Annotated in this window: 44 protein-coding genes, 4 tRNA genes, 1 rRNA gene and 1 pseudogene (1 of these 50 running past the window's edge); 24 read left to right on the top strand and 26 right to left on the bottom strand. The window is 44.6% G+C overall.

Annotation, left to right across the window (positions count from 1 at the left end; translation table 11 throughout):
- The 5 genes from A3CS_RS0102875 to wecA all read right to left on the bottom strand — a co-directional run.
- Window positions 1-100: ribosomal RNA gene (locus A3CS_RS0102875) — 16S ribosomal RNA — on the bottom strand; the annotation flags it as partial.
- A 184-nt stretch (window positions 101-284) separates the two neighbouring features.
- A tRNA-Pro gene (locus tag A3CS_RS0102880) sits at window positions 285-361 on the bottom strand.
- 2 nt (window positions 362-363) lie between these two features.
- Window positions 364-439, bottom strand: a tRNA-His gene (locus A3CS_RS0102885).
- A gap of 31 nt (window positions 440-470) precedes the next feature.
- Window positions 471-547 (bottom strand) — tRNA-Arg (locus tag A3CS_RS0102890).
- Between the two features lie 166 nt (window positions 548-713).
- A complete protein-coding gene (gene wecA, locus A3CS_RS0102895) occupies window positions 714-1,787 on the bottom strand; it encodes a UDP-N-acetylglucosamine--undecaprenyl-phosphate N-acetylglucosaminephosphotransferase (protein WP_005547173.1) in 1,074 nt (357 codons plus the stop codon).
- Between the two features lie 128 nt (window positions 1,788-1,915).
- Here wecA and hemL point away from each other — a divergent pair, with 128 nt between their 5' ends.
- On the top strand, window positions 1,916-3,199 hold the full coding sequence (gene hemL / locus A3CS_RS0102900) for a glutamate-1-semialdehyde 2,1-aminomutase (protein ID WP_019518221.1): 1,284 nt from the start codon (window positions 1,916-1,918) through the stop codon (window positions 3,197-3,199).
- Window positions 3,200-3,281: 82 nt separating this feature from the next.
- Here the strand turns inward: hemL and glnD are convergent, their stop codons facing one another.
- Together glnD and map are read right to left on the bottom strand one after the other, a co-directional pair.
- Complete coding sequence (gene glnD, locus A3CS_RS0102905; protein WP_005547167.1) at window positions 3,282-5,873, bottom strand: bifunctional uridylyltransferase/uridylyl-removing protein GlnD; 2,592 nt, start codon at window positions 5,871-5,873, stop codon at window positions 3,282-3,284.
- Window positions 5,874-5,938: 65 nt separating this feature from the next.
- Entirely contained in the window at window positions 5,939-6,748 is an 810-nt protein-coding gene (gene map, locus A3CS_RS0102910) for a type I methionyl aminopeptidase (protein ID WP_005585421.1), read from the bottom strand.
- 124 nt (window positions 6,749-6,872) lie between these two features.
- Between map and erpA the strand changes: the two genes are divergently transcribed.
- The 12 genes from erpA (at window position 6,873) to A3CS_RS0102970 (ending at window position 19,126) form a co-directional block, all read left to right on the top strand.
- Complete coding sequence (gene erpA / locus A3CS_RS0102915; protein WP_005538694.1) at window positions 6,873-7,214, top strand: iron-sulfur cluster insertion protein ErpA; 342 nt, start codon at window positions 6,873-6,875, stop codon at window positions 7,212-7,214.
- Between the two features lies 1 nt (window position 7,215).
- On the top strand, window positions 7,216-7,428 hold the full coding sequence (locus tag A3CS_RS0102920; protein ID WP_005547163.1) for a YacL family protein: 213 nt from the start codon (window positions 7,216-7,218) through the stop codon (window positions 7,426-7,428).
- 45 nt (window positions 7,429-7,473) lie between these two features.
- Window positions 7,474-9,867 carry a penicillin-binding protein 1B gene (mrcB, locus tag A3CS_RS0102925; RefSeq protein WP_005547161.1) on the top strand — a complete coding sequence of 798 codons (2,394 nt, stop codon included), beginning with the start codon at window positions 7,474-7,476 and terminating at the stop codon, window positions 9,865-9,867.
- A gap of 298 nt (window positions 9,868-10,165) precedes the next feature.
- Window positions 10,166-12,073 carry an FTR1 family iron permease gene (locus A3CS_RS0102930; protein ID WP_019518222.1) on the top strand — a complete coding sequence of 636 codons (1,908 nt, stop codon included), beginning with the start codon at window positions 10,166-10,168 and terminating at the stop codon, window positions 12,071-12,073.
- Window positions 12,074-12,116: 43 nt separating this feature from the next.
- Window positions 12,117-12,638 carry an iron transporter gene (locus A3CS_RS0102935; protein WP_005538703.1) on the top strand — a complete coding sequence of 174 codons (522 nt, stop codon included), beginning with the start codon at window positions 12,117-12,119 and terminating at the stop codon, window positions 12,636-12,638.
- Window positions 12,639-12,776: 138 nt separating this feature from the next.
- On the top strand, window positions 12,777-14,207 hold the full coding sequence (locus A3CS_RS0102940) for a Fe-S-containing protein (protein WP_005566576.1): 1,431 nt from the start codon (window positions 12,777-12,779) through the stop codon (window positions 14,205-14,207).
- Between the two features lie 2 nt (window positions 14,208-14,209).
- Entirely contained in the window at window positions 14,210-15,535 is a 1,326-nt protein-coding gene (locus A3CS_RS0102945) for an ABC transporter permease (RefSeq protein ID WP_005547153.1), read from the top strand.
- Window positions 15,522-16,661 (top strand): ABC transporter permease, encoded by a 1,140-nt coding sequence (locus A3CS_RS0102950; RefSeq protein WP_019518223.1) that lies wholly within the window; start codon window positions 15,522-15,524, stop codon window positions 16,659-16,661. The genes A3CS_RS0102945 and A3CS_RS0102950 overlap by 14 nt, the downstream gene beginning before the upstream one ends.
- Window position 16,662: 1 nt before the next feature.
- A complete protein-coding gene (locus tag A3CS_RS0102955) occupies window positions 16,663-17,334 on the top strand; it encodes an ABC transporter ATP-binding protein (RefSeq protein WP_005571834.1) in 672 nt (223 codons plus the stop codon).
- The gene (locus tag A3CS_RS0102960) at window positions 17,324-17,815 is read left to right on the top strand and encodes a TlpA family protein disulfide reductase (RefSeq protein ID WP_019518224.1); all 492 of its coding nucleotides are present in this window, start codon (window positions 17,324-17,326) and stop codon (window positions 17,813-17,815) included. Before A3CS_RS0102955 ends, A3CS_RS0102960 begins: the two co-directional genes overlap by 11 nt.
- A 6-nt stretch (window positions 17,816-17,821) precedes the next feature.
- Window positions 17,822-18,133 (top strand): c-type cytochrome, encoded by a 312-nt coding sequence (locus A3CS_RS0102965; protein WP_005566566.1) that lies wholly within the window; start codon window positions 17,822-17,824, stop codon window positions 18,131-18,133.
- Between the two features lie 327 nt (window positions 18,134-18,460).
- Window positions 18,461-19,126, top strand: coding sequence for an HAD family hydrolase (locus tag A3CS_RS0102970; protein ID WP_005547143.1), 666 nt, complete (start codon window positions 18,461-18,463; stop codon window positions 19,124-19,126).
- A gap of 191 nt (window positions 19,127-19,317) precedes the next feature.
- Here A3CS_RS0102970 and A3CS_RS0102975 read toward each other — a convergent pair whose 3' ends face one another.
- The 7 genes from A3CS_RS0102975 to ompA (A3CS_RS0103010) form a co-directional block, all read right to left on the bottom strand.
- Window positions 19,318-20,466: an IS4 family transposase gene (locus A3CS_RS0102975; RefSeq protein ID WP_005547141.1), complete on the bottom strand. Its 1,149-nt coding sequence runs from the start codon at window positions 20,464-20,466 to the stop codon at window positions 19,318-19,320.
- Between the two features lie 101 nt (window positions 20,467-20,567).
- Window positions 20,568-21,620 carry a hypothetical protein gene (locus tag A3CS_RS1000000112200; protein ID WP_019518225.1) on the bottom strand — a complete coding sequence of 351 codons (1,053 nt, stop codon included), beginning with the start codon at window positions 21,618-21,620 and terminating at the stop codon, window positions 20,568-20,570.
- Between the two features lie 307 nt (window positions 21,621-21,927).
- The gene (hrpA, locus tag A3CS_RS0102990; protein WP_005588239.1) at window positions 21,928-25,839 is read right to left on the bottom strand and encodes an ATP-dependent RNA helicase HrpA; all 3,912 of its coding nucleotides are present in this window, start codon (window positions 25,837-25,839) and stop codon (window positions 21,928-21,930) included.
- On the bottom strand, window positions 25,836-26,225 hold the full coding sequence (locus A3CS_RS0102995; protein ID WP_005547137.1) for a DUF423 domain-containing protein: 390 nt from the start codon (window positions 26,223-26,225) through the stop codon (window positions 25,836-25,838). The genes hrpA and A3CS_RS0102995 overlap by 4 nt, the downstream gene beginning before the upstream one ends.
- The gene (locus A3CS_RS0103000) at window positions 26,226-26,678 is read right to left on the bottom strand and encodes a DUF441 domain-containing protein (RefSeq protein WP_005547136.1); all 453 of its coding nucleotides are present in this window, start codon (window positions 26,676-26,678) and stop codon (window positions 26,226-26,228) included.
- A gap of 124 nt (window positions 26,679-26,802) precedes the next feature.
- Window positions 26,803-27,132 (bottom strand): Grx4 family monothiol glutaredoxin, encoded by a 330-nt coding sequence (gene grxD, locus A3CS_RS0103005; protein WP_005538743.1) that lies wholly within the window; start codon window positions 27,130-27,132, stop codon window positions 26,803-26,805.
- Window positions 27,133-27,473: 341 nt separating this feature from the next.
- Window positions 27,474-28,514 (bottom strand): porin OmpA, encoded by a 1,041-nt coding sequence (gene ompA, locus A3CS_RS0103010; protein ID WP_005547135.1) that lies wholly within the window; start codon window positions 28,512-28,514, stop codon window positions 27,474-27,476.
- Between the two features lie 440 nt (window positions 28,515-28,954).
- Between ompA (A3CS_RS0103010) and ydiJ the strand changes: the two genes are divergently transcribed.
- From ydiJ to tpx, 4 genes are read left to right on the top strand one after another with little or no spacing between them, the layout of a single operon-like run.
- Window positions 28,955-32,053: a D-2-hydroxyglutarate dehydrogenase YdiJ gene (gene ydiJ, locus A3CS_RS0103015; protein ID WP_080630344.1), complete on the top strand. Its 3,099-nt coding sequence runs from the start codon at window positions 28,955-28,957 to the stop codon at window positions 32,051-32,053.
- A gap of 9 nt (window positions 32,054-32,062) precedes the next feature.
- A complete protein-coding gene (locus A3CS_RS0103020; protein WP_005547133.1) occupies window positions 32,063-32,485 on the top strand; it encodes a hotdog fold thioesterase in 423 nt (140 codons plus the stop codon).
- The gene (gene hemH / locus A3CS_RS0103025) at window positions 32,478-33,542 is read left to right on the top strand and encodes a ferrochelatase (RefSeq protein ID WP_005547132.1); all 1,065 of its coding nucleotides are present in this window, start codon (window positions 32,478-32,480) and stop codon (window positions 33,540-33,542) included. The genes A3CS_RS0103020 and hemH overlap by 8 nt, the downstream gene beginning before the upstream one ends.
- Before the next feature lie 40 nt (window positions 33,543-33,582).
- Entirely contained in the window at window positions 33,583-34,083 is a 501-nt protein-coding gene (tpx, locus tag A3CS_RS0103030) for a thiol peroxidase (RefSeq protein WP_005547131.1), read from the top strand.
- A 204-nt stretch (window positions 34,084-34,287) separates the two neighbouring features.
- Here tpx and nagA read toward each other — a convergent pair whose 3' ends face one another.
- The 6 genes from nagA to A3CS_RS0103060 all read right to left on the bottom strand — a co-directional run bounded on the left by nagA (window position 34,288) and on the right by A3CS_RS0103060 (window position 39,816).
- Window positions 34,288-35,433, bottom strand: a complete 1,146-nt coding sequence (gene nagA, locus A3CS_RS0103035) for an N-acetylglucosamine-6-phosphate deacetylase (RefSeq protein WP_005547130.1) — start codon at window positions 35,431-35,433, stop codon at window positions 34,288-34,290.
- A gap of 55 nt (window positions 35,434-35,488) precedes the next feature.
- Window positions 35,489-36,292 carry a glucosamine-6-phosphate deaminase gene (gene nagB / locus A3CS_RS0103040; RefSeq protein WP_005547129.1) on the bottom strand — a complete coding sequence of 268 codons (804 nt, stop codon included), beginning with the start codon at window positions 36,290-36,292 and terminating at the stop codon, window positions 35,489-35,491.
- Between the two features lie 154 nt (window positions 36,293-36,446).
- Window positions 36,447-37,325: an N-acetylneuraminate lyase gene (gene nanA / locus A3CS_RS0103045; protein WP_005547128.1), complete on the bottom strand. Its 879-nt coding sequence runs from the start codon at window positions 37,323-37,325 to the stop codon at window positions 36,447-36,449.
- 9 nt (window positions 37,326-37,334) lie between these two features.
- Window positions 37,335-38,204, bottom strand: a complete 870-nt coding sequence (locus A3CS_RS0103050) for a MurR/RpiR family transcriptional regulator (RefSeq protein WP_019518228.1) — start codon at window positions 38,202-38,204, stop codon at window positions 37,335-37,337.
- A gap of 9 nt (window positions 38,205-38,213) precedes the next feature.
- Complete coding sequence (locus tag A3CS_RS0103055; RefSeq protein ID WP_005547126.1) at window positions 38,214-39,098, bottom strand: N-acetylmannosamine kinase; 885 nt, start codon at window positions 39,096-39,098, stop codon at window positions 38,214-38,216.
- 16 nt (window positions 39,099-39,114) lie between these two features.
- On the bottom strand, window positions 39,115-39,816 hold the full coding sequence (locus tag A3CS_RS0103060) for an N-acetylmannosamine-6-phosphate 2-epimerase (RefSeq protein WP_005547125.1): 702 nt from the start codon (window positions 39,814-39,816) through the stop codon (window positions 39,115-39,117).
- Between the two features lie 240 nt (window positions 39,817-40,056).
- Between A3CS_RS0103060 and A3CS_RS0103065 the strand changes: the two genes are divergently transcribed.
- The 4 genes from A3CS_RS0103065 to nagE all read left to right on the top strand — a co-directional run bounded on the left by A3CS_RS0103065 (window position 40,057) and on the right by nagE (window position 45,942).
- The gene (locus A3CS_RS0103065; protein WP_005547124.1) at window positions 40,057-41,043 is read left to right on the top strand and encodes a sialic acid TRAP transporter substrate-binding protein SiaP; all 987 of its coding nucleotides are present in this window, start codon (window positions 40,057-40,059) and stop codon (window positions 41,041-41,043) included.
- Window positions 41,044-41,106: 63 nt separating this feature from the next.
- Entirely contained in the window at window positions 41,107-42,957 is a 1,851-nt protein-coding gene (locus A3CS_RS0103070; RefSeq protein WP_019518229.1) for a TRAP transporter large permease subunit, read from the top strand.
- A 138-nt stretch (window positions 42,958-43,095) separates the two neighbouring features.
- Window positions 43,096-44,226 (top strand): N-acetylneuraminate epimerase, encoded by a 1,131-nt coding sequence (locus tag A3CS_RS0103075; protein ID WP_005547122.1) that lies wholly within the window; start codon window positions 43,096-43,098, stop codon window positions 44,224-44,226.
- A 249-nt stretch (window positions 44,227-44,475) separates the two neighbouring features.
- Window positions 44,476-45,942, top strand: a complete 1,467-nt coding sequence (gene nagE / locus A3CS_RS0103080) for an N-acetylglucosamine-specific PTS transporter subunit IIBC (RefSeq protein ID WP_005547121.1) — start codon at window positions 44,476-44,478, stop codon at window positions 45,940-45,942.
- Between the two features lie 338 nt (window positions 45,943-46,280).
- Here the strand turns inward: nagE and A3CS_RS1000000111365 are convergent.
- From A3CS_RS1000000111365 to uvrB, 3 genes and pseudogenes are all read right to left on the bottom strand, one after another.
- Window positions 46,281-46,361 (bottom strand): annotated as a pseudogene (locus A3CS_RS1000000111365) (IS200/IS605 family transposase); the annotation flags it as partial.
- 256 nt (window positions 46,362-46,617) lie between these two features.
- The gene (ompA, locus tag A3CS_RS0103085; protein WP_005547120.1) at window positions 46,618-47,688 is read right to left on the bottom strand and encodes a porin OmpA; all 1,071 of its coding nucleotides are present in this window, start codon (window positions 47,686-47,688) and stop codon (window positions 46,618-46,620) included.
- A gap of 226 nt (window positions 47,689-47,914) precedes the next feature.
- Complete coding sequence (gene uvrB / locus A3CS_RS0103090) at window positions 47,915-49,957, bottom strand: excinuclease ABC subunit UvrB (RefSeq protein WP_005547119.1); 2,043 nt, start codon at window positions 49,955-49,957, stop codon at window positions 47,915-47,917.
- Window positions 49,958-50,360: 403 nt separating this feature from the next.
- Between uvrB and A3CS_RS0103095 the strand changes: the two genes are divergently transcribed.
- Window positions 50,361-50,436: transfer RNA gene (locus tag A3CS_RS0103095), tRNA-Asn, on the top strand.
- 132 nt (window positions 50,437-50,568) lie between these two features.
- Here A3CS_RS0103095 and zevB read toward each other — a convergent pair.
- Together zevB and zevA are read right to left on the bottom strand one after the other, a co-directional pair.
- On the bottom strand, window positions 50,569-51,600 hold the full coding sequence (gene zevB, locus A3CS_RS0103100; protein WP_005551275.1) for a zinc transporter permease subunit ZevB: 1,032 nt from the start codon (window positions 51,598-51,600) through the stop codon (window positions 50,569-50,571).
- Between the two features lie 14 nt (window positions 51,601-51,614).
- The gene (gene zevA / locus A3CS_RS0103105; protein ID WP_012821052.1) at window positions 51,615-52,280 is read right to left on the bottom strand and encodes a zinc transporter binding subunit ZevA; all 666 of its coding nucleotides are present in this window, start codon (window positions 52,278-52,280) and stop codon (window positions 51,615-51,617) included.
- A gap of 378 nt (window positions 52,281-52,658) precedes the next feature.
- Between zevA and ettA the strand changes: the two genes are divergently transcribed.
- Window positions 52,659-54,329: an energy-dependent translational throttle protein EttA gene (ettA, locus tag A3CS_RS0103110; protein WP_026161169.1), complete on the top strand. Its 1,671-nt coding sequence runs from the start codon at window positions 52,659-52,661 to the stop codon at window positions 54,327-54,329.
- 103 nt (window positions 54,330-54,432) lie between these two features.
- Here the strand turns inward: ettA and A3CS_RS0103115 are convergent, their stop codons facing one another.
- On the bottom strand, window positions 54,433-55,320 hold the full coding sequence (locus A3CS_RS0103115; RefSeq protein WP_005544639.1) for a YadA C-terminal domain-containing protein: 888 nt from the start codon (window positions 55,318-55,320) through the stop codon (window positions 54,433-54,435).
- A gap of 502 nt (window positions 55,321-55,822) precedes the next feature.
- On the opposite strand from A3CS_RS0103115, the gene parE reads away from it, so the two are divergent.
- Window positions 55,823-57,671, top strand: the 5' portion of a protein-coding gene (gene parE, locus A3CS_RS0103120; RefSeq protein ID WP_005544641.1) for a DNA topoisomerase IV subunit B. The gene runs 50 nt beyond the window's last position; 1,849 of the gene's 1,899 nt are visible here — the first part of the coding sequence; its start codon is at window positions 55,823-55,825; its stop codon lies beyond the right edge, outside the window.

Below are 57,671 nucleotides of genomic sequence, written 5' to 3' on the forward strand. Positions count from 1 at the left end.
CGTCAGCATAAGTACAAGTACTTACCTGCTACCGTCCGACTTGCATGTGTTAAGCCTGCCGCCAGCGTTCAATCTGAGCCATGATCAAACTCTTCAATTCAAAAAGCTTAATCCCTCAATAGCTGACTTAATTAATCTATTATAAATAATATAAATAAACGAATCTTCCGGCACCTATTAAGTTCAATCTTAAAATTATCTAAAACGAATCTATAAGTGCCCACACAGTTTGTATGATTGATTGTTAAAGAACAAAAAACTCTGAGAAAACCCAGAATTAGAATTGGTCGGCGAGATAGGATTTGAACCTACGACCCACTGGTCCCAAACCAGTTGCGCTACCAAGCTGCGCTACTCGCCGATTGGGGTGGCTAATGGGACTTGAACCCACGACAACCGGAATCACAATCCGGGGCTCTACCAACTGAGCTATAGCCACCATATTGAATTAGCTGAATTTGCATGACCTTTGGCGCGCTCGACAGGATTTGAACCTGCGACCTTTGGCTCCGGAGGCCAACGCTCTATCCAACTGAGCTACGAGCGCTGGAAGCGTTGTTGCGGGGCGTATATTAAAAGTTTCAAAAGTGCTTGTCTAGTCTTTTTTTATAAATTTTTATTAGCAGCTATTTTTTTATTCAAAGTGAATATAATTTATAAATTTTCTGATTATTTTTTATTTAATTTTAACTTTTTAATGAAAATATTAATTTCTATTTAATTTTAGAACGTCTTGCAGCACGGCGCTTCATGCGACGTATCCAGCGGGTAATTTTCCACGCCCGTGTAATAGAGTAAGAATATAAGAAGAACAGAATAATGAAAGCAATAAACATCACCCATTCATTAATATAGTAGATCTCACCCAAAATACCGAACCCGGCACATAACGCCGCCACAAAGGTAATTAATAAAAACGCCTGGCGGGAAGTTAAACCGGCGCGCACCATTAAATGATGTACGTGCAATCGATCCGGACGGAACGGGCTTTTGCCTTTGCGTAAACGACGATAAATAATTGCCACCATATCTACCAACGGAATCGCAATCACCCAAAGGGCGGTCACCGGATTCATCGGATGCCCTTTGCCTTGTGTGCTTAGTAAAAGAATCCAAATAATCGTAAAGCCGATTAACGTACTGCCCGCATCCCCCATAAATACTTTAAATTTTGGTCCCAGCGGAATCCCCAGATTCATCAATAAATAAGGAAGAATCGCAATGATTAAACCAAAACTCCAATACGCCAAATCCATTTGTCCGTCGCGGTACATCAAAATACCAATCGCCGCAAAAGAGACACAAGACAAGCCGCCGAGCAAACCGTCAATTCCGTCAATCATATTAAATGCGTTAATGATCCCAATGGTCGCCAACACAGTAATAATTAAACCGATAGATCCTAACGTTAACTGAAACGGACCAAGAATTTGCCCCAGATGATCGAGGTAAACATTCCCCATATCAATCATCAGAATGGCTAAAAATGCCTGAATACCGGCGCGCAGAAAAGGACTAATGTCATAGCGGTCATCAATGATCCCCATTAATAACAACACCAAAATACTGAATAAATAAAGGTAAGGTAAACGGGTTTGATCCCATTGCATCAGGTAAAAACAAAGGTTACCCATAAACAATGAAATTCCACCGATTAACGGAACCGCGCCCTGATGGCGTTTACGGTAGTTAGGTTTATCCACCAAGCCGAATCGAATTGCAGCGGGACGCATCACGAGTAAAGTTAAAAATGCTCCCCAAAATGTAAAAATTAACGTCAGTAACATAGGTCTTCCCGTAAAAATAAAGTGCGCAAAGCATATCACAAAGGCAAAAGGCTACATAAATATTTTTACTAACCTCCTATTTTTTCAGTACAATGTCACACATTTTTTGAACGTAAGGATAAAAAACGATGATAAATTCAACCGCACTTTTTTCCCGCGCCCAACAAGTAATTCCCGGCGGGGTGAACTCTCCCGTTCGCGCCTTTAACAGCGTCGGCGGAACACCGGTCTTTATTGAGAAGGCTGAAGGCGCATACATTTACGATGCGGAAGGCAAACAATATATCGATTACGTCGGTTCATGGGGGCCGATGATTTTAGGACACAACCACCCGTCCATCTTAAACGCCGTCATCAAAACTGCACAAAACGGGCTCAGTTTCGGTGCACCGACGCCGTTGGAAATCGAGCTTGCCGAATTGGTGTGCAGCCTGGTTCCGTCTATTGAAATGGTCAGAATGGTCAGCTCCGGCACCGAAGCCACCATGTCCGCCATTCGTTTGGCGCGCGGCTACACCAAGCGCGACAAAATCATTAAATTTGAAGGTTGCTATCACGGTCATGCAGATTCACTGCTGGTAAAAGCCGGTTCCGGCGCATTAACGCTGGGGCAACCCAACTCACCGGGCGTGCCGGCGGATTTCGCCAAACACACCCTCACCTGCACCTATAACGATCTTGATTCCGTCCAACAAGCATTTGAACAATACCCTGATGACATCGCCTGCGTGATCGTCGAACCGGTTGCCGGTAATATGAACTGCGTGCCACCGAAAAATGATTTTCTGCAAGGTTTGCGCAAACTCTGCGATCAATACGGCGCGGTTTTTATTATTGACGAAGTGATGACCGGCTTCCGCGTGGCGCTTGATGGTGCACAAAGCTACTATAATGTCGCGCCGGATTTAACCTGTTTGGGCAAAGTCATCGGCGGCGGTATGCCGGTGGGGGCGTTCGGCGGTAAAAAAGAGATCATGCAACACATTGCGCCAACCGGTCCTGTTTATCAGGCGGGTACCTTATCCGGCAACCCCATTGCCATGGCGGCGGGTATCGCTTGTTTAACGGAATTAAAACGCGCCGGCAACGAACAAAAACTCGCCCGACAAACGAAAAAACTGGCGCAAGGCTTACAACAACTGGCGGCCAAACATCAAGTGCCGTTTGCGGTCAATTATGTCGGCGGGATGTTTGGCATCTTCTTTACCGAGAAAAAAGCTGTTACCTGTTATCAGGACGTGATGGCGTGCGACACGGAAAAATTTAAACGCTTCTTCCACAAAATGTTGGATCTCGGCGTTTACCTGGCACCATCGGCATTTGAAGCGGGCTTTATGTCCCTCGCCCATTCCGATGAGGATATTGACCGCACTTTAGCGGCGGCAGATATTGCCTTTGTCGAATTGGCTTAATCTGAAATCACAAAAAGTACGGTGTGTTTTAAAAACGTTTTTCAAATCCACCGCACTTTTTGTTGTGTAAAACCACTAACCACTAACTCAAAATCTGCAATAAACGATTCAATAACCTCGCCCTTTCTTCTTCGTTTAATGCTTTGTCCACCTTATTCGTCAGAATAAAAAAGTCTTCTGCTTTTTCACCAATTGTGGTGATTTTGGCGTTAAGCAAATTTAGTTCCAGTTCGCAGAATACCGCGCTGACATCTGCCAGCAAGCCCGCCTGATCTAAGGCGAACAGTTCCATTTCCGTTTGATCGGTTTTTTCGAGATTCAAAAAACGCACTTCGGTTTTGACATGAAAATGTGCCAATTGATGATTTTCACGCAGACGCTGTTTGTTAACCGCATCGGAAGTTAAACTTTCCGTGAGCGCATCTTCCAACATTCGGCGGCGATCAAAAGGCAGCACGGAACCGTCTAATTCCGTCACAATAAAACTGTCCAACACATAGCCGTCTTTGGCGGTGATAATTTGCGCATCATGGATACTGAGTTTTTTCGCGCCGATAGTACTTACCACTTTGTGAAACAGGTTCGGTCGGTCTTTGGTATAAATGAAAATTTCCGTGCCGCCGGCAGAAAACCGGTTACTGACTTTCACCAACAATTCCCCTTCAAATTCGGCAAGCAAACGGGTATGCCAACCAATTTGTTGTGGCGAATTGCGCAAGAAATAATCTATCGGAAAACGCTGCCACAATTTTTCGATGTGTTTGTCGGAAAGTGCGGTGGTTTTTTCACGTATTTCCTGCAGTGCTAATCGGCGGTGTCCTTTCGCTTTCGCTTGATTATCCAAGATACTTTCCAGCCCTTGGGCGAATTGTTGGGTGGCGTAATCGTACAAAGTCGCCAGCAAAGAACGCTTCCAGCTATTCCACAAAGTTTCATTGGTCGCCACAATATCGGCGACGGTCAGGCAGGTTAAATAATCCAAACGCACCTGATTACGCACCAGTTCGGCGAAATTCAGTACAATTTCCGGATCATGAATATCCCGCCGTTGCGCCGTGACCGACATAAGCAAATGCTGCTCCACCAGCCACACCATGGTTTCCGTTTCCCGTTGATCAAAACCGTGCCGAACGGCAAATTCGCGCACATCCACCGCACCCAATAATTCATGAGAACCGCCGCGCCCTTTGGCGATGTCGTGAAATAAAGCGGCAATATACAACAAAGTGCGGTCGGAAATTCGGCTGAATATTTGATGGCAAATGGGATGGCTTTGTGCCGAAGCGCCCTCTAAAAAACTTTCCAGTTTTAACATCACGCGCAGAATATGCTCGTCCACGGTGTAACAATGAAATAAATCAAACTGCATTAAACCGACGACGTTGCCCCATTGCGGTAAATAGGCGGTAAGCACGCCGTATTGGTGCATAGGAAAAAAAGCACGTTTAATCGCATTCGGCTGATTAAACAGGCGCACGAATTTTTCCCGCGCCGCTGGCAAATCACACAAATAGCCCTGCCGTTGCTCCAGCGCCAAATAAAGCTCGCGCAAGACAAAGGAATGAATTTCCGCCTGCGGATATTGGGTTAAATGATAAAAAAGGTCAAGAATGCTTTCCGGCTGCTGCTCAAAGCATTGATGATTACGTAAGCAAATGGATTGATTGATCAGGCTGAAATTGTCATCGAGTATTTGCTCGCTCACCACTGCATGACGGGTTAAAAAATGTTCCTGATAATGTTTTACCAACAATTCGCTTAGTAACGAAATGGAATGCAACGCCTGAAAAAAGCGCTTCATCATGGCTTCCACGCCTTGATTGCCTTCCCCCTGGAAACCCAACAATTCGCTGACTTTCAGTTGGCGATCAAACAACAGGCGGTTGTCATAACGCTTTAAAATTAAGTGCAAAGCGTACCGCACTTTAAACAGAAATTGCTGGCTTTTTAGTAACAAGGCGTGTTCTGCCGGATGAATAAACCCCGCCTGTAAAATTTCCTGTAAATTTTTAGCCCCGTTATGGCGCAACGCGATCCAATACAACAAATGCAAATCGCGCAACCCGCCCGGACTGTATTTGATGTCCGGCTCAAGATTGTATGAGGTGTTGTTATAACGTTGATAACGTTCGATTTTCTCCTGAATTTTTGCCTGACAGAAATCCGTTTTCGACCAAAAATCCGATTGTTGCACCAAATTCACCAGCGCTTTAAACACATTACGGTTGCCGCATAAATAGCGCACTTCCAGCAAATTGGTGGCGATGGTAATGTCCGCCAGCCCCTCCGTTTTACATTCTTCAAGAGTACGAATACTGTGTCCCACATTAAAACCGCAATCCCATAAAAACTGCACAAATTGCCCCAGATTTTCCTGTAGCGCAGGTGTCGCGGGTTGTTCGGTTAAAATTAAAATATCCAAATCGGAAAGGGGAAACATTTCCTCCCGCCCGTAGCCGCCCACCGCAATAAGGCTCAACGTAGAATCGTCGGCGAATTGAAAATGTCGCCACAAACGGGCGAGTAATTGATCGTAAAACGCGGTGCGGTTGGCGATGAATTGATCCACGGCTATGTCATCGAAATTCGCCAGTTCAAACTGCTTTAAATTTTCTTTTTGAATTTTGACCGCACTTGGGCTGATGTCGGTTTGCGTATCGTAAGGAAAAAGCATAGGTCGTGATAAAAAAGCAGAAATAGAAAAAATCCGCCATGAAAAACACAACGGATTTCAGTCAATTAAACATTCACCATAAAACGCTGAATACGCCCTTCGGCAATTTCTTCATCACGAATGGTCATGACTTCACAACCATTTTCGGTGACCACCAGTTGATGCTCGAATTGGGCGGAATGGCTACGATCTTTGGTTTTCACCGTCCAACCGTCGCCCATTAAACGCACTTCTTTTTTACCGGCGTTAATCATCGGCTCGATGGTAAACACCATGCCCGGTTTTAAAATCACGCCGCCGTCGTCCGCGTAATAATGTAACACTTGCGGTTCGCAGTGGAATTCCGTGCCCACGCCATGCCCGCAATATTCGCGTACCACACTGAAGGTTTGCGATTCCGTATATTTTTGCACCGCGCGACCGATTTCATTGAGACGAATCCCCGGTTTTACCGTACGCAAGCCCACGTAAAGCGCTTCTTGTGCCGCTTCCACCAATTTTTTACTACGTAAATTGGTTTCACCCACAATATACATTTTAGAGTTATCGCCGTAATAACCATCTTTGATGACCGTGACGTCAATATTTATAATATCGCCGTATTTCAATCGTTTATCATCATTCGGAATACCATGACAAACCACCTCATTAATAGAGGTACAAATGGATTTTGGAAAACCATGATAATTCAAGCATGCCGGAATCGCTTTTTGTTCATTCACCATATAATCATGGCAGATACGATCCAATTCACCGGTTGTTACGCCTTCTTTAACATAAGGCTCAATCATCACCAAAATATCAGATGCCAATTTACATGCTTTCCGCAATTTAACAATTTCAGCTTCCGTTCTTAATGGAATCATTATATTCATCTCCCTGTTAAAAATTCGTACGTAGAATTATAGCACTTACCTATTGAAAAATCCTTGATAAATTCTTGAATGGAATAGTGGGTTAATGGATAATACAGCCTCGACTAAATCGTGGGGAATTACAATGACAGAGATATCAGTTCCGTTAACTTTTACCGACGCAGCTGCGCAAAAAGTTAAGACCTTAATTACCGAAGAAGAAAATCCGGCACTTAAATTGCGCGTATACATCACCGGTGGCGGTTGCAGCGGGTTCCAATACGGTTTCACCTTCGACGAAAAAGTCAACGACGGTGACCTCACCGTGGAAAATTCGGGCGTACAATTAGTCATTGATCCAATGAGCTTACAATATTTAATCGGCGGCACCGTTGATTACACCGAAGGTTTGGAAGGTTCACGTTTTGTCGTAAACAACCCAAACGCCACCTCCACTTGCGGTTGCGGTTCTTCCTTCAGTATCTGACATGGATTTTCAATTCACCGCCTATCAAGGCAATATCATCACCAAGCGTTCCATGGAATATAGCGTTTTCGCTAATCGGTTTAACATCGAAGTGCGGTCGGATCCACAGTTAAGATCACAAACGGAATTAGAAGAGATAGGTTTTATTGTAACGCCACAATCATTGCCTTTTGCAGCATTGAAAATTTCGCCCGTTTTCTGCACCCTTACTTAGCTTTCATCCGCCCTTAATTACAACTCAGCCCGAACGGTAACGCACATGGCAAAGACACAAGATCACAACTCCTCCACCGAACAGCAACCGACAAAGCCGAAAAGATCTTGGAAAATCCTGATGTTAAAAACGGCATTTACCGCCTTGTGCATGCTGTTTTGCTATTCTGCCTATCTGGATTGGCAAATCCGCAGCAAAATGGACGGGCAAATTTGGCGTTTGCCGGCGGAAGTGTATAGTCGCATTGAAAACATTCGGGTCAGCGAAGAACCGAGTTTTGAGCAAATCAAACAAATTTTACTGGATAACGAATATCGCCAAACCACCATGATTGCCGCGCCGGGCGATTTCAAAATTGAAGACAATACCATCGTGTTACTGCGTCGCGGCTTCCCGTTTCCCGGTACACCGGAAGCGCAACGGGTTTTCCGCCTGCGTTTCCAACAGGAAAAATTGGCGATGATTGAAGATCTGATTAACGTTAAAACCATCGACGAATTCCGCATGGCGCCGAAACTCATCGCCATTTTACAATCAGACAAAGAAGAACGCCTTGCCATTTCCTTGCAACAGTATCCTCGCCTACTCATCGACGCCTTATTACTTACCGAAGATCGCCGTTTCTTTGAACATGACGGCATCAGCCCGCTCGGCATTTTACGCGCCATGATCACCAATATTCAGGCGGGGCAAACGGTGCAAGGCGGCAGCACCCTCACCCAACAACTGGTCAAAAATCTGTTCCTAAGTAACGAACGTACCCTCAGCCGCAAAATTAACGAAGCCTTAATGGCGTTGATTCTGGACTGGCGTTACGACAAAAACCGCATTCTGGAAACCTACTTAAACGAAATTTACCTCGGACAAAACGGCGACAACCAAATCCATGGTTTTGAATTAGCCAGTCAGTTTTATTTCGGGCGTTCCGTGCGGGAAATCAGCCTGGATCAAATTGCGTTGTTGGTGGGCATGGTAAAAGGTCCGTCGCTGTATAATCCATGGCGCAACCCGAAAAACGCGCTCGAACGTCGAAACGTGGTGTTGCATTTGATGCTGGAACACAAAGTTATCGGTGAAGAACTTTATCAATTATTGAGCCAACGCCCACTCGGCGTACAGGAAAAAGGGAAAATCAGCCGTAAATATCCGGCATTTATTCAAACCCTGCAAACGGAATTACGCCATCACCTCGGCGAAGGCAAAGCCGCGAATTTATTGGGCGCACGGATTTTCTCCACCTTAGACGTGAAACAACAGAATTACGCCGAACAGGCGGTGATTAACGCCGTATCCGATTTACAGACGAAACATAAAAATCCGCACTTGGAATCCGCCATGGTGGTTGCCGATTATCAAACCGGCGAAGTGCGCGCCATCGTGGGCGGCTTACAAACTCAATTTGCCGGCTTCAACCGCGCTTTGACGGCGAAGCGGCAAATCGGTTCTTTAGTAAAACCATCCATTTATTTGACCGCACTTATGTACCCGGATCAGTTCCGCCTGAATACGCCGATCAACAATCAACCGATTACCATTAACATCAAAGGCAGTCCACCGTGGCAACCGCGCAATTACGATCGCAAATACAGCGGTTCGGTGATGTTGATGGACGCCCTGGTACGCTCCTTGAATATCCCGACGGTGAACATCGGCATGAAGCTCGGTTTGACGAAGGTGATTTCTGTGCAACAAGCCATGGGCTGGGATAAAGTCGCCATTCCGAAAGTGCCGTCAACCCTGCTCGGTTCTTATTCCATTTCGCCTTATGGTGTGACTAAACTCTATCAAACCATTGCCAACGAAGGTGCCAGCGTACCATTGAACACCATCAACAGTGTGGTGGATAGACAAGGCAATGTGATTTATGAGCGAGAATTCGCACCACAGCAAGTGGTGCCGCAAGAAGCCGCTTTCCAAACCTTATTTGCTCTGCAGCAAGTGGTAGATCGCGGCACGGCACGTAGCCTACAAAAAGACTTCGCCCACTTACATTTGGCGGGCAAAACCGGCACTACAAATAATGCGCGTGATACCTGGTTCGTGGGGATCGATGGCGAAAACGTCACCACCGTTTGGCTGGGGCGCGATGACAACGGAGAAACCAAACTCACCGGTGCCAGCGGCGCATTACAGGTTTATAAAGATTATTTACAACGTTCTGCTATCCGTCCGTTAAAACTGCATAAACCGCAAGACATCAAATGGGTCGGCATCAATTCCTACGGCGGCTGGGATTGCGCCAGTTCACGCACCATCCCCGTTTGGGCTGACAGAAATCAATCCTTCTGCCAACAAGCCGTGTTGACCCAAACCGCCAACATCATCACCAACGCCCCAACCCAAACCAACGCCAACACCGCAACCAAACCGGAAAGCGTGTGGGATGTGCTAAAAGAAGACAAATCGGTACCGGTGGAAGAAGCAAAGCCGTCAAATTAATTTGAAAAGTGAGAGCTCCTATGCCTACCCGAATATCGATGGGTTGAGCGGGTGGGCACAAGATCCTCCCCACAAAACACCTTTAAAAACAACCGCACTTTTTCTCCCTCTCATCAAATTCCCCTGCAACAAAATGTTACAAAAATGTAAACCTCTGACTTCAAATTTGTAACAAATGCTACATGGATCACATTTCAATGAAAAGGAGGTTGATTTTCCCTTGCACTCTGAATTTATTAGAGGATAATTATTATCAATTACATCAAGCAGGAATAGTTTTACGATAAGGAGATGGGATATGCGTCTTTCCCGTTGGTATCAATGTATTCTTTTCAGTCTGTTTATTTTATTCTCGGCGTTTACTCATGCGGAAGATAACTATCAAGCATGGGTGCAGGATATTGAAAATCGGCTGGATAAAACCTCCGCACTTTACGCCGAGAACAAAACCGATGATGCTCAAACGGAAGTGCAAATGGCGTATTTTGAGGTGTTTGAAAATCTGGAAGGTCCGATTCGCATTAACTTCTCCGCACAAAAAAGCTATCAAATGGAAGCCACTTTCGGTGAAATTCGCAAAATGATTCGTGACGGATTGCCGCAAGATCAGGTAAAAGCCAAAATCGACGGGCTGAAAGCCGAGCTTCAGGAAGTGCTTCCCTCTTTAAAAGAAGGTCATCAACTCAACGCCTCCGGTCAACATGGCGTGTATGAAAACCAAACCATCGCCGCCCACTGGCAAAAAAGTTTTAAAACCATTGACGATCTATTAGCCCAAGCAATTACCGCTTATGAAGCCCAAGATTACGCCACGGCGAAAAAACTGGTGCAACAAGCGCAGTATGAGGGGTACAAAAATTCCGAAATGGAAATGTCTATTCGGCAAAATCGTTCCGCCGCCATTTCCGCCAACTTCAATCAACAATTTTACGATCTCATCAAACTCAGCGAAGTGCCTGATCAAATTAGCAATTTCGGCTATCAAATCACGACCTTGCTGCAAGACATTGAAGAACAACTTCCGGACTTGCCGACCACCCGTGACGATCAAATTGAACAACCTGCCAATCAAACCGTCGCCGATACCACGCCGGACAAAGACTGGGCGCAAATCAGCGTGCAGGTGAATGCAGGAATTCAGCAAGCCATTAAACTGTATGAGCAAGGCGAAGCGAAAAAAGCCATGTTAACGGTGCAGGATACCTATTTTGATATTTTTGAAAACACCGGTATGGAAAACAAAATCGGTTCCCGCAACAGCAACTTTAAAGCGCAACTGGAAGGCTATTTCACCCGTTTGGTGAGCTTAATGAAAGCCGGTGCGGAGAAAGAAAAGTTACAGGAACAAGCCACAGGGTTAAGTCAGGATTTAAGCAAAGCGGTAGACATGTTACAGGGCGGAGAACAAACCGCCTGGAGTATGTTCTTATACAGCCTGTTAATTATTGTACGTGAAGGCTTGGAAGCCTTGCTGATTGTTGCCGCGATCGTGGCGTATTTAGTGAAAAACGACCATCAGGACAAACTGCCCGTTATTCGCCAGTCCGTGTATGTGGCATTACTCGGTAGCGTCATCACCGCCGCCATCTTCCAGATGATTTTCTCTAATTCCGGCGCCAGCCGCGAATTGCTGGAAGGCTTCACCATGATCATCGCCGTGGTAATGCTGTTCATGATGAGCTACTGGTTATTATCCAAAGTGGAAGCACAAAACTGGAAACGATATTTAGAAGGCAAACTGTCCACCGCGTTGACCACAGGTTCTTTAGTAGGCTTATGGCTCACCAGCTTCCTGGCGGTTTATCGTGAAGGTGCGGAAACCGTGCTGTTTTACTACGCCCTTGCCGGCGACGCCAAAAGTGCGGTGGATTATTTCTATCTTTTCGGCGGCTTCTTCCTCGGTGTGATTATCCTCGCCGTGTGCTATTTCATTATGCGCTACACCGTGGTGAAATTGCCGCTTAAACCGTTCTTTATGTTCACCGGTTCCTTTATGTATTTAATGGCGTTCGTGTTCGCCGGTAAAAGCGTGCTGGAGCTGATTGAAGGCAAATTATTTGAGCCGACCCTCATTTCCGGCATGACAGAAATCCCGTGGTTGGGTATTTATCCTTATGTAGAAACATTGGTTCCGCAGGTTGTGCTGTTGGTCGCCGCTGTTTTTGCGTTAATTTATATGAAGCACCAAAGCAAAAAATCTATTTGATTTCAAACGACAAATACTTTATTCAGTTAAGGAGAAACTAAGTATGAAAAAAACGTTAATCGCTACCGCACTTTTAGCAGGTATGATCACCGCGCCTGCCGCTTTAGGTTTTAAAGAATACCCAATCGGCGAACCTGTCACCATGAACGAAATGGAAATCGCCGCCGTGTATTTGCAACCGGTTGACATGGAACCGCGTGGCATGGGCTTGCCGGCTGCCAAATCCGACATTCACTTAGAAGCCGACATTCACGCCACCAAAGGCAACAAAAACGGTTTCGGTGAAGGCGAATGGATGCCGTATTTAACCATTCAGTATACTTTAGTGAACGCCGATACCGGTGAAAAACAAGAAGGAACATTCATGCCGATGGTTGCCAGCGATGGCCCGCACTACGGCGCAAACATCAAAATGATGGGCGTGGGTAACTATAAATTAACTTACCATATCGACCCGCCGCCAAAAGCCGGTATGCACCGTCACACCGATGAAGAAACCGGCGTCGGTCGTTGGTGGAAACCGTTCGACGTGAACTATGAATTTAAATTCACCGGTTTGAAATAACCCGTTCAGGTGTTAATAAAAACAAAAATCAATAAAAACACCTTGAGGCATATCAAGGTGTTTTTGTTTATTTGAGGGCATAATTAACCCATCCATAAAAATAAGCAAAATTATTGATTCAAATACTCGGAGTAAGCTATGAACTATTTCTTTGTTTTTCTCATTCAAACCCTACTCCCGATTTCTCTGCTGCTCGGTTGCAGCTGGGTGCGTTACCCACAAACCAATTTCAAGAAACTCATTTGGCTTTCGCTTTTCGGTTTTATTATCGGCAGCCTTATTACGTTAAATTTACCCGCGACACAAAGTGCAAAACTCGCCGTCGCCCTTGTCGCACTCTGTATTTTATTGTTTGCGTATTGCTTTCAATTTATTCATTGGCAAAAACTTAACGGCTTTTGGCATATTATGCTGTCCGTGCTTGCCGGGTATTTATGGGCGAAAGATCCGAATATCGCCGCCATCACCGACACCAACGTGATTAACACGGAATTTTTACTCCACCTCAGCGCCATCATTCTCGGTTTTATTTTCTGCCTGATCGTCGCCGGCTGGCTGTATATTTTATTTCAACAACAAAAAACACCGGAAAAAACAACCGCACTTTCCGTCCTATTAACCACAATTTTCACCCTGCTATTGATTACTCCGCTCATCGGCGACGTACTGCTCATATTAATGAAATTGCAAGTGCTGGAACTGACCAAAGTGCGGTTAAGTTTTGTGGCGAAATCGGGCAATATTTCCGCTTATTTGAATTACATCAACGCCACCGTACTGGCGTTTATCGTGCTTATTTTTGCCGTTAAAACACACTTGCCTCGCATTCGTCAGGTCAATATCGAACAACAACCTATCGCAAAACGCAAAGCCATTGCCGCCAAACGTACTTCCGCCAAAATCATCGGTTACGGTTTAACGGCTGTGGCAATCATTTTGGCATCGCAACTCTATTGGGACAAAATCGCCTCCCAGCCGCCGCAACTTTCGGAAGCACAACGAATCACCTTAGACGCAGAAAACAACGTGCGCATTCCCATCGAACAGGTGAAAGACGGCAAATTACACCGTTTCCTTTGGATTGCCGACGACGGCAAAGCGGTGCGTTTCTTTATCATCAATCGCCTTGCCGAAAAGCTCAGCCTCGCCGTCGTATTCGATGCCTGCATTTTATGCGGCGACCAAGGTTATGTGATGGAAGGCAACCAAGTGGTGTGCGTGGGTTGCGGCGTGCGTTTATTTACGCCGTCCATCGGCAAACCGGGCGGCTGCAATCCGGTGCCGATTGATGATTGGAAGCAAACAGAAACGGAAGTCATCATCAGCAAGAAAAGCTTGGAAGAAGGTTTGAATTATTTCACCACGGTGATTGAAATTGAAGTCGTGGATCCCGTCAACGGCAAAAAACTCACCAACACCAAAACGGAACACAAATACAGCTATGACGGCAAAACCTACTTCTTCAGCGATGAAAAGAACCTGAATCTGTTCCGCGATAATCCGGAAGTGTATCTCAACAAAACCGCTGCGGATTCCACCACGGATTCAATAATGAAAGAGGAAAAATAATCATGTTGGCAAGAATGTTATTTCAATCCTGGCGTTATGATTTAAAGCGCAAACTCCTCGCCATTGTGACCATTTTCCTCGCTGCCGGATTAATTTCCGCCTTGCTTGCGGTGTCCATCGACATCGGCGACAAAATGGCGAAAGAGCTTAAATCCTACGGCGCCAATATTCTGGTGGAGCCCGCCAGCAGCGCCATTTTGCCTGATGAAGTGAGCGGTAATAATTCTCTCGCCACGCAAGATTTTTTGGACGAAAAAGAACTGCCGAACATTAAAGACATTTTTTGGCGTAACAATATTGTAGGCTTCGCCCCGTTACTCAGCGCGCAAGTCAAAGCCGATGGACCAAACGGCAAGGCGCAAGACATCGACATTCTCGGCACGTTTTTTGATCATCAAATCGCCGTGCCGGATGAAGACGATTACCACACCGGGCAAAAAATCATCAACCCTTATTGGCAGGTGGAAGGCGAATGGGTGAACGATGCCACCGATGATTTCAGCGAACAGGTTCCTGCGTTACTCGGCGCACAACTTGCCAAACAACATCAGTGGAAAATAGGCGACGCCATAATCTTGCGCTATCAACAAGATGAACAGTCTCCGCAACAACAGCTTAAGGTTATCGTAAAAGGCATTGTGAAAACCGGCGGCACGGAAGAACAACAACTGATTCTGCCATTAAGTGCGGTGCAAAATTTACTTGGATTGGAAGGCAAAGTGCAGGCGGTGAAAGTGTCCGCCCTCACCGTACCGGAAAACGATTTATCGCGCAAAGCCCGCGCCAACGTGGACGGCTTGGCGGCGGAAGAATATGACCGCTGGTATTGCACCGCCTATGTTTCCTCCATTTCTCACCAATTGGAAGAAGCCATTTCCGGCGCCATTGTTCGTCCGATTTGGCAAGTCGCCGCCTCCGAAGGTGTAGTCATTGAGAAAATTCAATTATTACTCGCCGTAGTGACCCTCGCCGCGCTCATTGCCGCCGCCATGGGGATCGCCTCTCTCATGACCACCACCATTATCGAACGCAGCAAAGAAATCGGCTTAATGAAAGCCCTCGGCGCTTATCAATGGCAAATCGTGCTGCTGTTTTATTGTGAAGCCATCATCAGCGGTTTAATCGGCGGCATTTTAGGCTGTGCTGCCGGCTGGGGCTTGGCACGCTTTATCGGCGCCACCCTGTTCGGCGCACCGCTCAGTTTCGCGTGGATTGTGGTGCCTTGCGTACTGGTGATTTCCGTATTGATTGCGGTCATCGGTGCGTGGTTCCCGGCACATCGAATTGCCCGTCTTTATCCTATTGAGGTGCTTTATGGCAGACAATAGACCCATCAATATGTTCCGGCGCTTGGTATTACGCGCCTTACGGCTACGTTTGCAACGGGTGTTTATCATCTTTGCCGCGCTCACGGTAGGCGCCAGTATCGTCACCGCCATGGCGGCGGTGTATTTCGACATCAACACCAAAATGAGTCAGGAACTGCGCACCTTCGGCGCTAACTTTTATATCGGCTCAAACAATGGTGGTTTGATTAAAATGGATCAGGTGCAAGAAATCATTAACCTAGCGCCTAAAGGCTTAATTACCGCCGCCAGCCCTTATTTATACGGTGTAACCCGTAGTGATTTGGAAAAAATCGTCATCATGGGCGTGTGGTTTGAAGACATGAAAACCCTCGCGCCCTACTGGCAAATCACCGGCACGCCCATCGGTGTCAACTTTGACGAACGCAACGCCATGATCGGCAAAACCCTCGCCGAACGCTTAAACCTGAAAGTGGGCAGTAAGCTGACCTTAAGCCTGAATTCGGTAGATAAACACCAGTTTACGATTAAAGCCATCGTGGAAGCGGGCGACGCCACCGACAATATGCTCATCGTGAGCCTGGATTTCGCGCAAAACTGGCTGGAAAAAGAAAACTTTGCCACCAATGCCCTGCTTAACGTGAAAAATGATCAGGGGCAAGTGGAACAATTCGCACAGCAACTTCAGCAACAATATCCCGATTTGGATATTCATCCGATCCGCAAAGTCTCCGCCTCCGAAGGGCAAATTCTGGATAAGATTAAAGGCTTGATGGGCTTGATTTCCGTGGTGATTCTGATTTTAGCCACCCTCTGCGTGAACACCACTCTCATCGCCATCGTGGGCGAACGGGCAAAAGAATTCGCGTTGCAAAAAGCCCTCGGCGCGAAAAGCCGGGACATCATCAAACAAATCGGCGCGGAAACCTTAATTATCGCCGTATGCGCGATCATCAGCGGCTTAATTATCGGTTATTTACTGGCGCAAGTACTCGGCTTAACCGTCTTCAAAGCCTACATCGACATGCGCCTGCCGGTGTTGCCGATCACCATCGGATTATCCTTATTAGTGGCGTTTATCGCAGTTATCGTACCGACCCGCCGCGCCTTAGACATTCAAACCGCCAATGTGTTAAAAGGGGAATAACATGGCTAAAACCGTGATTGAAACACAGCATTTATATAAAAGATTCGGGCAAGTGACCGCACTTGAAGACATTAATATTCAAATTGCCGAAGGGGAATTTGTTGCCATCATGGGCGCTTCCGGCTCGGGGAAAACCACCTTAATGAACATTCTCACCGGCTTGGACACCGCCAGCGAAGGCAAAGTGATTTTAGACGGCGTAGATGCGGCGCAACTGGACGAAACGGGCAGGCAACGCTTCCGTGCGGAGAAAATCGGCTTGGTGTTCCAACAATTCCATTTAATTCCCTATTTAACCGCGTTGGAAAACGTGATGTTGGCGCAACATTATCACAGCGTGGTGGATGAAGCCGCCGCCAAAGCGGTGCTGGAACAGGTGGGGTTGGCACATCGAATGGATCACCGCCCTAGCCAACTTTCCGGCGGGGAACAGCAACGGGTGTGTATCGCCCGCGCATTGGTCAATCAACCGCCGGTGATTTTTGCCGACGAACCGACAGGCAACCTCGACGAGAAAAATGAACATTTGGTGCTGGATTTGCTCACCGAGTTAAACCGACAAGGACGCACGATCGTAATGGTGACCCACAACCCCGATTTAGGCAAACTCACCAATCGCATTCTTTATTTACAACACGGCAAACTGTTAAGCGAGGAACAAAATGTGGGCTAACGTCATTCGCTTTCTCGCCATAAGTGCGGTCATTTTTCTCAGCGTTTCTTGCAAGGAAGAAAACGCGCAGCTCGGACAACCTGCGCCGGAAATTGCCGCCTTCGATTTACAAGGCAACAAAGCCACGTTAAGCGACTGGCAAGGCAAAACCGTGCTTATCAATTTCTGGTCGGAAACCTGTGGTGCCTGCATTGTGGAACTGCAAACCCTGCAACAATGGGCGGAAAAATACCCGAACCGCGTCCAACTGGTCGCCATGAACATCGACGGCGAAAATGCCGACACCCAAGCCGTCGTCACCAAACGTCAATTAAATTTGCCCGTGTTTAAAGATCAAATGAAAATCACCGCCGAACGCTACCAACTCATCGGCACCCCAACCTCATTTGTCATCGACCCGAACGGCAAACTATTACGCAAATTTGAAGGGTTACTTTCCGAAAACGATTTACAACAATTATTCAACCCGACGAAAAGCTAACCAACCATGAAAAAACGCGACTTTACTTTCTTTCTCCTCGCTTGCTGCGCCATCACCGCCGCCCAAGCCGAACCCGACATTGCGCACGGACAAAAAGTCTATAACCGCTCCTGTGCCCTTTGCCACGGCAAACAGGCAGAAAAACCGGCAATGGGACAATCCCAAATCATCAACACCTTCACCCAAGACCAAATCATCAACGCTCTGCAAGACCGCAAGAGCGGTAAAATCGAAGGCGCCGGCAACCGCGCCAAATCCACCCTCAGCGAACAGGATATGCAAGATGTGGCAGGCTATGTGGAAACGTTGAAGAAATAATGGAAAAGTGCGGTCGGTTTTGGAAATGTTTTTTGAGAACAAAATGAAGGTTCAAACATCCAATGCTTAAACCTGATCAGAACAAGCTGTGAATGCTTGCGCTATGCCAAAACAGCAGGGGCAGGTCCTGTGCCTGCCCGAATTTTTCGATGAATCCAACGGGCGGGCACAGGACCCACCCCTACGCGAAAACACAAAAAAACACCTTTGATAGCGCACGCTTCATAGCGCGTGCTTTTAACTTATTGATATTACAGGCACGCGTTAGGAAACGCGCACCAGCAAAATGTAACGTTTTTCAAAATTCAACTGTCATAAAGAAACTCTATGCTACAAGCGATCATCTTTGATATGGACGGCGTCATTGTCGATACCGAATTTTTAGAATACGACTTACAGGCGCAATTCATTGAAGCCATTAAGGAACACGACCGCACGTTAACCCCGCTCGAACGTTCGGAAGTGATAGGCAAAGGACTGGCGGAAATCCCCGAAATCGTGAAAAAATTAAGCGGTTCCTCGCTCTCTTTGGAAGAAATCAGGCAGCGCTATTTTGATTTCTTCAAACAGCTTTTTGCCACCGTGGATTACCGTTCAATTTTCCGAGCCGACATTCAGCAAATCATCGATTTCGCCAAGCAAAACAGTATCAAATTGGCGGTCGCCTCCTCTTCTCACCTCGACCATATTCAAAACATCCTGACCGAATGCGGCATCATTCAGCACTTTGACTTTATCGTCAGCGGCGAACAATTTAAACGCAGCAAACCGGGTCCGACAATTTACCGTTACACCCTCGAAAAATTAGGCGTACAAGCCCAAAACGCCGTAGCGATTGAAGATTCTTTTTTCGGCATTCAAGCCGCTAAAACCGCCGGCATTCCCGTCATCGCCTACGAAGAAAAACGCATGCTCATCGACCAATCCGAAGCCGATTATTGCGGTAAAGACATGAAAGAAATCTTGCGCGTTATTCAACAGTTGCATCATTAATCGGTTTATTGAGAAAAAGTGCGGTGGATTTTGGAAGTGTTTTTTGAACTTGAAAAACGATTGGTAAAATGACCGCACTTTTTGATGATTATGCCGAGATACGATTTATTGATAGCGCACGCTTCCCAGCGTGTGCTTGTAACCTGTTGATATTTCAGGCACACGTTAGGAAACCACAGCTGTTCGAAACCTTAACTTGGAACCCAAAGACGGTCAACACCGCTTGGGTCTCCGCCACAAATTAAAACTATCTCTTTAATTAAAAGACTTTCAATTTCAATGGCTAATTTTAACTTCGCCATCTTATAACCGGATAAACCGTTCTCTTTCTTATAAACAATTAATAAAATCGCCGTAATTAACGTCATATACATTTCCACTTTCATGCCATTTTCATTACGTGAAAGTAAATGGCTGAAGTCTAAATGTTGCTTAATAAATTTGAAAAAAACTTCGATTTCCCAACGTCTCTTATATAACTCAGCTATTTCCGTTGCCGAATAATCCGCATGGTTTGTCAGAAAGTAAATCTCTTCATCCTTCTCTTTTAATCTCGCGATAATTAATCGAAAAATATGTCGGGTTTCTTTATTTTCCTTATTAAATAATCTGACATTATAATCCGATTGTATAACCATACTTGCCGTCTCCCGGATTTCTACCGGATTTTCACTCATGACCCGATAACGCGCTATCTCACGAACCCGAGTCACAAAGGTAAAATGTTTATCGCTAAATTCATCAAACGTATTTCTTGACTGAATTCCCATATCAAACAATAAGATATTATCCCGGCTCAACGGATGTTCTACAATCAGCTCTTTGAGCGCAACATCTTCCGAGGAATAAACCCGTTGCGTAAACAGTTTTGATTTTACCGGTACGCTCGAAAACGCCACACTGAACTTGATTCCGTTTACACCCTGATAACTCCCCACTTTCATTCCCGTTTTTAATAACTTACTTGAAAGCGTCACGATTGTGGAATCAAAAGCGATAATGTTATCTCTCGGTTTTAAATAACTGTCACTATATCGACTTAATACCGACTCGAAAATGGCTTTAAAATAATCTGCATTAATGGTTCTTAATCGGTCGCTAATCGAATTATATTTTGCATGCTTTATCGGTTTATCAAATAATCCGGTAAAGGTCGGAGAACTGTAAAATTGCTCTAATGTTCTTAAGCTGTTATGTCGTACATTTAATGATGAAAATAGCAGTAAATAAAACATCACTTCACCGCTTAATTTTTTCACTTGACGGTCAACTTGATATTCCAATGTAAACATTCTTAACTGTTCTTTCGGAATATAGCTTAAGATTTCTCTGAGTTTCATCGCTCACCTCACTCTCTGTTAATAAGGTGATTTTACCTTTTTCTCAGGTTTCGAACAGCTATGGTCGGGAGACGCTCGCCATCGTGGGGGGGGGGATAATATTATTCTAATTTAATTGATATATTCAATTCCAAAGTATAGCCTCTATTATTTGTAAAATTCTCCTTAGTAAAACTTATAATATAATTATCTTTCTCCATCGAAAAAGGAGTTTTTTTCAACCAATTATTTATTTTAATAGAATCACACTTTATTGAATTAAGCAATAAACCACTAAATACCTTTAAGATAACTTCTTTTGTAGATTCCGATATGGATACATTATTAATATAAACTTTTAATTTTAAATTACCAACAATTTTTTCATCTCCATATATATAATATGTAATCATATCTGAAAATGAATTTTCTTGATCTATTAGTAATGGCCTACTATACGCCCACCATCTATTATCATAGCCAGGGTGATAGTCAGTCATTATAATTTTGTCATTTTTAAGAAAATTTCTAGCCAAATATGGAGACCAGCCTTTCTTTGAAGGAACAAAAGGAGGATTAGATTCTACACCTTTTAATTTCTTTATGTTACATACACTTCTTTCTAAATCTTCTTTATCTCTTATTTGGTAGATTCTAATATTTCTATTCCATCGTCTTAAATAATCAACATTAAACTTAAAATATTTTAAACTTAACTTTTTGGCATACTCAAATAAACCATTATCATTAAAATATATTTTCAAAGATGCAAATACTCGTTCATACTCCATATATATAGATAAAAAATACAAAAAAGGAATACATATTAAAGAAAGGATAGATGGCAAAAACAACTCTAGAATGTTGCCCCATAAAGAATTTGCATCAAATAACAAAACAGATAAATATATTGAATGTAAAAAATATATCACAATCCATAAACTGAGTATTATATAAATAAAACAACTTATCTTTTTATTGTTTTCATTTAATGAATTGCATTTGATATATAAAAATAAAAACGTTGAAAAAGGTATCATAATAACCTCTATTAAAAAAGAAAAAGAATAAAGTTCAAGAACAAATATCAAGAATACACCAACATTAATATTTTCTTTTAACAATGATAAGAAATAATCCTTTTTGTCCTCAACTTTACTAACACCAATAACCATTGTGATTATTGAGGTTGAAAACCATACTAAAGTCGTTTTTATATTATTCTATTTCCAGACTCCCACTTCATATAAAATAAATACACCAATACTCATCCATATAGCAGCTAGGGCTATTACAAATAAAATCTTTTTATTGAAAAAGCAATCTATTACATTATAAAAACCATCTCTAATATTCTTATGAAAATAAAATAAATATGTAAATAAGATCACCATCCATATTGCAGTTGCTAATTCTCTATTGTTAATATCCATATTAAAAAATTTGCCTTATTGAATTGAATTTAATTTTCACTAAATTTTTTTAGAATGTTCCAATCGTATTCAAAACCCTCTTCTCCGAAACCTGATACTTCGTCCCCAACTGCTGTGCAAATAAACTCACACGCAATTCTTCGATCATGTACCGAATCTCTGCCACTTCATCAGAAATCGGTTTAGATTTCGGGAGTTTGGCGAGCAACTGTTGATAAGCCTGTTGAACCTGTTCCACGCGTAACATTGCCGCACGATCGCGATTCACATCTTGCGAAAGTTTGTCGATGCGTTTATCAATGGCTTGTAAATAACGCAGTAAATCCGGTAGGCGATGGTAACCGCTCTTTTGCACAAAACCTTGATACACCAAGCCGCTTAATTGAGACTTAATGTCCGATAAGGCAAACGCCATGGTGAAATCCATTTTGCCTTTCAGCCGTTGGTTTAATTGATGGGTGAGCGTGAGGATTTGCTCTACTTTTTGTGCAATATCCACGGTGACATCATTGAGGTTTTCCCGCACAAAATCGCGCAGTTTTTCAAAGCCTTCTTCGTTCCACACAAAACCGCCGAAATCCGCAATAAGTTTATCCACGGCGCAGGCGATGCAATCGTCAATCAAATCCATTACGCGACCAAACGGCGTGAAATAAAGCCCGAGTTTGGATTTATTCGGCAATTTTTCGTGCAGGTATTTAATCGGCGACGGCACGTTGAGCAGTAATAATCGACGCAGACCTTGTTGCATTGCCACCGCTTGCTCAAATTCCGTTTCAAAGAGTTTCACACCCACGGCATCTTTTTCATCGACGATTGCCGGGAAGGCTTTGACGCTGAAACCCTGTTTTTTCTGCTCATAAAATTGCGGCAGGTCGGCGAAATTCCAAATGTGCGCACCGCTTTGTTCAATGCCGTCGTCCGCCACCGCAGAAATGCTTTCCTGCACACGGTCTTTCAGCTCAAATTTCAGCGCGTCCAAATCCATAGATTCGGCGATTTTCTTGCCTTTTTCGTCCACCACGCGGAAGGTCATTTTCAAATGGCTTGGAATTTGCGCCCAGTTCCAATGTTCCGCTTCCACCGTCACGCCCGTCATACGGCGTAATTCATAAATCAGCGTATCCAACAGCGGTTTTTCCAACGGCACGGCGCGCCCTAAAAAGGCTTGGGCGTAATTCGGCGCAGGCACGAAATTACGGCGGTAGGATTTCGGCAAGGATTTAATCAGCGCAATCACCAACTCTTCACGCAAGCCCGGAATTTGCCAATCGAAGCCAGTCATTTCCACTTGATTGAGCAAAGGCAACGGAATATGCACGGTCACGCCATCTGCGTCGGTACCCGGTTCAAATTGATACGTGAGCTTGAGTTTTAAATTGCCTTGATGCCAGAAATTCGGGAAATCCAGCTTGCTGACCTGTTCCGCGTCATCATTAATCAGGAAAGAACGCTCGAAATTCAGCAGTTCCGGATCCTGTTTAGAGGCTTTTTTCCACCAGGTATCAAAATGCTTTTGCGACACCACGTCTGTGCCGATGCGTTGATCGTAAAATTCAAACAACGTGCGCTCGTCCACCAAAATGTCACGACGGCGGCTTTTGTGTTCCAGTTCTTCCACTTCGCGAATCAGCTGTTGATTTTGCTTGAAGAATGGGTGTTTCGTATTCCAATCGCCTTCCACCAGCGCCGATTGAATAAAGATCTCACGGTTCACCACAGGATCGATAGCACTGTAATTCACAGGGCGCGCCGCCACAATCGGCACGCCGTACAAGCTCACTTTCTCATCGGCAATCACCGCCCCGCGCGATTTCGACCAACGCGGTTCGGAATAGGATTTTTTCACCAGATGTTCAGCCAAAGGCTCAATCCATTCCGGTTCGATTTCTGCCACCATGCGCCCCCAAAGTTTGGAGGTTTCCACCAGCTCCGCCGCCATCACCCATTTCGGTTTTTTTTTGAAAAGTACAGAATTAGGGAAAATGGCGAAATGGGCGTTGCGCGCACCAAGATATTGTTGTTTTTCCGCTTCTTTCAGCCCGATGTGGGACAGCAAGCCGCTTAAAAGTGCGGTATGAATTTGCTGATATTCCGCTTTTTCGGAATTAATCGGCAAGCCCATTTCACGCACCGCAAGGCGAATTTGTTGATAAATATCCTGCCATTCGCGAATGCGCAGATAATTGAGAAAATCCTTTTGGCATTGACGACGGAACTGGTTTTTGCTCAAGGCTTTTTGTTGTTCTTGCAGATAATTCCACAGATTCAGGAACGCCAGGAAATCCGATTTTTTATCGGCAAAACGACGATTTTTTTCGTCCGCCGCCTGTTGTTTTTCTGTCGGGCGCTCACGCGGATCTTGAATGGAAAGTGCCGAAACGATGATCATCACTTCATAAACGCTGCCAAAATTGACCGCACTTAGCAGCATTTTTGCAAGACGTGGATCCACAGGAAGTTGGGCGAGTTGACGACCAATTTGAGTTAATTGACGTTTTTCACCAAACTTCGTTTTAACGGTTTCAAACGCCCCCAACTCTTCCAACAATTTCACGCCATCCTGAATATGCCGTTTATCCGGCGCATCCACGAACGGGAAGGCTTCAATATCATCCAAACCCAACGCCGTCATTTGCAAAATCACCGACGCCAAATTGGTGCGTAAGATTTCCGGATCGGTAAATTCCGGGCGATTGTTAAAATCTTCTTCCGAATAAAGACGGATACAAATGCCTTCGCTCACACGTCCGCAACGCCCTTTGCGCTGATTGGCGGAGGCTTGTGAAATGGGCTCAATAGGCAGACGCTGCACTTTGATGCGATAGCTATAACGGGAAATACGCGCGGTGCCGGGATCGATGACGTATTTAATACCCGGCACGGTGAGCGAGGTTTCCGCCACATTGGTGGCAAGCACGATGCGATTAAGCCCGCTCGGATGGAAAATTTTGTTTTGTTCTTGCGCAGAAAGGCGCGCAAAGAGCGGTAGGATTTCCGTGTGTTTTAAATTTTGTTTTTGTAGCGCTTCGGCGGTGTCGCGGATTTCCCGTTCGCCGTTCATAAAAATCAAAATATCACCGCGTCCTTCCGCTTGCAGCTCATCCACCGCATTTAAAATGCCTTGCAGTTGGTCTTGATCGTCTTCTTCCGCGATAGGGCGATAACGCACTTCCACAGGATAAGTTCTGCCGGAGACTTCAATAATCGGCGCATTATCGAAATGCTTGGAAAAACGCTCCACATCAATGGTTGCGGACGTGATAATCAATTTAAGATCAGGGCGACGCGGCAGGAGCTGTTTCAGATAGCCGAGAATAAAATCGTTATTCAGACTGCGTTCGTGGGCTTCGTCGATAATCAGGCAGGCATATTGGTTGAGAAAACGATCCGTTTGAATTTCCGCCAGCAAAATCCCGTCAGTCATTAACTTGATTTGGGTGTTGTCGCTGATTTGGTCGTTAAAACGCACTTTGTAACCGACCAAATCGCCCAGTTCCGTTTGCAATTCTTCCGCAATACGCACGGCGACGGAGCGGGCGGCAATACGGCGTGGTTGAGTATGCCCAATCATGCCGAAGTTACCTAACCCCAGTTCCAAACAAATTTTCGGCAACTGGGTGGTTTTGCCCGAACCGGTTTCCCCCGCCACCACAATCACTTGATGTTCGGACAATAATTTTTCTATTTCCGCTTTGCGTTGGCTAACAGGCAGACTTTCCGGAAAAACAATCAAATTTTTGACCGCACTTTTGCGTTGTTCTACGCGCAATTTGGCGAGATGAATTTGCTGTTCAATCTCTGCTGTCACCGCCTGTTGCGCATCTTGATTTTTTATTTTGCCAATGCCGTGAATGCGTGCGGATAAACGGCGTTTATCCGAAAGCATGACGTCATTCAGTTGTGTGAAAAGGGATTGTTGTAAAGGATTAAGTTCTTGTTTTATCGTTCTTTTATTCATTCTGATTTACTTTTGAAAGCGCCGTAAGCTAAACCAAGCCAGCCAATTAAAAATAGCGTGCCGCCGATGGGCGTGAACCAAACCATAAATTTACCTGCGCCGAGTGCGAGGGCGTATAAACTGCCGCTAAAGAGAAGGATTCCGAATGACCACGCGCCGGCGGCAACATTGGCGCTTTTGTTGGCGGCAAATGGTTCGCGACATAATTGTGCGATGCCGATTCCCATGATGGCGAGGGTGTGGAACATTTGATATTTCACACCGGTGTCAATCCATGTCAAGGCTTTCGCGTCCAAGATTTGGCTTAAACCGTGCGCTGCAAAGGCGCCGATCGTCACGCATAAAAAACCGCTCACGGCGGCAATCAATAACCATTTGTTTTTCATTTAAAATTTCCCTATTAATAATGCCAAAATCCCCGCCGCGATAAGCGGTCCCACGGGAATGCCACCGAGAAAAGAAACGCCGATAATGGTGCCGATAACCAAGCCGGTTACCAGAACCGGTTGTTCCCCCATGAGCGGAACGCCTTTGCCGGCAAGCCATGCCACTAACACGCCGACGCCAATGGCAACAAACATTTGCCAGCTAAAAAATGCCGACAAGCCAGGCAGTTGAATTCTGCCGGAAACCAACGGGCTTAGTACGCCGATGGTTAAAATTACGATACCGATGCTCAAGCCGTATTTTTCCAAATAAGGAATATATTTGGCGAGCAAGGTTCGTTGCATGATGAGCAATACGGCAGCGGAAATGGTGATGGAACTGTTGTGGCTGAGTACACCTAATAAAATTAAAATCACCAAAAGTAAGGCGATCGCGTTGAATTGAAACGACATATTGATCCTAAAGTGCGGTAAAAATTTGCGGTGAATTATAGCACAAACCGCCTGTTTTTCCCTGCGCTAAGCAGCAAAAAACCGCACTCCGGAAACCAAAGTGCGGTCATTTTGAAACGCGTTTTTACGCTTGTGGATGTCTTGCGGCAACCTCTTGTAATAAGGTTTTAAGCTCACCTTGTTGGTACATTTCCAACACGATGTCGCAACCGCCGATGAGCTCGCCTTCCACCCACAATTGCGGGAACGTCGGCCAGTTGGCGTAAGCCGGTAATTCAGCACGAATGTCCGGGTGTTGCAAAATATCCACATAACCGAACGGCACGCCACAGTTAATTAAGGCTTCGACTGCACGGGCGGAAAAACCGCAAGACGGGAATTTCGGCGAACCTTTCATGTAAATAAGAATGGGGTTTTCGCTAATTTGTTTTTTGATTTTATCTAAAGTTTCCATAACGTTCCTTGTGTTCATTGAAGGAAAAAAACGCGCGTATTGTATCACAAACAATTTTCCCCACCAATAAAGGCCTGAATGTTTGACTCGGGTATTTACCGGCTACTGCCAAAACGCCCTCGCCTCATCCATTAGGGCGGCAAGGTTTGGGGTAATGCTTCATTCAGCACACGATTTTGACTGATATAAGTTTGGAATAAACGTGACTGCCACAATCACAACAACTGCGATTAAAATATGCTATTTTTCATTCCTTATTATTAAATCTGACTACATAAAAAAAGACCTAAACTTTCGTTTAGGTCTTTATTATCTCTATTTGCTAACAATTAACAAATGAATTATTTAGTACCGTTAACAGCGATTTCTACGCGACGGTCATCAGCCAAACAAGCGATAAGCGCTTTACGACCTTTAACTGCGTCGCATTTGTTACCGGTAACCGGATTTGCTTTACCGTGACCGGTAGCAGAGATGGCTTGTTGAGAAACACCTTTAGATACAAGGTAGTTTGCTACAGTTTCAGCACGTCTTTGAGATAATTTTTGGTTGTAAGCGTCGGAACCGATACGGTCTGTATAACCTGCAACTTGAACATTAGCATTGTTCACTTGAGCGATTTCGCCGTAGATGCCATCTAATGTGTTTTGTGCTTGTGGTTTTAAATTAGCTTTACCGAATGCGAAAGTTACATCAGAGTTCAAACTGAATGTCTTTCTTACAACTTCAGGAGCCGGAGCAGGCGCTACACCTTGACCGAAACGGTAAGACAAGCCAACTGCTACAGAACCGATGTCCGGTGAATAATCAATTGTACGTGCAGAACGGTCGGCTTTTTCTTCTGCACGGCCTAAGTTACCTACACGGCTAACCCATTGATATTCTGCTCGTAATGCCAGTTCAGGAAGAATGGCATACTCAACACCACCGGCAAAAACCGGAGATACTTTCAAATTGTGATATCTATCAGGTTTATTGGCTTGACCAACTTTATAATCACTACGAATTAAAGCGGCACCAACACGTCCATAAACATCTAAGTTGTCCAATACGGGATAACTTGCCTTAAGGGCTAAAGTTGTACCATGAGCAGTATGTCTAAAGCGTTGAGCACCATTAACTTTAGCCTTAGAACGTCCAAAATATTCATAACCTGCTTCAACAGCGAAGTTATCTGTAATTTGATAACCACCGAAAACGCCGTAAGCCTCAGAGTTACGATTTATAGAAACTCCTTTCTGTTTAAATTGATTTAATCCGTGATGAGACGAAGCCCAACCGGCTTTTGCACCAGCATAGAAAGTGTTTGCTTGTGGTGCTGCCTGTGCTACTGTTGCTGCTGCTAAACCAGCGATAGCTAATGCGATTGCAGTTCTTTTCATTTTGATGATCCTCTATTAATTTAGTCATCTTTAATTTAAAACAGTATCAGCCGATACAGCTGAAAACCAACACAAGGACTTGTGTTACCTGTCATCTTAAACCGTTTAAGTAAAAAAGTGAAATTTTTTACAATTAACGAACTAAGATATTGTTTAATACGAAGTTGAATTCACCCCATATACTTTTAACAAATACATATCCCTTATGAAATGACTGTTTAAAAGTTCGGACATTATCCTACTAAAAAGCTGAAAATCAAACAACTTAAGTTTTTTTGATTATTTTTTAAACAACCTAACACCTTTCTAGTTCACTAATCAACCAATCTTAAGAATTTATTCAGTAAATTTAATATTTATTTGCCTTTTTCTACTGACAATATTCTGCATTTGTGTGCTAAGATTCGGTTACTTTCTACCGCTCTAACTAATAAAGCGTCATGCAAATACTACCTCGTTTAAAAAATGTTCCCCAGTGTTCTCCTTTGGTTAAAAATTATTTGAATGCTCTGTACCGACAACACTTTGAAGGCGATATTTCGTCTAATTATGCCGATCGTTTGAGCTTAGCCACCGACAACAGCGTTTATCAGCAACTGCCACAAGCCATTTTGTTCCCTAAAACCGTCGCCGATGTGGTACGTCTGACCAAATTGGCGCAACAGGAAAAATACCTTCCGCTGACCTTTACCCCCCGCGGCGGTGGCACAGGAACCAATGGGCAATCCATCAATAACAATATTATTGTGGACTTATCCCGCCACATGACGAAGATTTTAGAATTAAACGTCAAAGAACGTTGGGTGCGCGTGCAAGCAGGCGTGGTGAAAGATCAGCTTAATCAGTTCCTCAAACCGCACGGTTTATTTTTCTCGCCGGAGCTTTCCACCAGCAACCGTGCCACTTTGGGCGGCATGATCAATACGGATGCTTCCGGGCAAGGTTCCTTGCAATACGGTAAAACCTCCGACCATGTTTTGGGCTTGCGCGCCGTATTAATGAACGGCGAAATTCTGGACACAAGTGCGGTCAAATCTGATGACGTTTTTCATGCGATAGAAGAAAGTCATTTATCTGCCAACGGGAAAAAAATCCATCAGGAAATTTTCCAACGTTGCAAAGAAAACCGTGAACAAATCATTAATGATTTACCGCAATTGAACCGTTTTCTCACCGGTTACGATTTGAAGAATGTTTTTAACGATGATTTAAGCGAATTCAATTTAACCCGCATTCTCACCGGCTCGGAAGGTTCCCTCGCCTTTATTTGTGAAGCAGTGCTGGATTTAACGCCGATTCCGCAATATCGTACCTTAATTAACATTAAATACAGTTCCTTTGACGCGGCGTTGCGTAATGCGCCGTTTATGGTGAAAGCCAATGCCCTTTCCGTGGAAACCGTGGATTCCAAGGTGTTGAATCTGGCGAAGCAGGACATTATTTGGCACTCGGTGAAAGCACTCTTAACAGAAGAAGAGCAAAATCCGATTCTCGGCTTAAATATAGTGGAATATGCCGGCAATAACCAGGCGTTCATTGAAAATCAAGTGTCTCAATTATGTGCGACATTAGATCAAAAAATCGCCAACGGACAGGATCATATCATCGGCTATCAAGTATGTTCCGATTTACCTTCTATTGAACGAATTTACGCCATGCGCAAAAAAGCTGTGGGCTTGTTGGGTAATGCCAAAGGCGCGGCGAAACCTATTCCTTTTGTGGAAGACACCTGCGTGCCGCCGGAAAATTTAGCGGACTATATTAGTGAATTCCGCGCCTTGTTGGACAGCCATAAGCTGCAATACGGTATGTTCGGACACGTGGACGCGGGCGTGTTACACGTACGCCCGGCGTTAGATTTATGCGCTCCGGAACAGGTGAAACTGTTCAAACGGATTTCCGACCAAGTGGCGGACTTAACCCGCAAATACGGCGGTTTAATTTGGGGTGAACACGGCAAAGGTATGCGTTCGCAATACGGTGAAAAATTCTTCACGCCGGCATTATGGCGCGAGCTCCGTTACATCAAATTCCTGTTCGATCCGCAAAACCGCTTAAATCCGGGGAAAATTTGCACCCCGCTGGACAGCGAGCAGGAACTCTACTCTATTTTATCGCCGATGCCCGCCGATTTGGATCGCCAGATTCCTATTCAAATGAAACAGGAATTTATCGGCGCCATGAATTGTAACGGCAACGGCTTATGCTTTAACTTTGACGTGCACAGCGCTATGTGCCCGTCCATGAAAGTGAGCAAAAACCGTATTTTTTCACCGAAAGGACGCGCCGCGATGATTCGCGAATGGTTACGTTTGTTGGCGAATGAACAAATTCGCTCGGAACAGCTAAATTTCAAACAATCTAACGTGAAGCTCACGGATTTTGTGAAAAAAATTCAAAACAGCCGCAAAAAATGCCGTGGTGAATATGATTTTTCCCATGAAGTGAAAGCCGCCATGGACACTTGCCTTGCCTGCAAAGCCTGCGCCAGTCAATGTCCGATTAAAATCGACGTGCCGAGCTTCCGTTCCAAATTCTTCCATTTGTATCACCAACGCTACTTGCGCCCGATAAAAGATTATGTGGTGTCCAATGTAGAATTTATTGCGCCGCTGATGGCAAAACAGGCGAAATTCTTCAATTATTTTACCACGGCAAAAGTGAGCCAAAAGGCGGCGGAAAAATATTTAGGCATGACGGATTTGCCGTTGTTGTCCACGCCGAATTTGCAGCAGCAACTCATTCAAATCGGACATAAAAATGATTCCTTGGAAACACTGGAACGCCTAAGTGCGGTGGAAAAACAAAATGTTTTACTCATCGTGCAGGATCCTTTTACCTCTTATTATGATGCCAAAGTGGTTGCCGATTTTGTGGCGCTGACCGAAAAATTAGGCTTTAAAGCAGTGTTATTGCCATTCAAACCGAATGGTAAAGCACAACACATTAAAGGCTTTTTAACCCGTTTTGCGAAAACCGCGAAAAATCAGGCGGACTTTCTTAATCGCATGGCGAAGCTAGGCTTGCCATTGGTAGGCGTGGATCCGGCAATTGTGTTGTCTTATCGCGATGAGTATAAAGAAATCCTAGGGACAGAACGGGGGGATTTCCATGTACTAACCGCACACGAATGGCTAAAACAACAGCTTGATAACGGCACGTTGTTGCAGCACATGAAAAACGCCGGAAAAAATGACCGCACTTTTGAGCCGCATCAGTGGTATTTATTCCCGCATTGCACGGAAATCACCGCAATGCCGAACAGCGCAAAAGAATGGCAGCAAATTTTTGCCGCGTTCACTCAACAATTACAGGTTGAAAGCGTGGGTTGTTGCGGTATGGCGGGCACTTTCGGGCATGAAACCCAACACATCGACATGTCGAAAGCTATTTATGTATCTTCGTGGGAGCAAAAACTGCAAAATAGAAAACATGACTATTGTTTGGCCACCGGTTATTCCTGCCGCAGTCAAGTTAAGCGTTTCGCCCATTATCAACCAAAACATCCCGTGCAAGCCCTATTAACTTTATTTAAATAATGAGATCCCATGAGCATCTGGAAAAAAAATCTTACGTTGGAACAACTGAATGCGTTTTGTAAAAACTGCGCAGTAGAACATTTAGGCATTGAATTTATCGCCAAAGGTGATGATTGGCTGGAAGCACGAATGCCGGTAGATCGACGCACCACGCAACCCATGGGGTTATTGCACGGTGGCATTTCTGCGGCATTGGCGGAAACTATCGCTTCAACAGCCGGGTTTTGTTGTGTGGCGGAAAATCAGGTGGTGGTCGGGCTGGAAATTAACGCCAATCACTTGCGCGCCGTGCGTCAAGGCAATGTGTATGCCAAAACCACGCCCATTCACTTGGGCAAAAATGTGCAGGTTTGGCAAATTGACATTCGTGACGAGCAAGATAAACTATGCTGCGTTTCACGTTTAACTCTTTCTGTAATCACTCATGAATAAAGCAGCAAAAATCGGCGTCATCCTTGCCAATTTAGGTACACCGGACTCGCCTAATCCTAAGGATATTTCCCGCTACTTATGGCAATTTTTAACGGATCCGCGCGTAGTAGATTTGCCACGCTATAAATGGTTTCCGCTGCTCAAAGCCATTATTTTGCCTTTGCGCTCTAAACGTATTGCAAAAAACTACCGTGCCATTTGGACCAAACAAGGTTCGCCGCTACTTGCCATAACTCAACAACAGAAAGAAGCGTTAGCGATTTTTCTGCAACAACAAAACCTTAATATGGAAATCGAAATCGGCATGACTTACGGCAATCCGTCAATACCCGACGCGGTACAAAAATTAATAGATAAAAAAGTGGATCACATTATTGTATTGCCGCTTTATCCGCAATACAGTAGCACCACCACAGGCGCTGTGTTTGACTCCTTCGCTACGGCGCTGAAACAACAGCGTGGCATCGTGCCGTTCGATTTCATTCATTCTTATCAATTAAACCAAGATTATATTACAGCCCTGATTGAATCCTGCAAAGTGCGGTTGAAATCCGAAGAGTTTTTACTGTTCTCTTTCCATGGTATTCCGTTGCGTTACGAAAACACCGGCGATTATTACCGCACCCACTGTCAACAAACTGCCGCTGCTGTGGCGCAAGGCTTGGGTTTAAATGAAAAGCAGTGGGGGGTTACTTTCCAATCCCGTTTCGGTAAAGAAGAATGGTTGCAGCCTTACACCGACGATTTTCTCGCCGGTGCGGCACAACAAGGCATCAAAAATATTGCCGTACTCTGCCCGGGCTTTGCCGCCGATTGTTTGGAAACCTTGGAAGAAATCGCCGAAGAAAACCGCGAACTATTTTTAGCCAACGGCGGACAAAGCTATCACTACATCCCGGCGCTCAATGCCGAACCGGCGCATATCGAAGCGCTTGGTAAACTATTACTGAATATGATCGGCAAAATGAAATGCAATAATTGCAATGTGCCGAATATCAACGAAGTTCCGATCATTGAAGTGCAAACTTCAGGTCAATTAAGCAGCCGTTGCCATTAATGGCCGGTATTATATTTTTAATTCAATTTAGGAGAAAATTATGAGTAAAGTCACTTTAACAGGCACCCCTATTGATGTTGCCGGCACTTTTCCTGCAACAGATACGCAAATCGCCGATTTCACTTTAGTCAACAATGAATTGGCAGATGTGGCACTTAATAGCTTTGCCGGTAAACGCAAAGTCTTAAATATTTTCCCAAGTATCGACACCGGTGTTTGCGCCACATCGGTACGCAAATTCAATGAAAAAGCGGCAAATTTGGCAAATACCGTAGTGCTTTGCATTTCCGCCGATTTACCGTTCGCCCAAGCCCGGTTCTGTGGCGCGGAAGGCATTGAAAATGTCAAAACCCTTTCCACCTTCCGTAACCACGCCCTACACAACACCTTAGGCGTTGACATCACCTCCGGTCCGCTTGCCGGCTTAACGGCACGCGCGGTTATTGTGTTGGATGAAAACAACAACGTGTTACACAGCGAGTTAGTTTCTGAAATTAAGAATGAACCCAATTACGACACGGCACTTGCGGTATTAGCATAGTTGATCACATAAAAGTGCGGTAGATTTTTTCGGTGTTTTAAAAACACGTGGAAAATCTACCGCACTTTTTTTGTAGGATGGGATTTATCCCACCTTGATAGCGCACGTTTTACGGAACGCATCGATCGCCTATTGATATACAAAAACTCACCGCTCCGCCATCGGAAGATTTTTAAAATGGTGTGATTCCCACCCTACCATTGATTAATTCACTTTCCACTCGCCGTTCAGCACGGTGCCAATAACTTCGTAATCATTGGAGAATACGGCGAGGTTGGCAATTTTGCCGGTTTCCACTGAACCTAAACGATCGTCCACGCCAATAGCGCGTGCTGGGTAAAGGTTACTCATGCGAACGGCTTCGGCGAGTGGGATTTCCACATATTCCACGGCGTTTTTAATAGATTCCATCATGGTAATGGACGCGCCGGCGATGGTGCCGTTGCCATCGTAGCAACGACCATCTTTCACATAAATGGTTTTACCCACGAAGGTGAAACTTTCCAATTCCGGACCTGCGCCGGCAGCGGCAAGGGAGTCGGTGACAATACAGAGTTTGTCGCCTTTCACTTTTTTATCAAGGCGCACGTTGCCGAAATTCACATGCACGCCGTCCACAATAATGCCGGTGTAAACGTCGGAATCTAACACTGCACCGACCACACCCATAGCGCGTCCGGAACTGATCGGCGACATGGCGTTGTGCAAGTGGGTGGCGAAGGTGGCACCTTTATGGAACGCCGCTTTTGCCACTTCATAAGTGGCGTTGGAATGCCCGATGGAAACTACGATACCGCTTTTCACAAAGTCCGGAATATAATTGGCGGTCGGATTTTCTGCGGCGATGGTGAGTTTGGTGATCACGTCGGCATTTTCACAAAGGAAATCTTTCATTTCCGGTGAAATTTCGCGGATATATTCCGGACGGTGTACACCTTTTTTCTCAACGCTTAAATACGGTCCTTCAATGTGCAGGCCCAGCGCTTGGTTTTTATGCTTGGCTAAATATTCACGCATAATTTTAACCGCACTTTTAATGCCTTCATCAGGTGCGGTGATAAAGGTCGGTAAGAAACTGGTGCAGCCCGATTTCAAATTGGTGGTTTGCATGATTTCCAAGGTTTCTACGCTGGTTTGATCGTTAAACATCACGCCACCGCAGCCGTTAAGTTGCAAATCGATAAACCCTGCGGTGAGGTTATGTCCTTGTAAATCAATGGTTTTAATATCGCGTTCCAATTCACTTTGCAGAACCACGGCTTGAATATGTTCGCCTTCAATCACCACGGCATAATCCCGTAGCACCTCATATTTTGTGTAAATAACAGAGTTTGTTAATGCATATTTCATTCTTACCTTCCCAAATTTATCGAAAAAAACAACCGCACTTTCGTGCGGCGTTTAACTATAACACGCTGTGAATGGCTCTTTCTTCCAATTCGGTGAAATATTTCACGGTTTTCACTTTCAGTTCTTGCAACGCGGCTTCATCCGCCACCAAAATAAAGTGGCGATGTAATTGCAACGCGCTGACTGTCCAGAGGTGGTTCACCGAACCTTCCACCGCGGCTTGCACCGCAAGAGCTTTTTGATGCCCGATGGCTAAGATCATCACTTCTTCCGCATCCAATAACGTTGCCACACCGATGGTTAACGCATATTTCGGCACTTTGTTAACATCATTACCAAAGAAGCGGGAATTGGCGATTAAGGTGTCTTTCGTCAAGGTTTTAATACGGGTGCGGGAACTTAAAGAAGATGCCGGTTCGTTAAAGGCGATATGCCCGTCAACGCCCACACCGCCCATGAATAAATTGATTTTGCCATAGGATTTGATTTTTTCTTCGTAACAACGGCATTCTTCATCATGATCTTCCGTATTGCCGTTTAAAATATTGATATTTTGCGGTTGAATATCCACATGATTGAAGAAATTGTTATACATAAAGCTGTGATAGCTTTCCGGATGTTCTTTCGGCAAACCGACATATTCATCCATGTTAAATGTCACCACATGTTTAAAGCTCACTTCGCCCGCTTGGTAAAGTTTAATTAATTCCTGATAGGTTTTTAACGGCGTGCTACCTGTCGGCAAGCCCAATACGAAAGGACGATTTTCAGTGGGTTTGAATTGATTGATTCGATCCACGATATGACGTGCTGCCCAGCGGCTGACTTGTTGTTCTGTGGTGAGTGGGATAAGACGCATAGTGAAATTCCTTTATTCTATCGCCGTGGGTAATAAATTACCCACGGTTATGTATAATTCAGCCCCTTTGGGGCTGTATAGGTTCCCCAAAGGGGAACGACTACGCCTAACCTAGGGTAACTTTTTACCCTAGGTCATTGCAGTTTCCATTAAATTATAAATACTTCGCTTTTAATTCTTTCGCTTTAGCGAGTTGTTCCGGTGTGGCTTTGGCGGTCATCGGTTCACGGCAGTAGCCGGCGTGTACGCCTTCCAATTTCAACAATTCTTTGATGGTTAAATATAAACCGTTCGCCAAAATGCCTTCGATTAAATCGTTGGTGACGTGCTGGATTTCAAGCGCTTCTTTGAGTTTGCCCACTTTGGTTAACTCAAAGATTTGACGAGCGCGAATACCGTTCACGTTAAAGGTTGAACCGATAGCGCCGTCCACCCCTAACGAGGCTGCCGGTAACATCATTTCGTCGAAACCTGCCCAGATTAAGTGGTTCGGATAGGCTTTTTTCAAACGTTCCAACAGATAGAAATCGCCTGCGGTGAATTTCACGCCAAGCACTTTCGGGTTTTTGTAAAGTTCGCCGAATTGTTCGATCCCCATGTTCACACCGGTTAAGAACGGGATGGAATACACGATCATGTTGTTGCCGGTTTCGGCAATGATAGTGTCATAGTAATGTTTGATTTCAGGGAAGCTGAATTTGTAATAGAACGGGGTGACCGCAGACAAGCTGTCATAGCCTAATTCGGTGGCGTATTTACCCAACTCAACGGCTTCCTGTAAATTCACGCTACCCACTTGAGCGATTAACGCCACTTGGTCTTTGGCTTCATCTTTAGCAATACGGAAGATTTGTTTTTTCTCTTCCGTGGAAAGCATGAAGTTTTCACCGGTGGAGCCGCCCACATACAAGCCGTCCACTTTCATTTTGTCGATGTTGTAACGAATAATTTCGCGCAAACCTTTTTCATTCACAGAGCCGTCTTCGTTGAATGATACTAATAATGCACTGAAAATTCCTTTTAAATCCCGCATAGTTTTCTCCTATTTAATACGTTGTTCTAAAATAACATTAAGTGTTTTCTGTTTGGTTTTGGTCGCGGCGTCCTGTTCGGCTTGTACCAATAAAGCGTAGATCAAATCCAATACAAATAATTGAGCGATTTTCGTACCGATGGAATCTCCTTGGAGCTTCCCTTGTTTATTGCCGTTGACCAGCACGAAATCCGCGTGTTCGGTAATGGGCGAACGCAAACTGTGCGTTAACGCTACTGTCGTCGCCCCGTTTTGTTTGGCGATTTTTAACGTGTGGGCGGTTTCCTGCGAATAGCCCGAATGGCTTATCCCAATCGCCACATCGGTTTCTTTCAGCAACGCCGCCTGCATATACATAAAATGATTGTTACCGGTGGCATCTACCGGCACACCGATACGCATAAATTTATTTTTCGCATCTTCCGCCGTCACGCCGGAGGATCCCACACCGAATAAAAAGACCCGTTTGGCTTTTTGAATTGCCTGCACAACCCGTTCAAGCTGCTGGAAATCCAGCAAATTCACCGTTTCGTCCATTACTTTGGAAATCGCTGCCTGTAATTTGTGAGCGATTTTCAATGAATCGTCATCGGGCATGATTTCCGTTTCCAACACTGTGTCGTCACGGCTTTTTCTGGCGGTTGCCAGCTCAATGGAAAACGCCAGTTTGAAATCGCTGAAGCCTTTGAACCCCAAGGTTCGACAAAAACGTACAAAGGTCGCTTCGCCCACATTCAAATTCGATGCAAGCTCGGAAAGAGAATATTGCATGACCATTTCCGGTGATTGCGAAATCACATCGGCAATTTTCTTTTCCGTTTTAGTTAAACTCTGATATAACGTGCTAACGGTGTTAAGCACATTGCCATTCGTTGCCATAAATTCCCCTTACGCGGCAGCCTGAATTTGCGCCAGCGCCCAAGAAGCTGCACCGATAAGCCCCGCATCTTGCCCTAGTTGAGCCGATTCGATAGCGCCGCGATACACTTCCGGCATTTGTTGCAAATAGGCTTGTACCAGGGGCAAATAGCCTTCCGCCAGTCCTACGCTGCCGCCGATAACCACTTTTTGAATATCCATACCAATAACCAAATCCGCCACCAGATTGGCGATGGCTTTTGCCGAAAGGGACACAAGTGCGGTAGCTTTTTCGTCCGTTTTTCGAAAACGGGCGAACACCTCTTTCGGTTCGCAAGGATCGTCCCATTGTTTGGAAACTGCTTCAATGGCACGCCCTGACGCAATGGCTTCCACACAGCCCACGCGTCCGCAACCGCACACAGGCCCGTTCGGATCCGCGACGGTGTGTCCGATATGACCGGCAATGCCGTTCGGTTCGGTAAGTAATTGGCGATTTAAAATTAACCCACCTCCCACACCGGTGGAGACGGTAATAAAAGCAAAGTTTTGAATGTTATTTTTATCTTGCAGTTGATATTCCGCATAAGTCGCCGCCTGTGCATCATTTAATAAATACACCGGATTGGACGTATGCTTGGAAAGGCTTTCTTTTAACGGGAAGTAGGCAAGTCCCCCCAAATTTTTCGGATTCAATGCGGTCAATATTCCTTTATTGATGATGCCCGTTGATGCAACCGCAACATAATCAAATTGCCCCGCATAATCCTTGAGTAATTGCGCGAGAGTCTGATGCATGGCTTCCACCACATTTTCCTGTGGCGTATGGATTTGTTTCCGTTGTGTGACTTGGTTCTGAGCAACAATGGCGGCGGCAATTTTGGTTCCGCCGATATCTAAGGCTAAGCAACGCATCATCTGTCCCTCTTTATTATTTGTCCGCCGATTTGACCGCACTTGCGAACCAGCTGACGATGTGTTCCAAACGGGTTAATGCCGATCCGACAGTGACGAAATCCGCGCCGATTTCAATGGCGATTTTGGCAAGTTCCGGCGTGTTATAACGCCCTTCCGCCATCACTTTGCAACCCACCGCTTTCAGATCTTTCACCAGTTGATAATCCGGTTCTTCCGGCACGGCGCCGCCGGTATAGCCCGACATGGTGCTACCCACGATGTCAAAACCGAGTTTTTGGCAATACAACCCTTCTTCCAGATTGGAGCAATCCGCCATGGCAAGACAGCCCATTTCATGAATTTTTTTGACCGCACTTTCAATCTCCACCGGGCGCGGGCGACGAGTACCATCCACGGCGATAATGTCCGCTCCGGCGTGCGCCAAGTCTTCAATGTCCTGTAAAAACGGGGTGATACGTACCGGGCTGTCGGGAAGATCCCGTTTGACGATACCGATGATCGGCACATTTACGGTCGGGCGCACGGCTTTTAAATTGTCCACACCTTCAATGCGCAACCCCGCCGCCCCGCCGATAACGGAAGCCTGCGCCATAGCAGCGACAATTTCCGGTTTATCCATCGGACCATCATCCACCGGCTGACAAGAGGCAATTAATCCGTTCTGAAGTTGGGCGAAAACGACTTGATGAGATAATTTTTGAGATAGCTGTGACATAGAAACTCCTTTTTTTGCGGCTGCATTTGGCAGTCATTCTAGTCAGTGGAGACATTCTACTAAAATAAAATTTCATTTTAAAATATTTTTTGAAATAATATTCCAACTATGTGATCTACTTCTCATTTTTGAAATAAAGCTTCATTCTCTATTTAAAAACGATTTTTTTACTTTAGAATGCAAACTGAGCTGTAATTCAAACATCCCATATTCATTATTTGTTACTACAGGAGTGTAGCCATGAAACTAGCCAAATTTTTCCTTGCCACTGCAATGGTATTAGGTGTGGCCTCCATTGCCAATGCCGCCGAATACGATTTGAAATTCGGTATGAATGCAGGCACTTCATCCAATGAATACAAAGCTGCCGAAATGTTTGCCAAAGAAGTGAAAGAAAAATCCAACGGCAAAATTGAAATTTCCCTTTATCCAAGTTCTCAATTAGGTGACGACCGCGCCATGTTAAAGCAATTAAAAGACGGCGCATTGGACTTCACCTTTGCGGAATCCGCCCGTTTCCAATTGTTCTATCCTGAAGCGGCGGTATTTGCCCTGCCTTATGTGATCACCAATTATGAAGTGGCACAAAAAGCGTTACATGACACCGCATTCGGTAAAGATTTAATCCAAAAAATGAACAAAGAATTGGGCTTAACCTTGTTATCCCAAGCCTATAACGGCACTCGCCAAACCACCTCAAACCGCGCCATCAACGGCATTGCCGACATGAAAGGCTTGAAACTGCGCGTACCGAATGCCGCAACCAATCTGGCTTACGCCAAATATGTGGGCGCGTCTCCAACACCGATGGCATTCTCCGAAGTGTATTTAGCACTACAAACCAATTCCGTGGACGGTCAGGAAAACCCGTTGGCAACCGTGCAGGCGCAAAAATTCTATGAGGTGCAAAAATACTTGGCGATAACCAACCACATTCTGAACGACCAACTTTATTTGGTCAGCAGTGAAACCTTCGCCGACTTGCCGGAAGATTTACAAAAAGCAGTAAAAGAAGCTGCACAAAAAGCAGCGGAATATCACACCAAACTCTTTGTTGACGGAGAAAAAGAGTTAGTAACTTTCTTTGAAAAACAAGGTGTCACCGTTACGCATCCTGATTTAACACCGTTTAAAGACGCTATGAAACCTTACTACGCCGAATTTATAAAACAAACCGGCGCAAAAGGTGAAGAGGTCCTAAAACAGATTCAAGCAATCAACAAATAATTGACTCATACGTGTGCCTGTTTCGGCAGGCATTTCCTCCATTATGATTGAACGGAGTTGAACATGAAAATCTTTAATAAACTTGAAGAATGGATCGGTGGTGTCTTGTTCCTCGTGATATTCTGCATTCTTGTTTTACAAATTCTGTTCAGACAAGTTTTCCAATCTCCATTAATTTGGAGTGAAGAACTGGCAAAACTGATATTCGTTTATGTGGGTATGCTTGGTATTAGTGTCGCCATCAGAAAACAAGAACATGTTTATATCGACTTTCTCACCAACTTAATGCCGCCGACAATCAAAAAAATCGTCAATTCCTTTGTGCAATTGGTGATTTTCCTCGGTGTGATTTTCTTTATCCACTTCGGCATAAAAACCTTCACAGGTGCCGGTTTCCCCATTGATGCCTTAGGCGGTATTTCGGAAAAATGGATTTACGCCTCCCTGCCGATTATTTCCTTTTTAATGCTAATTCGCTTCTTTCAAGCGCAAGCAGATAATTTCAAAGACAATAAAAGCTATCTGCCGGCGACCTTTTTCATTATAAGTGCGGTTATTTTATTGGGTATTTTATTTACCACCCCTGAATGGTACAAAGCACTGCGCATCACGGAATATGTCAAATTCGGCTCCAATGCGGTTTATGTCGCACTGGTCTTCTGGTTGGTTATCATGTTCTTAGGCGTTCCGGTGGGCTGGTCACTATTCATCACTACCCTGCTTTATTTCTCTATGACCCGTTGGAACGTGGTGAATGCGGCTTCCGAAAAACTGACTTTGAGCTTGGACAGTTTTCCACTCCTTGCCGTACCATTTTATATTCTCACCGGAATTTTAATGAACACCGGTGGTATCACTACCCGAATCTTTGATTTCGCCAAAACTTTATTAGGTCACTATACCGGCGGAATGGGACACGTTAACATCGGCGCCAGCTTATTATTCTCCGGTATGTCGGGCTCTGCCCTTGCCGATGCCGGTGGTTTAGGTCAACTGGAAATCAAAGCCATGCGCGACGCAGGTTATGACGATGACGTTTGTGGTGGTATCACTGCGGCTTCCTGTATCATTGGCCCACTAGTGCCGCCAAGTATCGCCATGATCATTTACGGCGTTATCGCCAACGAATCCATTGCGAAATTATTTATTGCCGGCTTCATCCCGGGTGTCTTAGTCACCATCGCACTAATGGGTATGAACTATTACATTGCTAAAAAACGCGGATATCCAAGAACATCGAAAACCACCCGGGAGCAACTTTGCGCCTCTTTTAAAGGGGCATTCTGGGCGATTTTAACTCCCTTATTGATTATCGGTGGGATCTTCTCCGGTTTATTCAGCCCGACAGAATCTGCGGTAGTAGCGGCCTTCTATTCCATCATTATCGGTAAATTCGTGTACAAAGAGCTTACCCTTAAAATGCTGTTCAACAGCTGTGTGGAAGCCATGGCGATTACCGGCGTGGTGGCACTGATGATCATGACGGTCACTTTCTTCGGTGACATGATCGCCCGCGAACAAGTGGCAATGCGTATTGCCAATATGTTCGTCGCCGTGGCGGATTCCCCGTTAATGGTGCTGGTGATGATCAACGCCTTGTTACTGTTCCTCGGTATGTTTATTGACGCCCTTGCCTTGCAATTCTTGGTATTACCGATGCTCATTCCAATCGCCATGCAATTTGGTATCGACCTCGTGTTCTTCGGTGTCATGACCACCTTGAACATGATGATCGGTATCTTAACACCGCCGATGGGAATGGCGTTGTTCGTGGTAGCACGGGTAGGCAATATGCCCGTCTCCACCGTTACCAAAGGGGTATTACCATTCTTAGTGCCGATTTTTATTACTTTGGTATTAATCACCATCTTCCCGCAAATTATTACCTTTGTGCCGAATTTATTAATACCTTAGGAAAAAAAGTGCGGTTGAAAAACGCTGTAAATTTTAACCGCACTTTAAACCCTAGGGTGCAACCGGTTGCGCCCTACCACAAAAAATCTATTCATGCCGTTTACGAATAGCAAACAATAACTCAAAACGAGGTGTGTTATGACATTCAAAAAAACAACATTAGCGAATTTATTTTTTGCTGCAACGGCTTTTGCCACGACTGCGCAAGCAGCTTATCCCGATTTACCCGTGGCGATTAAAAGCGGCGCAGGCGCGTTAATCAACGATACGGTTTATGTGGGCTTAGGCTCGGGCGGAGATAAATTTTATGCCTTGGATTTAAAGACCCCGAACGCCCGATGGAAAGAAATTGCCGCGTTCCCGGGTGGCGAACGCAACCAACCTGTCGCAGCGGCAGTTGATGGCAAATTGTACATTTTCGGCGGCTTACAAAAAAATGAAAAAGGCGAATTACAACTGGTCAATGACGCTTACAGCTACAACCCTGCCGACAATACCTGGAACAAATTGCCAACCCGTTCACCGCGTGGTCTAGTAGGTTCCAGCGGTGCTTCTCACGGCGACAAAGTGTATATCATCGGCGGTTCTAATCTCTCTATTTTCAACGGCTTCTTCCAAGACACCGTCGCCGCCGGTGAAGACAAAGCGAAAAAAGACGACATTGCCAAAGCCTATTTTGAACAACGCCCTGAAGATTATTTCTTCACCACCGAACTGCTCAGCTATGAACCGTCCACCAACAAATGGCACAACGAAGGTCGCGTGCCGTTCTCCGGACGTGCCGGTGCGGCGTTTACTATTCAAGGCAATGAGTTAATCGTTGTCAACGGCGAAATCAAACCGGGCTTGCGCACAGCGGAAACCCATCAAGGTAAATTCACCGACAAAGGCGTGCAATGGAAAAACCTGCCTGATCTGCCGGCACCAAAAGGACAAAGCCAAGACGGTTTAGCGGGTGCCATGGCGGGCTATAGCCACGGGCATTATTTAGTCACCGGCGGTGCAAACTTCCCGGGCTCCGTAAAACAATTCAAAGAAGGCATGCTTCACGCCCACAAAGGCTTAAGCAAGGCCTGGCACAAAGACATTTACACCTTAAACAACGGTAAATGGCAAATTATCGGTGAATTGCCTGCCGGTATCGGCTATGGTGTTGCGGTGTCTTACAACAATCAAGTGCTTTTAATCGGTGGTGAAACCAACAGCGGCAAAGCCTTAACTTCCGTACAAAGCATGAGCTACGACGGCAAAAAATTAAGTGTCGAATAACCTGTCAAAGACGTAAAAAATGAAGGATTACGCCAATAACGTTTAATCCTTCATTGTTATTGTGGCGGGCACAAATTTACGGAACAAGGGAACCGTTTTAAAATAAGCCACCGCTAATACCACGCCGTTGCGTGATACTTCTCACAAAAACGGAAGTTTTTATTTGCCAAAGGAAATCGCATAGGCATATGCTCTATTCCGTTTAATAAAAAAATCTTATGGAATCAAAAATAAATTAAAGGAGTTCGTATGAGTGTTTTAAGTTATGCCCAAAAAATCGGGCAAGCCTTAATGGTGCCTGTTGCCGTTTTGCCGGCAGCCGCCGTATTAATGGGGATCGGCTATTGGCTTGACCCGGACGGCTGGGGCGCAAACAGCCAACTTGCCGCCTTATTAATCAAGTCCGGCGCGGCAATCATCGATAACATGGGCTTATTATTCGCCGTGGGCGTAGCATTCGGGTTGTCCAAAGACAAACACGGTTCTGCTGCGCTTTCCGGTTTGGTGGGCTATTATGTGGTCACTACCCTACTCGCCCCTGGCGGCGTAGCGCAATTACAACATATTGATCCAAGCCAGGTGCCTACTGCTTTCGGCAAAATCAACAACCAATTTATCGGTATTTTAATCGGTGTACTTTCCGCCGAACTTTACAACCGTTTTTACCAAGTGGAATTGCCGAAAGCCTTATCATTCTTCAGCGGAAAACGTTTAGTGCCGATTGTAGTGTCTTTCGCCATGATCGCCTTGTCTTTCGTTTTACTCTATGTATGGCCTTATATCTTCAATGCCTTGGTGTCCTTCGGGGAGTCCATCAAAGACCTCGGTGCAGTGGGCGCAGGGATTTACGGCTTCTTCAACCGTTTATTAATCCCGGTTGGCTTACACCACGCCTTAAACTCCGTATTCTGGTTTGACGTTGCGGGCATTAACGATATTCCGAATTTCTTAGGCGGCGCCAAATCCATTGCCGAAGGCACGGCAACCATGGGCATCACCGGGATGTATCAAGCGGGCTTTTTCCCGGTCATGATGTTCGGCTTACCGGGCGCGGCACTTGCCATTTACCAATGTGCGAAACCAAGCCAAAAAGTGAAAGTCGCCTCCATCATGCTCGCCGGTGCTTTTGCTTCCTTCTTCACCGGTATCACCGAACCGCTCGAATTTTCTTTCATGTTCGTGGCGCCGATTCTTTATGTATTGCACGCATTACTCACCGGGATTTCCGTATTTATCGCCGCCAGTATGCACTGGATCGCAGGCTTCGGTTTCAGTGCCGGTTTGGTGGATATGGTACTTTCCTCCCGCAACCCACTCGCCGTTGACTGGTATATGTTACCGGTGCAAGGTTTAGTGTTCTTCGCCATTTACTATTTGGTGTTCCGTTTTGCCATCCAAGCCTTTAACTTAAAAACCATCGGTCGCACGGAAGAAACGGAAGAATCCGTCCCTGCACCAAGCGTAAACAATCAATCCCGTGAAGAAAGGGCGATCAAATTTATCGACGCTTTAGGCGGTGCCGACAATTTCAAAACCATTGACGCCTGTATTACCCGCTTGCGCTTAACCTTGGTTGATCGAAATAAAATCAACGAGGAACAACTCAAATCCCTCGGTTCTAAAAGCAATGTCAAACTAGGTAATGACGGGTTACAAGTGATTCTTGGCCCCGAAGCAGAATTGATGGCGGAGGCGATTAAAGCAAAAGTGAAGTGAGTTTTCGTCTAAATCTTGATAAAAGCTTGGAATATTCTCCAAGCTTTTTTATTAACTAAGAACATAAAAGCCGATAAGCTACAAAAAAGTGCGGTCGAAAATCAATGTATTTTGCGATATGATGCTGCCTCATTAGACTCACCATTTTCTCAAGACATAGTAGACAAAATAGTTGGTAAAAAACTATCTTTCCATTGTTTACACTACACAATTCGGTAAACAACTCTTATTTTATCATAGGATGGCTTGATTTGGCTGTTGGAAAACAAAGGCGGAAAACAAGCCAGCAGAAAATATCTATCCGTTCTAAGCTTTCCGCAAATGGCTTTTCTTCTCTATTTCGGGGTGAAAACAATGTGGTACTTACAGTTCCATTTGGTGTGTGATAGACTTGAATCGTCATTGGCTTTACTTACCATTGACTTATCCTCCTATATCTTGAATTTTGGTTGTCAGCCTTATTCATTATATAGTGAGGATTTTTTATGTTGACCGCTTAAGCTCTTTGATTCCATACGCATAGCGTACGGTTTTTATAAGCACGCTATTGCTATAAAGTGCGGTCAAAAAATCAGGTGTTTTTCATGGCCTATTTTCTGAAAAAAGAGATAAAAAAATCTGCATACTTCACAGCATGCAGATTTATTACTTATTTATTCTTCAATTAAAAAGAAATTATTTCGTGCCGTTTACCGCAATTTCTACACGACGGTCATCAGCCAAGCACGCAATCAGCGCTTTGCGACCTTTAACCGTGTCACATTTATTGCCGGTAACCGGGTTTGCTTTACCGTAACCGGTAGCGGAAATTGCCTGTTGAGAAACACCTTTAGATACAAGGTAATTTGCTACAGTTTCAGCACGTCTTTGGGATAATTTTTGGTTGTAAGCGTCGGAACCGATACGGTCTGTATAACCTGCAACTTGAACGTTAGCGTTATTTACTTGTGCAATTTCGTGGGAAATGCCATCCAAAGTTTTTTGCGCCTGCGGTTTTAAATTCGCTTTGTTGAACGCAAAAGTCACATCAGAATTCAAATTGAATACTTTGTTAACTACTTCAGGAGCAATAACAGGCGCCGGTCCCTGACCAAAGCGGTAAGATAAACCTAGCGCTACAGAACCAATATCCGGAGAATAGCGAACATCAGATTCGTTATTTTCATAATAATTGGCTTTTCTTTCTGCTTTGCCGAAATTGCCTACTCGGCTCACCCATTGATACTCCAAACGTAATGCCAATTCAGGAAGAATGGCATATTCAAGCCCCCCGGCAAATACCGGAGAAACTTTTAAATCATGGAATTTATGAGTTTCTCCGAAAGTGTTATCTTTGTAATCAACACGGATTAATGCTGCACCTGCACGTGCATAAAGATCTAAATTATGCAATACAGGATAGCTTGCTTTAAGAGACAAGCTGGAACCATGAGCGGTAATTCGTTTTTCTCCGGTAGCTTCTTTTACTTTACCGCGACCGAAGAATTCATACCCTGCTTCAACAGCGAAATTATCGGTAATTTGGTAGCCGGCAAAGATGCCATAGGATTCCGAGTTTTTCTTGGCTTTACCCACTACTGTGCCGTCCTGCTCATACTGATATTGATTTAAACCGTGACGGACAGATGCCCAGCCGGCTTTTGCCCCCGCATAAAAGGTATTTGCTTGCGGTGCTGCCTGCACAATTGTCGCTACTGATGCAGCTAAAGCCGCAGTAGTAGCTAATGCGATTACAGTTTTTTTCATTTTTGCTCTCCTATATTATTAATTTGATTAACTTAAAATATGCTAACTTAAGATTTTAATTTAACTAAAGGCAAATTGAACCGCTTTATTTGGGTAAATTCAGTCCTTTATTTAAAATAAAATGCTAAAACTTTAGTATTATCCTATAAAAAAATAAAAAATCAAATTCCGCTTATTTTTCAGATCAATATAACCAACTTTCCTTTGTTGCTTTTTATATGAAATTTTACTCACTTGATAACATAAAACTTTCCCGTAATTGTTGTAACTGATCGCGCGTTGCAGCAGCTTTCTCAAATTCCAAATCCTGTGCAAATTTATACATTTGCTGCTCAAGTTTCTTAATCTGTTGCTGATATTCTTTCGGTGATTTCGGCGTTGTATAAAGTGCGGTCGGTTCTGCCACCGTTTTTCCACGTTGTTTATTGGCTTTGGCTTTCTGATTGGCACCCTGACCGATATCTAACAACTCGCCTACCTTTTTATTTAATGCCTGCGGCACAATGCCCTGTGCTTCATTATATTTTGCTTGTTTCTCACGCCGACGATTGGTTTCGGTAATAGCTTTCTCCATTGATTTGGTTATATTATCCGCATACAAAATGGCTTTTCCGTGTAAATTTCGCGCAGCACGTCCGATCGTTTGAATTAATGAACGCTCGGAACGTAAAAAACCTTCTTTATCCGCATCTAAAATTGCCACTAAAGACACTTCCGGAATATCTAAACCTTCCCGTAATAAGTTAATGCCGACTAAAACATCAAATTCCCCCAAGCGCAAATCACGAATAATTTCCACCCGTTCGACAGTATCAATATCAGAATGCAAATAACGTACGCGAATACCATGTTCATCTAAATAGTCGGTAAGATCTTCCGCCATTTTCTTCGTTAATGTCGTCACTAAAACGCGTTCATTTTTATCCGCTCTGTGGCGTGCTTCGGAAAGTAAATCATCCACCTGAATAGATACCGGGCGAATTTCAATTTGCGGATCAAGCAAACCTGTCGGACGCACTACTTGGTCGATAATTTCCCCACCGGATTTTTCCAGTTCATACGGTCCCGGTGTGGCGGAAACATAAATGGTTTGCGGTGCCAAACGTTCAAATTCTTCAAAACGTAACGGACGGTTATCCAACGCAGAAGGCAGACGAAAACCATATTCCACCAAGGTTTCTTTACGGGAGCGATCGCCGCGATACATCCCACCGATTTGTGGCACGGTGACGTGGGATTCGTCAATAATCAAAATTGCGTCAGACGGCATATAATCAAATAAGGTCGGTGGCGGTTCGCCCTCATTTCTATCTGATAAATAGCGGGAATAGTTTTCAATGCCCGAGCAATAACCGAGTTCATTCATCATCTCAATATCAAATTGGGTACGTTGGCTGATACGTTGTTCTTCCAATAATTTATTTTCTTTAGTGAAATACTCCCGCCGTTGCGCCAATTCCAGTTTAATTTTTTCGATGGCGTCTAAAATTCGCTCACGCGGTGTAACATAGTGGGTTTTCGGATAAACGGTAAAGCGCGGCACCGTGCCGAAGCTGCTGCCGGTGAGCGGATCAAATAAACTCAAGCGTTCGATTTCACCATCAAATAATTCGATACGTACCGCTCGATCGTCCGATTCCGCCGGGAAAATATCAATAATTTCTCCCCGCACACGGAACGTTCCGCGCTGAAACGCCTGATCGTTACGGGTATATTGCAACTCTGCCAATTTTGCCAAGATTTGGCGCTGATTAATAATCGCGCCTTGTTGCAAATGCAGCATCATTTTTAAATAGGAATCGGGGTCCCCTAAGCCATAAATAGCGGACACGGACGCCACTACAATAGTATCGCGCCGTTCTAAGAAAGATTTTGTGGCGGAAAGTCGCATTTGTTCAATTTGATCATTAATAGACGCGTCTTTCTCAATAAAAGTATCGCTACTCGGCACATAGGCTTCGGGCTGATAATAATCATAGTAAGAAACAAAATATTCCACCGCATTTTCCGGGAAAAAATCCTTCATTTCGGCATAAAGTTGGGCGGCAAGGGTTTTGTTCGGTGCCAACACCATCGCAGGGCGATTCAATTGCGCAATCACATTGGCAATGGTAAAGGTTTTGCCTGAACCTGTTACCCCAAGCAAGGTTTGATGTGCCAAGCCATCTTCTAAATTTTCGGCTAATTTTGCGATGGCCTGGGGTTGGTCGCCGGAGGGTTTGAAATGGGAATGAAGAATAAAAGGTTTAGTGTTAATTTTTTCTGACATAAAGTGCGACCGATTTTAGCATTGTTTCTAATGGCGGCTATTTTAACACGTTTAAGGCACTAAATTGAGGGTTAAAAAATCAAGTTTTACACAGAGTTATATTTGTCAAGCAGGTTACTTCACAAATTTAGAAAAAAATTTCAAAAAATTCGCTAGATTTTTACTAACCATTTGAAAATTAAATAAATGTTATTTTACAATCAGTTTCTCTTAGGATTTTTTTGAAGCCTTATTTCATCGGGTATTAGCCCATTCGTAAAATAATAACCCACAAACTTATCCACAGACTTTGTGGATAGAAAATTTCACTCAAAAATATTCAAAAAATTTTCAATTGAAGGTGTTGACAAGGAGAAATCGGATCAGTAGTATACGCGACCTGTCTTTTTTGACACCAAATTATTCCTCCTTAGTTCAGTCGGTAGAACGGTGGACTGTTAATCCATATGTCGCTGGTTCAAGTCCAGCAGGAGGAGCCAATTTTTTCTTTTGGACAGTTTTTATTTATCTCCTTATTATGAAACTAAAGCATACCAAAAGAATTTGAGTCCATACCTTCTTTATGGGCTTTTATTTTTCTACCGGATTCTTTCACTCTCTAAGATCTTCGCTTATCGAACAAATAATGCTGCCCCGCCACTTATCGGCAATGTGGTGCCATAAAGTAAACTCATCGCAAAGAAAATCAATATGATGCCGGCAAGGCATTTCATTAAGGCTTCCGTATTCACATTGGCAAACGGCAGGCGATACCACTGCGCCATTTTCACGGCAGTGGATCGGGCATAGCGCACCAACAACGCAAAGGCCGATAATGTCATTCCTGTGCCGAGAGCCATTGCCAGTGTCGCTATCACGCCCCAAGCATAGAGATCCAACATATACGCCAGAAACAGTACGAAAATCGCGCCGGAACAGGGGCGCATGCCGATACTCAAAATAATCAGCAAACTTTCTTTGATGTTGGTACTTTGATTGAGTCGTTCGGGGTTCGGCACATGTTGATGCCCGCAACCGCAATTTTCGTGGTGTTCCGTATGCCCGTTAAAAACACCTGAAATTCTGACCGCACTTTTTCCTGCGATCAATGAACCGACACGCATTTCATTTACCAAACCGCCTTCAATTTTTTTGATTTGCAGTTGCTGCTTCGTTTGTCGATGTTGCTTCAACAGCGTTTTCCCGCTTTTCCAACACCAATTTAATCCCAATAAAATCACTAACGCATAAGCGGTTCGCTCCAGCCATAATTGGCTTAAATTAAAATAAGCGGAAGAAAGCTGAAGCAGCAAAACCACGATTGACACCGCCGAAATTGCCACCACGCCCTGCGTTAAAGAAGAAAAGAACGTGATTTGCATACTGCGCCCGAGCTTGGTTTGATGGGTGGCTAAATAACCGGCAATAATAAATTTACCGTGTCCCGGACCCAGCGCATGAAACACACCGTATAAAAAACTAACAGCAATCAGCAGGCTGCCGGCATACACGGGCTGTTGCTTGATTTCGTGCAAGTAACCGGAAATCAGTTGATTAAATTCCCGCTGCCACACGACAACCTGCTTAAACAGCCAGGGGAAAAGATAAATAATAGCGAGAACTAAGACGATAAAGACGATGCTGTAAAATAAACGGGCTTTCATAAAATTTTTAAAAACTAACGGCAAATCAACCGCACTTTTTGTGCAAATAGCGCACCCAATGTATTGTCCTCATCACGTTGCGTTTGATCTAATGATGAGGCGTATTGTTTCACTTTTTCATCCACTTGCGGCTCAAGCACCTGTCCCCGGCAATTTGCCGGCAGCGCGGAAAAATCCACCGCACTTTTGGTCGGTTCGCCGTAATACATGGACACATAATAGGTTGGATCGTAAGTACTTAAAGTATATTCGTTATCTGTCAAGGGCTGCGGTTTAGACAACATGAAATCGAAAAAGTACATCACTTGTGAACCATTGGATTTCATACCGTAGTTTTGCGGTTTGGCTCGGTATTTAATTTTATTGCCCTGCTTGTCAAAAAAATAACTAAAATAATGCTCATTCACCACATTGCCCATGACTTCATCAATGAGCTTTTGTCGCGCGTTTTTATCGCCTTTGGTTTGTCTTAAATCGTATAAAACCGCTGCGGAGCTGGGTTCGTCTAAAATCCACTGCATTGAAAAACCGACTAATTGTTGATTCTCTACCAAGGTTTTGGTTTTTATCTCAATGAAAGCATGAGGATGGGCAAAAACATACTGAGCGGATAACAAAGACAATAGCAATAAAAAAAGTTTCTTCACAAATTCACCTTCCGAAAAATAGCTATAACGCATTCTAACATAAAATAAAATTACACAGAACAAGTATAAAAAATCAGCAAAAAGAAAAAAACACGCTCAGTTTTGTGATCTATATCAAAAAAACTTAATTTAGTATTTTTCTTCACACGAAAAAATCTATAGCATTCAATCGCGTCAAGTGATTGCTTGATATTCATAAAGTTCCTAAATAAAATAATCATAAATAGCTAAACTACTTTCCTACCTCTCCTCGCGAGAGGTTTTTTTATATCTGTTTTCCGCGAATGATTAGCACAAAGATGAAACATCAAGTAGAATGAACCCCCGAATGATTAAATTCCATCGGTCATCAGGTGCCGAAAAAACGCCTTGAATTCCGACCGCACTTTTCCCTTAACCCAGAGAATAATTATGTCAATACAGTTCGTTTATACGATGCACCGAGTAGGCAAAGTAGTTCCGCCGAAACGTCATATTCTGAAAAATATTTCACTCAGCTTTTTCCCGGGCGCCAAAATCGGCGTACTTGGCTTAAACGGTGCCGGTAAATCCACCCTGCTTCACATTATGGCAGGCATCGATAAAGAAATCGAAGGGGAAGCCCGTCCGCAGCCGGGCATTAAAATCGGCTATCTTCCGCAGGAACCGAAACTCGATCCACAGCACACCGTGCGCGAAGCCATTGAAGAAGCCGTCGGCGAGGTGAAACGCGCTTTAACCCGCTTGGATGAAGTGTATGCGCTATATGCGAATCCCGATGCGGACTTTGACAAACTTGCCGCCGAACAAGCGGAGCTGGAAGCCGTTATCCAGGCTCACGGCGGGCATAACTTAGAAAATCAATTAGAACGCGCCGCCGATGCGCTACGTTTACCGGACTGGAATGCCAAAATCGAGCATTTATCCGGGGGGGAACGCCGCCGCGTTGCTTTGTGTCGTTTGTTGTTGGAAAAACCGGATATGTTGCTGTTAGACGAGCCGACCAACCACTTGGACGCGGAATCCGTGGCATGGTTGGAACGCTTCTTACACGACTACGAAGGCACTGTAGTGGCAATCACCCACGACCGTTACTTCTTGGATAACGTTGCCGGTTGGATTTTAGAACTTGACCGCGGTGAAGGCATTCCTTGGGAAGGCAATTACTCCTCTTGGTTGGAACAAAAAGAAAAACGTCTGGCGCAGGAACAGGCGCAGGAATCCGCCCGCCAAAAATCCATTGAGAAAGAATTGGAATGGGTGCGTCAAAATCCGAAAGGCCGCCAAGCGAAAAGCAAAGCCCGTATGGCGCGCTTCGAAGAACTTAATTCCGGCGAATATCAAAAACGTAACGAAACCAACGAACTCTTTATTCCACCCGGTCCACGCCTGGGCGAAAAAGTCATCGAGGTGCAACATTTAAGTAAGTCCTACGGCGACCGCACTTTAATCGACGATTTATCCTTCAGCATTCCGAAAGGTGCCATTGTCGGCATTATCGGTGCCAACGGCGCGGGTAAATCCACCCTCTTCCGTATGCTTTCCGGCAAAGAAAAACCAGATTCCGGTACCATTACCTTGGGCGAAACCGTCGTGTTAGCTTCCGTGTATCAATTCCGTGATGCTATGGACGAAAAAAAAACCGTGTGGGAAGAAGTGTCCAACGGACAAAATATTCTAACCATCGGTAACTTTGAAATCCCAAGCCGTGCTTATGTAGGACGCTTCAACTTCAAAGGCGTGGATCAACAAAAACGTGTGGGCGAACTCTCCGGCGGTGAACGTGGTCGTTTGCATTTGGCGAAATTATTACAAGCCGGCGGCAACATGCTGTTATTGGACGAGCCAACTAACGATCTTGATGTGGAAACCTTGCGCGCACTGGAAAATGCCATCTTGGAATTCCCGGGCTGTGCCATGGTAATTTCCCATGACCGCTGGTTCTTAGATCGTATCGCCACCCACATTTTAGATTACGGCGATGAAGGCAAAGTCACCTTCTACGAAGGCAATTTCTCCGATTATGAAGAATGGAAAAAGAAAACTTTCGGTGCTGAAGCCCTTAAACCGCACCGAATTAAATATAAACGCATTGCGAAATAATTGTTAATCGCGAAACACAAAAAAACCCGCTTTCATTGAAAACGGGTTTTGTTTTATTGATGCAGCCAAAAACACCTAAAATTCTGACCGCACTTTAAGTGAATTACCACTCAAAGTTTAAACCGACGTTATAGGTTGCGCTGCCACCATTGGTACTTACTGCCACACCGGCTTTCGCGGCTACATTTTGATTGAAACGATAACCTGAACCAACCGCTAGTGCTGTTTTAGATTTATAACCACCAACAGCTGCACTCAAGTTAAGGCTGCCGACATTATACGGTTGGAATAAGCCGCTTAGTGCCGCTTGGGAAGCCAAACCGTTTTTTACTTCTTTGTCTAATTCATTGACTCGGCTATCTAATCGATCAATACGCGCAGTATTACGATCAACTTTGGTCGTTAATGCCGCGATGTTTTGGCTTGAAGATCTAAAGGTTGCAATCGCTCTGGAATTTGCTGCAATATCGGCTCTGTTTTTCTCTACATCAGCCTTATCCGCTTTATTTTCAATTGCTTTTTTATTCTCGGCGATTTTTTGCTCGTTAGCACGGGATCTTGCCGCATTTTCGGTAGATCTCACATCTACATTTTGAAGCACCCGATTAACGCCTTCCAGATTTCCATCAATACGGGCTATAGAAGCTGTATTCTCTGCAATTGATTTAGTATTTTTCTGAATATCTAACTCATTTTTAGTAATCCTTGCCCTGTTAACAAGCTCTTGCTTAGCTAATCTATCGATCCCCCCAGTGTTACGCATAACATCTTTTTCTATACTAGCAATATTTGCTTTATTAATAGCAATATCTTTCTTATTTTCATTAATGTTCGTCTCATTATTAAAAATATCCACCCTGTTTTTAAAGACTTGTTGTGGAAGATTAGCAGAAGGATTTTCCAGAAAAGAGTCTTTAGCCAATGCATTGACAGAAATTGCACCAGTGACCATTAAAGCAACGAGGTGGTGTTTAAATAATTGATATGTCATAATTCATCCTTAAAAAATAAAGTTATTTAATTTTTAGTCTAATTTTTCGAAATCGAAAAACCATTCTTCCATAATAAAATTAAAAAAGAGTCTGATTTAACATGCCTCCTTTTCGGCTTGAATTTATACCACAAAAAAATATGAACCCCTTCTAATATAAATGTATCAATTCAATAGGTTACGACTATTGTTTTACCCTAAAATAGAAACAATACTTAATCTTGCATATTAAAAAACCATTTATTAATCCTTCTTTAAACAAGGTTAAATCTTTCCCTCCAAACTTATAATCTAAAAAAATTATATTTTAATCGGTTAAAATAGTTACCTGCCGAGACCTTTTTTAAAGCTATCACCACACGAGCCATTACTCAAAAAAATAAAACACCTGCCAAAACGACCGCACTTTTTGCCAAATCCATTAAAGTGCGGTTAAAAATTCCGTTGTTTTTTGCTATAATCCCGCGCAATTTTGCTTCCCGATTTTATGAATTAACCCATTATGACAACGAATTATTCCGCCAACGAAATTACCGTTTTAAAAGACCTCGAACCTGTCCAGCTGCGTCCCGGCATGTACACGGACACCACCCGCCCGAACCATCTTGCACAAGAAGTTATCGATAACAGCGTGGACGAAGCTCTTGCCGGTTTTGCCACCAAAATTGAAGTGATTTTGCACAAAGACCAATCCATTGAAGTCATTGATAACGGACGCGGGATGCCGGTGGATATTCACCCGGTGGAAAAAGTTTCCGGTGTGGAAGTGATCATGAGTAAATTGCACGCCGGCGGTAAATTCTCCAATAAAAACTACACCTTCTCGGGCGGTTTGCACGGGGTCGGAATTTCTGTCGTAAACGCCTTATCGGAGCGGGTTGATGTTACCGTTAAACGCAATGGCGAAATCTATAAAATCGCTTTTGAAAACGGCAAAAAAGTAGAAGATCTTACTGTTATCGGCACCTGCGGTCGCCGCACGACCGGTACCACCGTGCATTTCAAACCGAATCCGAAATATTTCGACAGCGAAAAATTCTCCGTCAGCCGCCTACGCCATTTATTACGCGCCAAAGCCGTACTTTGTTCCGGCTTGGAAATCAAATTTATCGACAACGTCAACGACACCGAAGACACCTGGCTATATCAAGGCGGCTTAAATGACTACTTAATGGAAGCGGTCAATGGCTTAGTCACATTGCCGGAACAGCCCTTTATCGGCGAATTTAACGGCGAAAAAGAAGCGGTATCTTGGGCATTATTGTGGCTGCCGGAAGGCGGTGAACTCATTGGTGAAAGCTATGTGAACCTGATTCCCACCGCACTTGGCGGCACCCATGTCAACGGTTTGCGTCAAGGTTTATTAGACGCCATGCGCGAATTCTGCGAGTTTCGCAATCTATTGCCGCGCGGCGTAAAACTGACCGCCGACGACTTATGGGATCGCTGCGCTTATGTGCTTTCCCTCAAAATGCAGGATCCACAGTTCGCCGGTCAAACCAAAGAACGACTTTCTTCCCGTCAAAGTGCGGTGTTTATCGGCGGCGTAGTCAAAGATGCCTTCAGTTTATGGCTCAACCAAAACATTCAGCAAGCGGAACTGTTGGCAGACATGGCAATCAGCTCCGCTCAACGTCGTCTGCGTGCGGCGAAAAAAGTGGTACGCAAAAAACTGGTAAGTGGCCCTGCGCTACCGGGTAAACTCGCCGATTGTAGCTCGCAAGACATCAATTTCACCGAATTATTCCTCGTAGAAGGGGACTCCGCCGGTGGTTCCGCCAAACAAGCGCGGGATCGTGAATATCAGGCGATCCTGCCGTTACGCGGCAAGATTTTGAATACGTGGGAAGTGTCTCCGGAACAAGTTTTGGCATCACAAGAGGTGCATGATATTGCGGTGGCGTTGGGCATTGATCCCGACAATAGCGATTTATCCCAACTACGTTACGGTAAAGTCTGCATCCTTGCCGATGCGGACTCCGACGGCTTACACATCGCCACCCTGCTTTGCGCCTTGTTCCTACGCCATTTCCCGAAACTGGTGGAACTGGGTCATGTGTATGTGGCAATGCCGCCGTTATACCGTATTGATTTAGGCAAAGACGTGTTTTACGCCTTGGATGAAAGCGAAAAAGAGGCGATTTTAGATCGTCTTAAAGGGAAAAAATGCAAACCGAACGTACAGCGTTTTAAAGGTTTGGGCGAAATGAACCCGATGCAACTGCGCGAAACCACCATGGACCCGAACACCCGCCGCTTAGTGCAGCTCACCTTTGAAGCCCAAAGCGAAGAAAAGCGGGAAACCATCGAAACCATGGATATGTTACTGGCGAAAAAACGTGCCGAAGACC

It is taken from the genome of Aggregatibacter actinomycetemcomitans DSM 8324 (assembly GCF_000372365.1).
Lineage (GTDB): Bacteria > Pseudomonadota > Gammaproteobacteria > Enterobacterales > Pasteurellaceae > Aggregatibacter > Aggregatibacter actinomycetemcomitans.

Excerpts from the sequence above, each read along its gene's own strand:
- wecA (WP_005547173.1), bottom strand. The coding sequence starts at position 1,787 with ATGTTACTGACGTTAATTTTTACATTTTGGGGAGCATTTTTAACTTTA.
- hemL (WP_019518221.1), top strand. The coding sequence starts at position 1,916 with ATGATAAATTCAACCGCACTTTTTTCCCGCGCCCAACAAGTAATTCCC.
- glnD (WP_005547167.1), bottom strand. The coding sequence starts at position 5,873 with ATGCTTTTTCCTTACGATACGCAAACCGACATCAGCCCAAGTGCGGTC.
- map (WP_005585421.1), bottom strand. The coding sequence starts at position 6,748 with ATGAATATAATGATTCCATTAAGAACGGAAGCTGAAATTGTTAAATTG.
- erpA (WP_005538694.1), top strand. The coding sequence starts at position 6,873 with ATGACAGAGATATCAGTTCCGTTAACTTTTACCGACGCAGCTGCGCAA.
- A3CS_RS0102920 (WP_005547163.1), top strand. The coding sequence starts at position 7,216 with ATGGATTTTCAATTCACCGCCTATCAAGGCAATATCATCACCAAGCGT.
- mrcB (WP_005547161.1), top strand. The coding sequence starts at position 7,474 with ATGGCAAAGACACAAGATCACAACTCCTCCACCGAACAGCAACCGACA.
- A3CS_RS0102930 (WP_019518222.1), top strand. The coding sequence starts at position 10,166 with ATGCGTCTTTCCCGTTGGTATCAATGTATTCTTTTCAGTCTGTTTATT.
- A3CS_RS0102935 (WP_005538703.1), top strand. The coding sequence starts at position 12,117 with ATGAAAAAAACGTTAATCGCTACCGCACTTTTAGCAGGTATGATCACC.
- A3CS_RS0102940 (WP_005566576.1), top strand. The coding sequence starts at position 12,777 with ATGAACTATTTCTTTGTTTTTCTCATTCAAACCCTACTCCCGATTTCT.
- A3CS_RS0102945 (WP_005547153.1), top strand. The coding sequence starts at position 14,210 with ATGTTGGCAAGAATGTTATTTCAATCCTGGCGTTATGATTTAAAGCGC.
- A3CS_RS0102950 (WP_019518223.1), top strand. The coding sequence starts at position 15,522 with ATGGCAGACAATAGACCCATCAATATGTTCCGGCGCTTGGTATTACGC.
- A3CS_RS0102955 (WP_005571834.1), top strand. The coding sequence starts at position 16,663 with ATGGCTAAAACCGTGATTGAAACACAGCATTTATATAAAAGATTCGGG.
- A3CS_RS0102960 (WP_019518224.1), top strand. The coding sequence starts at position 17,324 with ATGTGGGCTAACGTCATTCGCTTTCTCGCCATAAGTGCGGTCATTTTT.
- A3CS_RS0102965 (WP_005566566.1), top strand. The coding sequence starts at position 17,822 with ATGAAAAAACGCGACTTTACTTTCTTTCTCCTCGCTTGCTGCGCCATC.
- A3CS_RS0102970 (WP_005547143.1), top strand. The coding sequence starts at position 18,461 with ATGCTACAAGCGATCATCTTTGATATGGACGGCGTCATTGTCGATACC.
- A3CS_RS0102975 (WP_005547141.1), bottom strand. The coding sequence starts at position 20,466 with ATGAAACTCAGAGAAATCTTAAGCTATATTCCGAAAGAACAGTTAAGA.
- A3CS_RS1000000112200 (WP_019518225.1), bottom strand. The coding sequence starts at position 21,620 with ATGGTTATTGGTGTTAGTAAAGTTGAGGACAAAAAGGATTATTTCTTA.
- hrpA (WP_005588239.1), bottom strand. The coding sequence starts at position 25,839 with ATGAATAAAAGAACGATAAAACAAGAACTTAATCCTTTACAACAATCC.
- A3CS_RS0102995 (WP_005547137.1), bottom strand. The coding sequence starts at position 26,225 with ATGAAAAACAAATGGTTATTGATTGCCGCCGTGAGCGGTTTTTTATGC.
- A3CS_RS0103000 (WP_005547136.1), bottom strand. The coding sequence starts at position 26,678 with ATGTCGTTTCAATTCAACGCGATCGCCTTACTTTTGGTGATTTTAATT.
- grxD (WP_005538743.1), bottom strand. The coding sequence starts at position 27,132 with ATGGAAACTTTAGATAAAATCAAAAAACAAATTAGCGAAAACCCCATT.
- ompA (WP_005547135.1), bottom strand. The coding sequence starts at position 28,514 with ATGAAAAGAACTGCAATCGCATTAGCTATCGCTGGTTTAGCAGCAGCA.
- ydiJ (WP_080630344.1), top strand. The coding sequence starts at position 28,955 with ATGCAAATACTACCTCGTTTAAAAAATGTTCCCCAGTGTTCTCCTTTG.
- A3CS_RS0103020 (WP_005547133.1), top strand. The coding sequence starts at position 32,063 with ATGAGCATCTGGAAAAAAAATCTTACGTTGGAACAACTGAATGCGTTT.
- hemH (WP_005547132.1), top strand. The coding sequence starts at position 32,478 with ATGAATAAAGCAGCAAAAATCGGCGTCATCCTTGCCAATTTAGGTACA.
- tpx (WP_005547131.1), top strand. The coding sequence starts at position 33,583 with ATGAGTAAAGTCACTTTAACAGGCACCCCTATTGATGTTGCCGGCACT.
- nagA (WP_005547130.1), bottom strand. The coding sequence starts at position 35,433 with ATGAAATATGCATTAACAAACTCTGTTATTTACACAAAATATGAGGTG.
- nagB (WP_005547129.1), bottom strand. The coding sequence starts at position 36,292 with ATGCGTCTTATCCCACTCACCACAGAACAACAAGTCAGCCGCTGGGCA.
- nanA (WP_005547128.1), bottom strand. The coding sequence starts at position 37,325 with ATGCGGGATTTAAAAGGAATTTTCAGTGCATTATTAGTATCATTCAAC.
- A3CS_RS0103050 (WP_019518228.1), bottom strand. The coding sequence starts at position 38,204 with ATGGCAACGAATGGCAATGTGCTTAACACCGTTAGCACGTTATATCAG.
- A3CS_RS0103055 (WP_005547126.1), bottom strand. The coding sequence starts at position 39,098 with ATGCGTTGCTTAGCCTTAGATATCGGCGGAACCAAAATTGCCGCCGCC.
- A3CS_RS0103060 (WP_005547125.1), bottom strand. The coding sequence starts at position 39,816 with ATGTCACAGCTATCTCAAAAATTATCTCATCAAGTCGTTTTCGCCCAA.
- A3CS_RS0103065 (WP_005547124.1), top strand. The coding sequence starts at position 40,057 with ATGAAACTAGCCAAATTTTTCCTTGCCACTGCAATGGTATTAGGTGTG.
- A3CS_RS0103070 (WP_019518229.1), top strand. The coding sequence starts at position 41,107 with ATGAAAATCTTTAATAAACTTGAAGAATGGATCGGTGGTGTCTTGTTC.
- A3CS_RS0103075 (WP_005547122.1), top strand. The coding sequence starts at position 43,096 with ATGACATTCAAAAAAACAACATTAGCGAATTTATTTTTTGCTGCAACG.
- nagE (WP_005547121.1), top strand. The coding sequence starts at position 44,476 with ATGAGTGTTTTAAGTTATGCCCAAAAAATCGGGCAAGCCTTAATGGTG.
- ompA (WP_005547120.1), bottom strand. The coding sequence starts at position 47,688 with ATGAAAAAAACTGTAATCGCATTAGCTACTACTGCGGCTTTAGCTGCA.
- uvrB (WP_005547119.1), bottom strand. The coding sequence starts at position 49,957 with ATGTCAGAAAAAATTAACACTAAACCTTTTATTCTTCATTCCCATTTC.
- zevB (WP_005551275.1), bottom strand. The coding sequence starts at position 51,600 with ATGAAAGCCCGTTTATTTTACAGCATCGTCTTTATCGTCTTAGTTCTC.
- zevA (WP_012821052.1), bottom strand. The coding sequence starts at position 52,280 with ATGCGTTATAGCTATTTTTCGGAAGGTGAATTTGTGAAGAAACTTTTT.
- ettA (WP_026161169.1), top strand. The coding sequence starts at position 52,659 with ATGTCAATACAGTTCGTTTATACGATGCACCGAGTAGGCAAAGTAGTT.
- A3CS_RS0103115 (WP_005544639.1), bottom strand. The coding sequence starts at position 55,320 with ATGACATATCAATTATTTAAACACCACCTCGTTGCTTTAATGGTCACT.